38 protein-coding genes (1 of these 38 only partly in view) are annotated in these 43,834 nt (G+C 58.7%); 23 read left to right on the plus strand and 15 right to left on the minus strand.

The genetic code is table 11. The features are described from left to right. The 4 genes from LB536_RS13020 to LB536_RS13035 all read left to right on the plus strand — a co-directional run. On the plus strand, positions 1-125 hold the 3' end of the coding sequence (locus LB536_RS13020; RefSeq protein ID WP_224592850.1) for an ATP-binding cassette domain-containing protein. It extends 673 nt beyond the left edge of the window; only the last 125 of its 798 coding nucleotides appear in the window; its start codon lies off the left edge, out of view; it ends in the stop codon at positions 123-125. Positions 126-256: 131 nt separating this feature from the next. Next, positions 257-568 (plus strand): MocE family 2Fe-2S type ferredoxin, encoded by a 312-nt coding sequence (locus tag LB536_RS13025; protein WP_140764643.1) that lies wholly within the window; start codon positions 257-259, stop codon positions 566-568. 1 nt (position 569) lies between these two features. Continuing rightward, positions 570-1,352, plus strand: a complete 783-nt coding sequence (locus tag LB536_RS13030) for a hydroxypyruvate isomerase family protein (protein ID WP_140813482.1) — start codon at positions 570-572, stop codon at positions 1,350-1,352. A 9-nt stretch (positions 1,353-1,361) separates the two neighbouring features. Further along, positions 1,362-2,174, plus strand: a complete 813-nt coding sequence (locus LB536_RS13035) for a 3-methyl-2-oxobutanoate hydroxymethyltransferase (RefSeq protein WP_224592853.1) — start codon at positions 1,362-1,364, stop codon at positions 2,172-2,174. A gap of 532 nt (positions 2,175-2,706) precedes the next feature. Here LB536_RS13035 and LB536_RS13040 read toward each other — a convergent pair. The 3 genes from LB536_RS13040 to LB536_RS13050 all read right to left on the minus strand — a co-directional run bounded on the left by LB536_RS13040 (position 2,707) and on the right by LB536_RS13050 (position 6,577). Beyond that, on the minus strand, positions 2,707-3,342 hold the full coding sequence (locus LB536_RS13040; protein ID WP_224592856.1) for a Crp/Fnr family transcriptional regulator: 636 nt from the start codon (positions 3,340-3,342) through the stop codon (positions 2,707-2,709). 223 nt (positions 3,343-3,565) lie between these two features. Further along, positions 3,566-3,847 carry a hypothetical protein gene (locus LB536_RS13045; protein ID WP_140764631.1) on the minus strand — a complete coding sequence of 94 codons (282 nt, stop codon included), beginning with the start codon at positions 3,845-3,847 and terminating at the stop codon, positions 3,566-3,568. Positions 3,848-4,276: 429 nt separating this feature from the next. Beyond that, complete coding sequence (locus LB536_RS13050; protein WP_224592859.1) at positions 4,277-6,577, minus strand: mannose-1-phosphate guanylyltransferase/mannose-6-phosphate isomerase; 2,301 nt, start codon at positions 6,575-6,577, stop codon at positions 4,277-4,279. A gap of 134 nt (positions 6,578-6,711) precedes the next feature. Here LB536_RS13050 and LB536_RS13055 point away from each other — a divergent pair, with 134 nt between their 5' ends. From LB536_RS13055 to LB536_RS13070, 4 genes are all read left to right on the plus strand, one after another. Beyond that, on the plus strand, positions 6,712-6,924 hold the full coding sequence (locus LB536_RS13055) for a hypothetical protein (protein WP_140764625.1): 213 nt from the start codon (positions 6,712-6,714) through the stop codon (positions 6,922-6,924). Positions 6,925-7,171: 247 nt separating this feature from the next. Further along, the gene (locus tag LB536_RS13060; RefSeq protein ID WP_140764622.1) at positions 7,172-7,495 is read left to right on the plus strand and encodes a hypothetical protein; all 324 of its coding nucleotides are present in this window, start codon (positions 7,172-7,174) and stop codon (positions 7,493-7,495) included. A 174-nt stretch (positions 7,496-7,669) separates the two neighbouring features. Next, complete coding sequence (locus LB536_RS13065) at positions 7,670-9,526, plus strand: GumC family protein (RefSeq protein WP_224592862.1); 1,857 nt, start codon at positions 7,670-7,672, stop codon at positions 9,524-9,526. Positions 9,527-9,682: 156 nt separating this feature from the next. After that, on the plus strand, positions 9,683-10,486 hold the full coding sequence (locus LB536_RS13070) for a sugar transferase (protein ID WP_318013442.1): 804 nt from the start codon (positions 9,683-9,685) through the stop codon (positions 10,484-10,486). Positions 10,487-10,498: 12 nt separating this feature from the next. Here LB536_RS13070 and LB536_RS13075 read toward each other — a convergent pair whose 3' ends face one another. From LB536_RS13075 to LB536_RS13085, 3 genes are all read right to left on the minus strand, one after another. Then, positions 10,499-10,729, minus strand: coding sequence for a hypothetical protein (locus tag LB536_RS13075; RefSeq protein ID WP_140764613.1), 231 nt, complete (start codon positions 10,727-10,729; stop codon positions 10,499-10,501). A 719-nt stretch (positions 10,730-11,448) separates the two neighbouring features. Continuing rightward, on the minus strand, positions 11,449-12,759 hold the full coding sequence (locus tag LB536_RS13080) for a polysaccharide biosynthesis/export family protein (RefSeq protein WP_140764610.1): 1,311 nt from the start codon (positions 12,757-12,759) through the stop codon (positions 11,449-11,451). A 14-nt stretch (positions 12,760-12,773) separates the two neighbouring features. Beyond that, positions 12,774-13,646 (minus strand): glycosyltransferase family 2 protein, encoded by an 873-nt coding sequence (locus tag LB536_RS13085; protein WP_140764607.1) that lies wholly within the window; start codon positions 13,644-13,646, stop codon positions 12,774-12,776. A 257-nt stretch (positions 13,647-13,903) separates the two neighbouring features. Here LB536_RS13085 and LB536_RS13090 point away from each other — a divergent pair, with 257 nt between their 5' ends. After that, positions 13,904-15,133: a glycosyltransferase gene (locus tag LB536_RS13090; protein ID WP_140813487.1), complete on the plus strand. Its 1,230-nt coding sequence runs from the start codon at positions 13,904-13,906 to the stop codon at positions 15,131-15,133. On the opposite strand, the gene LB536_RS13095 is transcribed toward LB536_RS13090, so the two are convergent. After that, a complete protein-coding gene (locus tag LB536_RS13095) occupies positions 15,126-16,256 on the minus strand; it encodes a glycosyltransferase family 4 protein (RefSeq protein WP_140813488.1) in 1,131 nt (376 codons plus the stop codon). The genes LB536_RS13090 and LB536_RS13095 overlap by 8 nt on opposite strands. Positions 16,257-16,448: 192 nt before the next feature. On the opposite strand from LB536_RS13095, the gene LB536_RS13100 reads away from it, so the two are divergent. The 3 genes from LB536_RS13100 (at position 16,449) to LB536_RS13110 (ending at position 20,327) form a co-directional block, all read left to right on the plus strand. After that, positions 16,449-17,828, plus strand: coding sequence for a glycosyltransferase family 4 protein (locus LB536_RS13100; protein WP_224592865.1), 1,380 nt, complete (start codon positions 16,449-16,451; stop codon positions 17,826-17,828). Positions 17,829-17,972: 144 nt separating this feature from the next. Continuing rightward, positions 17,973-19,172 (plus strand): acyltransferase family protein, encoded by a 1,200-nt coding sequence (locus tag LB536_RS13105; protein ID WP_224592868.1) that lies wholly within the window; start codon positions 17,973-17,975, stop codon positions 19,170-19,172. 144 nt (positions 19,173-19,316) lie between these two features. After that, complete coding sequence (locus LB536_RS13110; RefSeq protein WP_140813491.1) at positions 19,317-20,327, plus strand: glycosyltransferase family A protein; 1,011 nt, start codon at positions 19,317-19,319, stop codon at positions 20,325-20,327. A 114-nt stretch (positions 20,328-20,441) separates the two neighbouring features. Here LB536_RS13110 and LB536_RS13115 read toward each other — a convergent pair whose 3' ends face one another. Together LB536_RS13115 and LB536_RS13120 are read right to left on the minus strand one after the other, a co-directional pair. Next, complete coding sequence (locus LB536_RS13115; RefSeq protein ID WP_318013443.1) at positions 20,442-21,713, minus strand: polysaccharide pyruvyl transferase family protein; 1,272 nt, start codon at positions 21,711-21,713, stop codon at positions 20,442-20,444. Between the two features lie 275 nt (positions 21,714-21,988). Then, complete coding sequence (locus LB536_RS13120) at positions 21,989-23,422, minus strand: oligosaccharide flippase family protein (RefSeq protein WP_224592871.1); 1,434 nt, start codon at positions 23,420-23,422, stop codon at positions 21,989-21,991. 356 nt (positions 23,423-23,778) lie between these two features. On the opposite strand from LB536_RS13120, the gene LB536_RS13125 reads away from it, so the two are divergent. The 4 genes from LB536_RS13125 to LB536_RS13140 all read left to right on the plus strand — a co-directional run bounded on the left by LB536_RS13125 (position 23,779) and on the right by LB536_RS13140 (position 29,183). Next, positions 23,779-25,212, plus strand: a complete 1,434-nt coding sequence (locus tag LB536_RS13125) for a DUF4214 domain-containing protein (protein WP_140813494.1) — start codon at positions 23,779-23,781, stop codon at positions 25,210-25,212. A gap of 2 nt (positions 25,213-25,214) precedes the next feature. After that, a complete protein-coding gene (locus LB536_RS13130; RefSeq protein ID WP_224592948.1) occupies positions 25,215-26,594 on the plus strand; it encodes a DUF4038 domain-containing protein in 1,380 nt (459 codons plus the stop codon). A 208-nt stretch (positions 26,595-26,802) separates the two neighbouring features. Next, positions 26,803-27,864 carry an NAD-dependent epimerase/dehydratase family protein gene (locus tag LB536_RS13135; protein ID WP_224592888.1) on the plus strand — a complete coding sequence of 354 codons (1,062 nt, stop codon included), beginning with the start codon at positions 26,803-26,805 and terminating at the stop codon, positions 27,862-27,864. A 5-nt stretch (positions 27,865-27,869) separates the two neighbouring features. Beyond that, on the plus strand, positions 27,870-29,183 hold the full coding sequence (locus tag LB536_RS13140; RefSeq protein ID WP_140813497.1) for a DUF4910 domain-containing protein: 1,314 nt from the start codon (positions 27,870-27,872) through the stop codon (positions 29,181-29,183). Here LB536_RS13140 and rfbC read toward each other — a convergent pair. Next, positions 29,178-29,726: a dTDP-4-dehydrorhamnose 3,5-epimerase gene (gene rfbC, locus LB536_RS13145; RefSeq protein WP_140813498.1), complete on the minus strand. Its 549-nt coding sequence runs from the start codon at positions 29,724-29,726 to the stop codon at positions 29,178-29,180. The genes LB536_RS13140 and rfbC overlap by 6 nt on opposite strands. A 320-nt stretch (positions 29,727-30,046) precedes the next feature. Here rfbC and LB536_RS13150 point away from each other — a divergent pair, with 320 nt between their 5' ends. From LB536_RS13150 to LB536_RS13160, 3 genes are read left to right on the plus strand one after another with little or no spacing between them, the layout of a single operon-like run. Beyond that, positions 30,047-31,342, plus strand: coding sequence for a class I SAM-dependent methyltransferase (locus tag LB536_RS13150; RefSeq protein WP_224592891.1), 1,296 nt, complete (start codon positions 30,047-30,049; stop codon positions 31,340-31,342). Beyond that, a complete protein-coding gene (locus LB536_RS13155; protein ID WP_140764566.1) occupies positions 31,339-32,154 on the plus strand; it encodes a sugar phosphate nucleotidyltransferase in 816 nt (271 codons plus the stop codon). The genes LB536_RS13150 and LB536_RS13155 overlap by 4 nt, the downstream gene beginning before the upstream one ends. After that, positions 32,151-32,804: a PIG-L deacetylase family protein gene (locus LB536_RS13160; protein WP_140764563.1), complete on the plus strand. Its 654-nt coding sequence runs from the start codon at positions 32,151-32,153 to the stop codon at positions 32,802-32,804. The genes LB536_RS13155 and LB536_RS13160 overlap by 4 nt, the downstream gene beginning before the upstream one ends. 158 nt (positions 32,805-32,962) lie before the next feature. Here LB536_RS13160 and LB536_RS13165 read toward each other — a convergent pair whose 3' ends face one another. The 4 genes from LB536_RS13165 to LB536_RS13180 form a co-directional block, all read right to left on the minus strand. Continuing rightward, positions 32,963-33,433, minus strand: coding sequence for a response regulator (locus LB536_RS13165; RefSeq protein WP_224592894.1), 471 nt, complete (start codon positions 33,431-33,433; stop codon positions 32,963-32,965). After that, positions 33,430-34,857: a glutamate-1-semialdehyde 2,1-aminomutase gene (locus LB536_RS13170; RefSeq protein ID WP_224592900.1), complete on the minus strand. Its 1,428-nt coding sequence runs from the start codon at positions 34,855-34,857 to the stop codon at positions 33,430-33,432. Before LB536_RS13170 ends, LB536_RS13165 begins: the two co-directional genes overlap by 4 nt. 496 nt (positions 34,858-35,353) lie before the next feature. Next, positions 35,354-36,031 carry a response regulator transcription factor gene (locus tag LB536_RS13175; RefSeq protein WP_140765875.1) on the minus strand — a complete coding sequence of 226 codons (678 nt, stop codon included), beginning with the start codon at positions 36,029-36,031 and terminating at the stop codon, positions 35,354-35,356. Positions 36,032-36,807: 776 nt separating this feature from the next. Beyond that, positions 36,808-37,032, minus strand: coding sequence for a hypothetical protein (locus LB536_RS13180; RefSeq protein ID WP_224592903.1), 225 nt, complete (start codon positions 37,030-37,032; stop codon positions 36,808-36,810). Between the two features lie 485 nt (positions 37,033-37,517). Here LB536_RS13180 and LB536_RS13185 point away from each other — a divergent pair, with 485 nt between their 5' ends. After that, entirely contained in the window at positions 37,518-39,038 is a 1,521-nt protein-coding gene (locus LB536_RS13185; RefSeq protein ID WP_224592906.1) for a hypothetical protein, read from the plus strand. 416 nt (positions 39,039-39,454) lie between these two features. Here LB536_RS13185 and LB536_RS13190 read toward each other — a convergent pair whose 3' ends face one another. After that, positions 39,455-39,688, minus strand: a complete 234-nt coding sequence (locus tag LB536_RS13190; protein ID WP_140765871.1) for a DUF6894 family protein — start codon at positions 39,686-39,688, stop codon at positions 39,455-39,457. A 404-nt stretch (positions 39,689-40,092) separates the two neighbouring features. Between LB536_RS13190 and LB536_RS13195 the strand changes: the two genes are divergently transcribed. From LB536_RS13195 to LB536_RS13205, 3 genes are all read left to right on the plus strand, one after another. Continuing rightward, the gene (locus LB536_RS13195; protein ID WP_224592908.1) at positions 40,093-41,601 is read left to right on the plus strand and encodes a phosphomannomutase/phosphoglucomutase; all 1,509 of its coding nucleotides are present in this window, start codon (positions 40,093-40,095) and stop codon (positions 41,599-41,601) included. A gap of 896 nt (positions 41,602-42,497) precedes the next feature. Next, the gene (locus LB536_RS13200) at positions 42,498-42,818 is read left to right on the plus strand and encodes a DUF982 domain-containing protein (RefSeq protein WP_224592911.1); all 321 of its coding nucleotides are present in this window, start codon (positions 42,498-42,500) and stop codon (positions 42,816-42,818) included. Positions 42,819-42,983: 165 nt separating this feature from the next. Then, positions 42,984-43,352 carry a hypothetical protein gene (locus LB536_RS13205; protein ID WP_224592914.1) on the plus strand — a complete coding sequence of 123 codons (369 nt, stop codon included), beginning with the start codon at positions 42,984-42,986 and terminating at the stop codon, positions 43,350-43,352. Positions 43,353-43,834 lie beyond the last annotated feature (482 nt).

Consider the following 43,834-nt stretch of genomic DNA (forward strand, 5'->3'; position numbering starts at 1 on the left):
AGGCCGCCGACTTCCGCAAGGGTGAGAAAAGCCGCGAGGCCATTACCGACCTGATGGCCGGCGGCGAGCAGATGGCTGAACTCGAAGCCGAGATCGAGAGGTTCTCCGCAGCTGATGTCGGGTAAGCGCCGCGCGGCACGAGCAATGCGTGACCAGTGAAGACGCCCCTCCTTCCTCCCGGGCATCTTCCTGTGCGGCCGGCGGAATTCTGCCGGCCGCATTTTCGACCAACCAAAGAACAGACGGCAGAGTGACAATGGCAAAATGGATTGATGCGTGCGCGACCGATGACATCGATGAAGAGGACGTCATCCGCTTCGATCACGAGGCCCGGACATTCGCCATCTACCGCAGCCCCGACGATGCATTCTTCTGCACCGACGGGCTGTGCACGCATGAGAAGGTGCATCTCAGCGACGGGCTGGTTATGGAGCACAGGATCGAATGCCCGAAGCACAGCGGCGTGTTCGATTACCGGACCGGCGAAGCGCTACGCGCACCGGTCTGCGTGAACCTGAAAACCTACGCCACGAAGGTCGAGGATGGCCGCGTGTACATCGAGGTCTGACATGTCCGATACTTTTACACTGGCGGCTTGTGTCGAAATGCTGTGGCGCGACAAGCCGATGGAATGGCGCGTGCGGCGCCTCACCGAAATGGGTTTTCAGGTCGGCCTCTGGAACTGGCCCGAGCACGATCTCGCAATGCTGGAAAGATCCGGCGCGACTTTCTCGATCATGAACGGTTATCTGCGCGGCCGGCTGGCCGATGACGAAGGTGCTGCCGAACTGTTGAAGACGGCGAAGGAGACCGCGGCGGTCGGCAAACGCCTCGGCGTCGCGCGGCTCAATCTGCACGGCACCGGGCTGGGTGATGGCGGTCTGCCAGTCACGCCGTGCGAGATCGTCACCGGCGCCATGTGGCTCAAGGCGCGCGACACGCTGAACCGCATTGCCGACCTTGCCGAGACGGAAGGCGTGACCTTCACGCTGGAGAATCTGAACCTGCCGGTCGACCATCCCGGCGTGCCGTTCGGGCGCGCTGAGGACACACTGGCGCTGGTCTCGAGCGTCAACCGTTCGGGGCTCCGCCTCAATCTCGACCTCTATCACGCGCAAATCGGCGAAGGGAACCTGATCGAGCTGTGCCGCGCCTGCCTACCTTGGATCGGCGAGGTCCAGGTGGCCGATGTGCCCGGACGCATGGAGCCCGGCACCGGCGAGATCAATTACCGGGGTATCGCCCGTGCGCTGAAGGACATGGGCTATCGCGGACCGGTGGGCATGGAGGCATTCGCCTCCGGCAATCCCGAGGCGGCGCTGCAAGCCTTCCGCGAAGCTTTCACGATCTGAGGGAACAAAATGGTCACCAAGAGCACCCGGCCCACCGTCGCCGACATCCGCGCCATGAAGGGCCGCGGACAAAAGATTTCCATGCTGTATGTCACCTCGCTCGACGAGGCGGCAGCGGCGGATGCGGCCGGCGTCGACATGCTTTCGATCGAGGGCCGATTCTTCTCGCCTGAGATGCGCGAGGCGGCGGGCCGCTGCTTCGTACAGGTCGGGCTGCCTTACGGGCCATCCGGCAATCTGGTCACGGCGGAGGACTATCTGAAAACCGCCTACCACTTTATGCGCATCGGCGGCGACTGCTTCTACTGTGCCGCCTCGCTCGATATCCAGAAGACGCTCTGCGACAACGCCGTGCCTGTCGTTGCCCATGTTGGCCTGATCCCCTCGCAATGCACTTGGACCGGCGGTTTCAAGGCTGTCGGCAGGACGGCCGAGAGCGCGCGTGCGGTGTGGGACCACGTCAAACGCCTTGAAGCCATTCGCTGCTTCGGCGCCGAACTGGAAGTGGTGCCAGACCGCATTGCCGAACTGATTACGAAGAGCACACCGATGATCATGCTTGGGATGGGCGCCGGACCGCATGCCGACGCGCAGTATCTGTTCAGCGAGGACGTGCTCGGCCACACATCAGGCCACAAGCCGCGCCATGCAAAGACCTACCGCAACTTCGCCGCCGAGTATGAGCGGCTGCAGCACGAGCGCATCGCCGCCTATCGCGAGTTCATCTCCGACGTCCAGACCGGCGCCTATCCCGAGCCACAGCACGTGGTTCAGATCACTGATGACGAGTTCTCCACCTTCAGGACCGCTCTCAGGCTTTAGGAAGCCAAGATACTCAACAGGCCGCGAGATTCTCTTGAAGGTCAGCTATCTCCGCTACGGACACAAAGGCGGACAATCTGGTGTACGGATCAAAGCTCGTTTCAAACGGTCTGTCGTATATCGAAGTTCTAGCATGCCGTCCTTCAGGCTCTGCGTCCTCGTTCAAAATTGTAGGACTGCCCTAAAAGCAAGGGCAAGCCCGACTTGGATGGCTGGGCTCTCCAAATCGGTCTGAACAGCGAGTCCGCAATGCTCGGTTTGCACTCGATCCCTTCCGTTCCCGGCGATGGTGGTCGTCCGATAGGATTAATTGCGCTCTCGCTAACATAAGATATACCAATCCTTGCGGGAGGCCCCCCGACCGCGATGGCCGGTGCGGTCCACGTCCCCAAAACCCCAAAACCGCCCCGGCCATTCCAGCGTTGTGTCCCATCCGGGGATTAAGCGTTTCGCCCCAGCCGTGCACTGGGACGGCAATGCCCTCCTCGCTCAGGACCGCATTTCGATGCCAAGTCGCTCCTACACCCAGATGTCAACTGTCGATATAGCTGCATTCGAAACCCGCATATTCCGTCATGCCTCGTAGGTCGAGCACGCGAACACGGCCTTGCCGGAATTCGAGAAATTTACGCTCACGCAGTTCGCGCAGCATCCTGTTGACATGAATCGGAGTGAGGCCAAGGGCGTCCGCGAGATCGTACTGGGTCAACGGGCATTCATAGCTATCGCGGGTAACGGAGCCTATGAGTTCCAGGCGCGTTCTCAATTCGAGGAACAGATGTGCGGTCCGCGCCAAGGCACTGCGTCGACCAACATTGGTGAGATGTTCAGCGATGACGGCACCGTTGTGCCCAAGAGCCTCGACGATCAGGGAGAAAAGATGGGGGGATTTCATGGCTGTGAGCGTAAATGTCTTGGTTGAGGCTACCAAGACGTTCAGGTCGGTTTGAGCAACAAACGTTTCAAGCGCGCCACCCCCGTTCGACCGGGACATGACGAGATCGCCTCTCAGGGCAAAATCCAGGATCTGTCGCTGCCCCCCTGCAAGTTCGTGCGACAGGCAACCCCACCCCGACTCGACGATGAATACGCGGTCATTGTCCTCACCCTGGCTGAAAATGACCGTCCCAGGTGGATAACGCTTCGGTGTGAACCCCAGCGTCTTCATGAGCGCCGCATCTTCGTCGGCAAGCCTGATATACGATGACCGCTTTTCGTTCCCGCCCAAAGACTGTGAAGCGTACAACATTTATAACCCCGCCCGATGTCTTCACATTCTATCCCCTCGGATCGAATGTACATCAAAATTTGGCGTGATGGGTACCTGTGCGACGTCGCCACAGCTACGCAGCATGGGAAAGCAAAGAGTCGTACGGTCGCAACCGCCGCAGCTAGCTTTTATTTCTTGTGAAATTTTCTTGCATGGACTCGACTATTTCCGCGGCGATGAAGCTGCTGCGATTGTCCACTTGGCCGGCGGCATTTCGCAAGGTCCTTGATGCGTCCTTGAGCAACCCTCTTATCTGTCTTGCCGACAACAATTCCGATGCCTCAAGTTCAAGCAGCACCGATTCACTCACGTGCAACGCGGCAAGGGCAACAGCTCGAGGCCTGGTGGCAAGCAGTTTCAAGAGATCACTGGTGGGCCTAGTACGCGATTTCTTTTTTGCCATAATATGCTTCTCAACTGTCCGGACAAGACGGGTGTTTAGACACACAATCACCTTGCTTTCAGCGATTTAGTCGCTATCCGCGGCGGCAACGAAATTGGAAAGCTCAATCTCGGCGTCCCTCTAGACCTATTTTTAAGCATGCTATCCCGGTTCCGAGCGACGACACAGAGGCAAGCATACCGAATTAGCCGTAGCTTGCCCTTCCACCTTGGGACACCACGATGCCGCCATCACCGCAGACGTCGCATTGGAGAACGGTCGACAAGTCTTCTCTCGTAGAAACCCATGGTCACTTACCCAGCTGACGGGTCGCCGCTTGCCGACCGCGACGGGTCTCGTCACCTTTGATCGGACGGGCACGTCCATCGCTCGCCTGCCACGCTGTCGAATGCTTCCGCAACCCCAGCCGGATGAATAGTGTGGTGAAGTTTAGCCCAAAGCCCGCGCGGGGACAGTCTTGCCCAGGTCCAAAGCTGGTATCGGGAAAGGTTCGACCTGACCTTCGGTCTTGTCCAAATACTGCATCAACGCGGTCACCAAGTGGTAGAAGATGCTGGCGGGAACCTCCGTGGCCTGTGACCTTCCGCGCTCGTCAATCCTGTCGATCCACAAGCCAAGGGGGGCGGGATCGATATGCCATCGAAAGAGACGGGCGACACGGGCTTCTATCTCTGGTTTCAAATCAGGCCCGCCTATGCCGTCCAGGGCGATGGCTGCCTTGATGGCCTCGCATTGCGGCCAGCTGCGGGAGAGCCGGTCGATGGGCATTCCCTGCCGCGACACAGCCGCGTAAGCCAGACCCGTCGCCCGATTCAATCCGCTGGCGATCGCCGACGAATAGAGCTTCCGTGCATAACTGGCCAAGTCCTTTTGTCCGCTTTTTTTAGCGAAATCGATGAGGAGCGAGGCCCATTCGAAATGGTGGCCGGGTTCGGTCGACAGGCCTTTTTCGCCAGGCAGAGGTAGCCAGTCGACGTCGAAATTTTCTCCTACCGTCCAGCTTTCCTGATCGAAGAAATGGCATCTGAAGAGATCAACCACGCGAGCCGCCCGGCGCAGATAGGTGCGGTCGCCAGTGACGGCATGCCATGCAAGGAAAGCCTCCAGCATGTGCATGTGCGGGTTCGAAAACCGCATCCCGTTGGAGCCGGAGGTTTCCAGAAAGCCGTTCAGACGGTCGTCTTCGAGATGGGCGTCGAGGAAATGAAATGTCTCTTGTGCCAGTCGCAAGGCGTCCTGATGGCCGCATCGATGAGCATGGCAAAGTGCCAGGAGTACGCAGGAATGATCGTACGCGTCCTCCGCAGGGTCAGCCACGCTGCCATTGACATTAAGGGTGCGCACCCAGCCGCCACGGGTTGTGCGGCCATGTTTGGCAATGAAGTCTATGCCATGGGCGATCAGCTTGTCGGCCGGTCCGGCCCAGCCGCGTTCCTTGGCTACGGCGAAGGCGTAGATCTGGCGAGCCATGGTGCGCATGCGCTTGGACTTGCCCAGCGGCCTTGTGTCGAAACCGAGAGCCTCGTGAAAGCCGCCGTATACATCATCGACCCCTGCGGTGGACCAAAGCGGCAGGGTTTCATTGAAGAGCCAATGTTCGACGCGCTTGCGCCACGAACCGCTGATGATGACTCGGTCTTCCGATGGCGTGTACTTCGTCTCAAGCCGCCCACTTTTTTCCAACTGCTCGACGACCTTCTTCACGTTCTGGCTGTGGCTGACAGGGGCGACGAACACCGCGTCCGGTGTCGCCACTACCGCCACCCCCTTCATTCCGATGACGGTCAGCAGCCTGCCTTGGCTTCTAAGGTAGGAGCTGTCGCAGTCCATGGCGACGATGTCGCCCATGACGACATTGCCGTTGCCGTCCGTCGGGCTGGCTTCGAGCAGCGATTGCCACGATCCAAGGTCGTCCCAGCGGAAGGAAGCCGTAACCATGGCAATATCGCGTGCATGCTCCATGACGGCATAGTCGATCGAGGTGGAGGGGACGGCCGAGTACAAGCCCTGGGGGAGACAGATACCTGAGAGGTCCGTGCGTGCAGTCTTGTGGGCCCGGTCTGCAGTTTCCCAGATGTCCGGTTGGAAATCGAGAAATGCCCGCCGCATGGTGTCGGCACGAAACAGGAAAATGCCGGCGTTCCAGTAGAATCGTCCTGACGCCAGGTATTCGAGCGCTGTCTCGGCATTCGGCTTTTCGACGAAGCACGAAACCGCAGCCACGCGATCGTCATTTGCGGCAACCTCGATGTAGCCGTATCCAGTTTCCGGATGCGTCGGCTTGATGCCGAAGACGACGATGCTCCCTGCAACGGCGGCAGGAACGCCCGACTCGACGGTCTCCCAGAATTGCGCGTCAGTCGAGATCTGATGGTCGGAGGGAACCACGAGCACAAGCGCATCGCTGCCATGTTCCGAGATCGTCTGCAGGGTGGCTATGGCGACGGCCGCAGCGGTATTGCGACCGACAGGCTCGAAGATCGGTTTACCGCCGTTCAGGCCGAGCGAAGCAATGTCTGAGATAACGCGATCGGCATGTCGTTCGGAAGCGATCAGGTAGATCGGTGTCTGACTGTCGGGCCGCGCCTTGAGCCGTCGGACGGTCTTTGCGAGCATTGAGCCGTCGCCCGAAAGGTCGTGGAATTGCTTGGGATTGTCTTCGCGCGAAAGCGGCCACAGGCGCGAGCCCACGCCCCCGCTCATGACAAAACAAACCAGCTGGGATGCCATACTCGAGCCCCTTCTCAAGAAATCTCTGGCTGCAGGCTCCGACCTACGGATCTTGGCGCAGCGGCAGGTCGAGAGCACTGAACATCCGCCGGCGCCTTTTGGACGGAGCAGCGCACCAGAGCCGGACGTTCGGCTTGTCCGATGACGCCGTCACCGTGGCCACCGGCAAGGAGATGGCAGCGGCGGCGGGAAGCAGGCAGACAGCGAAGATGCCTTGCCGACGTCCTGGACGCAAGCCGCCCAGGATCAGCCCGGCGATTGGGCGCCATCTTGGCGGCGATGAGATGGTTGCCGAAGTCGCGTCTACTGCCGTCCATCGCGGCGGCCAGCCCGACACCGCCGCGTGACGCAATTGACTTTGTTAAGGACACGTTCCGCTCCGAAATCGCACTCCGACATGAAGGAGGGTCTTAGCATGCCGTAGGGCGCCGGCCTCGTCAGGAATTCGGGCAGTCCTGACGCCCAGACACGCACCCCTCATCCAATAGGAGATGCCAGTCGACCGCCGAAAGGATGCCTCGTCCAGGCGAGAGTGTTTTGTATTCTGGAACATGCGTTCCATTCGGGCGCTCACGTCAAGGATTGAGCCGCATAATGCCGTTTCCCGCATTGAGGTCCCCACCGCGCGAAGATGTCGATGAAAGGCGCCTTGGCCGGCTGGTCCGCCTTCTTCAGGCCATGCAAGTCGAAATCGAGAGGGAAACGCAACTCCATCTATCAGAAGCGGACTGCGCCGCGTTTTCGGTGCAGGCGCTCGACAACGGCGAAGACCTCGAAATCATTTCCGCGAGGATCGACACGCTCACAAATAAGGTGATGTTGAATCACACACGGCAGGCCTCGCTGCAGCGGCAGCTGTCATTTTTGCGCAGGACTCAAGCGGAATTGCAGCGCCTTCTTCCCTCCCATAGGACGTAGTCGCATACGCCAATTGGCGGCGTTTACCTTCCGCACCGCCGGGTTAGTCTTTCGCGGCAACCTGGGATCGCGGGGCCGCAGCTTTCCATGCAGACATCGGCCGGACACCATGCTTCGCCTGCGTCAGGATGGCGCGTGTGCCGGAGTTTCCCGCACGCCTGCAGGAGAAGTTGAATGGACCGCATGTTGCCTCATCAATGGCCTGCGACAACGAACAAGCAGGGTGGCATCAGCCAGGAGTTTATTGGCTTCGCTGATATAACCGGATTTTCTCGGCGTTACCTCGGAACGATCATTGCCTGCCTTGGAGCTGCGCTCTTGGTAGCGTGGTTCTACAACTCGACCACCGACCCGGTCTTTACCGCCAGTGCGCAGATCCTGATCGAGCCGAAAGTGCCCCAACATCTACAGGAGGGCGGAGAAGTAAACCTGTCATTGGACACTGCGCAGGTGGAGAGCCAGATCGCGGTGATGCAGTCGGAAAAGATCGCTGCGATGGTCATCGAGCAGCTGAAACTCGTCGAAGATCCTAAGTTCAATCGTCCACACGCGCCGATTTTGCCGGAGGCATTCAGAAAGATAAAAATGGTCCTGGCTGATGCTTTGGGCGCCCAGAAAAGCGCCAGGCTGACGTCGCTGTGGGAGTATTTCGGCTTGGGCATGCCAGAACCCCCCACATCACTGACCGACTATCAAAAATTCCGGCACACAATGTCGAGTTTCCGCGACGGCCTCGATATACGCAGGGTCGGTGTTTCCTACGCGATTGACATTTCCTTCACGTCCGTCGATCCCGAGGGCGCATCCAATATTGCCAACGCCACGGCCGACGCCTTCGTGCATGAACAGATCGAAACCAAAGCCGACGCGGCAAGGGAAGGCGGCGCGTGGCTCGAGAAGCGTCTTCAGCAGCTTCGCGCGCAAATGAACGCGGCCATGGCGAAGGCTCAGGAATTCCGTTCTCGGCACGACTACAGCGTCGGCAACGAGTCGCAAAATGAAGACGCCAATACCGCGGATGGCGTCAACGCCGTGCCGACGCTCGAAGAGCTCGAGGTGACTGCCGAAACCTATCAGAAGATGTACGAAAGCTTCCTCCAGGCCTACACCAACTCGGTGAGCCAGCAATCGTATCCGGTGGCCGACGCGAGGGTGATCACGGCCGCGACAGCGCCGCTTTATCCGAGCGCTCCAAGGCCGAAACTGATCCTTGCCTTCGCCGCGATTGCGGGGCTCATTGTCGGCATCGGGATTTCGTTTGTGAGGCACACGCTCGACTGGACTGTCAGGTCGCCGCGGCACATCAGGGAGAACCTGGGTATCGAGTGCGTCGGAGAGTTGCCTTTGACGAGCAAGCGAATGGAATCCGGCCACGTTGACGAGGTCAAGAGACATCCTTACTCGCGATACAGCCAGTGCCTCAGGAAGGCACGGGCCGAGATCAGCCTTGCGGAAACCAACCATCAGGTCAAATTCCTCGGGTTGACCGCCGTGTCCAACGGCAGTCCCAAGAGTTCCGTGGCCAGCAATCTCGCCACGCTTTACTCGATGTCCGGTCTGAAGACGCTGGTGATAGACGCCGATGTCCGGCGATCGGTGACCACCATGCGGCTGCTCGGCCGTTCGGTTGCCTACGACAGACTGTGCCAGGACCCGATCCGGCTCAGCATCGTGCGCGCACCAGGCCGGTCGTTCGACCTGCTTCGCAGTTCCGTGGTGGAGGGCACCGACCTGTTGATGCCCCGCAATATGGAGGCGTTCCTCTCGGAGGTTACCGCTTTTGCTCTCGCCGATCACGAACTTGGCGCCTACGACGTTGTCATCGTAGACCTGCCCACACTGGCCTCGGGAGCCGACGAACTGATTGTCGGGTCCGTTCTGGACGGTGTCGTCATCGTTGCAGAATGGGGCAAGACGCATTCCGAAACGCTGCGGGACCTTGTCCGAGCGTTGCAGGCCAGCAGGGCGCATGTGCTTGGAGTCCTTCTGGCGAACGCTCGGGCGATGACATCCAAACATCGCACGACATGAAAAGGGTAGATGCGAAGTCGTCGAAAGCCTGGAAGACGTTCAGGATCATCCCTTGGCATTAGGGGTTGGTGTGGGGCGCGTACCGCTACCTCCTTTGCCTTTCTTGCCGACCCTCCCCGAGATTGGGAAAGTGTCAAAGTCAAACAACTCGAAACAATGATCGTCATGACAAACGCCTTCGAGAAGCAGTCACATCTCGCACCCCCGATTTGGGACCAGCCATCCGTTCCGGTGGCAGTCGACAACCGACCGGTCCTGCATGTTGTTTCCGCTCCCGACCACGACAGTGGCGGGGTGTTGTTGATCGACTCGTCGCCCACCATCAGGGCAGGCTCGATGAATCCTCCCGTGGGAGGTCTTCTGAAGCGAATTCTGGATTTGATCATAGCAGTCACGGCGCTTGTCATGGCAGCGCCGGTAATGATTGCTGTTGCCCTGCTCATCAGGACCACGACAGGGGGCTCGGCGGTGTTCCCGCACAGCCGGATCGGCTTCGGCGGAAGACCGTTCAACTGCTATAAGTTCCGTTCGATGGTCGGCAATTCGGAAGCCGTTTTGAAAGCCTGCCTCGAATCCAATCCCGACATCAAAATGGAGTGGGAAAAGACCCACAAGATCAGGAACGACCCGCGCGTGACGTTCCTCGGGCGAATGCTCCGAAGGTCAAGCCTCGATGAACTCCCCCAACTCTATAACATTATCCGCGGCGACATGAGTTGCGTGGGGCCGAGGCCCGTCGTGAAGGAAGAACTCGAGCTTTACGGCGACCACGTGGGGGACTATCTCCGCGCCAGGCCGGGACTGACCGGTCTTTGGCAGGTGAGCGGAAGAAGCAGCGTGGACTATGCCACACGCGTGGCGCTGGACAGCCAGTATGTTCGGAACTGGTCTGTCTGGTCCGACATCGTGATCCTGTTCAGGACCGTCTTCGCGGTGATGCGCTTCGACAGGACCTCCTAACGTCCTCACGCGTCACTCTGTGGTTCGCCTCCAGCGGACGGACAGAAACACGCCGATGATGTACGCGCCTGCCAACACGAATGCCAGGATAAGGAATTTGAGGACGCTCACATGGCCGGGAAATCCAAAGCCGTTCCAGGCCAAGCTTCCAATGGCAAGCAGGGCGGTCGCCGCGAGCAGGGCGGGAACCTTGAACCGCAGGCCTATCAGAGCGCCCGCAGCCGCCAGGGCGATTAGTGTCATGAGCACCGACATCTCCAGTGGCAGGACGGATCAACTCACTGCGGCACAAGGTTCCGTCCGGGGCCTGAGGGCCCATGTTGCTCACTGATATGCGGCCTCAAAGAGCAAGGCAAGTGCTCCGAGCATTGCGTAGACGGTCGGGTTGAGCGTCGAACCCTGCTTCATCTTCCTGATCTTTCCTGAATGGTTCGGCTAGCCGCGGTTTTCCGCGCCCGAGCCAAGTCGATCATGCGTAGGCGATCGAGAGCGTCACAGGATCTGACGCGGTGGGGATCGATCAGCCAACTACCTCAGTTGCCCTGGCGGATCGCGGGCTTGTTCAATTGATGCCCTGAAGCGGGACCGTCTCGGCCTGAAGGCTCCCGCCTGCAGGTATGCTAGCCAAACCTGAGTCCGGCGCCGGGATCTCGACCTTCACTGTGTCGCCGGGGTTGACTGCTGTGGTTTCCTCGGCGGGCCGGGGCCTGAGGGCCCATGTTGCTCACTGATATGCGGCCTCAAAGAGCAAGGCAAGTGCTCCGAGCATTGCGTAGACGGTCGGGTTGAGCGTCGAACCCTGCTTCATCTTCCTGATCTTTCCTGAATGGTTCGGCTAGCCGCGGTTTTCCGCGCCCGAGCCAAGTCGATCATGCGTAGGCGATCGAGAGCGTCACAGGATCTGACGCGGTGGGGATCGATCAGCCAACTACCTCAGTTGCCCTGGCGGATCGCGGGCTTGTTCAATTGATGCCCTGAACCGGGACCGTCTCGGCCTGAAGGCTCCCGCCTGCAGGTATGCTAGCCAAACCTGAGTCCGGCGCCGGGATCTCGACCTTCACTGTGTCGCCGGGGTTGACTGCTGTGGTTTCCTCGGCGGGAAGTTCGGCTGTGCTGCTATCCGTCGTCCTGACGATCTTGAAGATTGGCTTGGCACTTTCGGCGCGTTGCCTCAGAGCGAGCAGGGCAGGGACTGCAATCTCGGTTTCGTGCAGCAACTGCACCGCGGTATCGGCCTTGCTGGTGACTTCGTTAAGCTGCAGCTGGGTTTCGCGCAAGCTTTCAGCGACTTCGCTGGCGTGCCGGTTGCTGATGTCGAGAATCTCGATGTCCGTCTTGCTGATCTCCTGCCTCACGCGCAAGAGTGAGGTCTCGGCAGCGAGCCTGTCCCCTTGCATCTGCGCGACCGTCCCCTCAAGCGATAGCTCGCGTGGTGCAACGGCCAGTCCCTTCTCGACAAGCGTCGAAACACTCGCGAGTTCCTTCTGGACAAGCTCAATCTGTTTGTCGTGGAACGTCAGTTGCTGTCCCAGCGAGTCCAGTTCCTTTTCCAGGAATTCCCTGAGTTCATGGAGCGAACGCAGTTGTGTCGTCAGCGCGTCCTTGCGGATCGCAAAGATCTTGCGCTCCTGGTCCATTGTCGATGCAACGGTTTGGTTGGAGACCCTGTCGTTCAATTCGGCAGGAAAAGAGATCTCCTCGCTGCCGGCCAGTTCGGCTTCAAGGCGCGCCTTGCGGGCAAGAAGGCTGACATTGTTCAGCGCTAGTAATCCCACGTCGCCCTGGCCTGAGATGACTTCCCGCCCGAGCCGCGATATGTCGTCCTGGCGTATCGGCAAGCCGCCCGCGATCCCCACCGCCTGCAGCACGGTCAGTCCGGGCCGATAAGGAAACTCACCGGGCTGCTTGACGTTGCCGACGATGTAGAAAGGTCTGTACTGCACGATTTCTACAGCGACATCGGGCTGGCGGCCGAGCCCCATGTTCCGCATCAAGCGATCGCCGATGGCCCTGGCGAGGTCGCCGGGAGCGGTGCCCTGCGCGCGTATCTGGCCGACAAACGGAAGGAAGAGCGTGCCGTCGGCACCGACGACGAAAGCGTCGTTGAGAGCCGTCCATTCAAAAATCACATCACGTGACGCGCGCCATTCATAAACCTTGAGCCTGACCTTATCTTGGGGCCCGAGGAGATACTCGGCAGCCACCGATGGCAAGGCGCCGGCGACCACCGCGGCGAGTGAGGCAGACGCGATCGTCAAGACCCATTTGCGCATTGTCTTCCCCTTCGTCAGATTTTCAAGATGTACTCGGGTTCGATTCGTCCAATCGCGACGTGCAGGATGGCGAGCAGGTTGCCCCTGAGCCTGCCCCTACGGTCGACATAGGGCTCGGGCCAAAGGCTCTTTGCCAGATTGGCCGCAATATTCCTGAGCATCAGGGGAAGCGCGAAAGAAGCCGGCACGGACCCCTTCCTGATCAGATAGATCGCATTCGCAACCTGGGAGTAGCCGAATCGCTCTCCGCTGACGCGACCTGTCTTGATGCCCAGATGGACCCCCCTGATCGAGGTTACGCAGACCACGCGACCTTTCGATCTCAGTTGGCTGGTGAAGTCGATGTCCTCCTGCCAGCCATAGAGGACGAGGCGCTCGTCGAAACGCAAATCGCCTACAAGCGAGGAACGGACGGACATGTTACATCCGTATGCGCCCACATGGTCGATTGCCGAAGGTCCGGCACTGCTGGTGCCCTCTGCTGCCTGCAGCGCGGCTTCGGCATCTTCCCAGGTCAGGCCAGCATTGGCAGCCCCGTCCTTGATGACCCTGCCCATCACCACCGCCCATTCGTGATTGGTGATGAAGGCTTCTTCGATTTGTTTCAGGTATTCGGCCGATGGGACGAAATCGTCGTCGAAGAACGTGATGATGTCGAAACGCGCGAGCGACGGCGCAAGAGCCGTGTTCCGCTGCGCGGTCAGCCCCCTCGGTCCGAAAACACACGATACAGGAAAGGGGCAACTGGCTGGTAATTCAATATGCGTGGCGTCGGGCGCGGACAATATGACTTCGTCGGGAAGTCTGTTCTGGCTGCCCAAATAGCCGAGCAGGCGCGCGACCTGTGCGCTGCGGCCTAGGGTTGGGATAATCACTGCCAGTCTCATGCCAGGTCCATGTTTCGGTGCCCGTCGACCCTAGAACGGCGAACACACCTGGACAGCCTGCATAAAAGGTTAGGGACGAGTCCGGGTTACCTCGCAGCACAGGCTTTTGGCGTATTCCGGGCGGACGCGCCCCAACCAAAAGTACTAGGCCGTCCAGCGCCCGCAGCGTCCTGTAACCGATCGGACGACTTGCAGGAGCCATGGCATGGAAGAGAGACTGCCGGGATTGCGATTGCTGGCTGCGGCAAGGGGGAACCATGCTCCACGAACGTTCTTCCGACCTGGCAATCGCCGCCAAGCTCACGGTGCCAATCGAGAAACTGCCGGCCGCGCCGGGGATTGTCGACAGATATGCAAGAATAGCGGTCGTTCACGACTGGTGCCCGAACTTCCGGGGAGGGGAGCGGGTTCTTGCGCAAATCTGCAAGCAGTTTCCGAATGCCGAAGTCTTCACGCTTTTCGATTTTCTGCCAGCCGACGTCAAAGAGCAATATTTCCGGGATGTGGAATTCCATACGTCGGCAGCCAACCGGATTCCCATGGTGCGGAAATTCTACCGGTCTCTTTTCTTCTTTTGCCCTTTCCTGATCGAGCAGTTCGACGTGACAGGTTACGACGCGGTGATCTCCTCTTCGGCCGCGTTTTCGCGTGGCGTGATCACCAGGCCGGATCAACCGCATTTATGTTATGTGCACAGCCCCGTCCGCTATGCATGGGATGAGCAGTTCTCCTATCTTCAGCAGGGAAGGCTGGGCTTTGGTCCCAAGGGAATGCTCTATCGGTACATGCTGCACCGGCTGAGGACGTGGGATACCAGGACCGCGCATGGTCCGGACCTGATGTTGGCGAACTCGAACTATGTCCGTTCCCGCATCCAGCACATTTACGGGCGCGACGCGCGCGTCGTTTTCCCGCCGGTTTGCGTAGGAGAACTGCCGTGTGTGGAAGACAAGGATGACTACTACGTCTCGGCATCCTTCCTAGCCCCATACAAGCGAACCGACCTGGTGATCAGGGCCTTCAACGATATGCCATCGCGGCGGCTGGTCATCGTTGGCGAAGGACAGCAATCCGCCAGCTTGCGATCGCTGGCTGGGCCTAACATCACGTTTTCGGGTTTTCTACCCCGCAAGGAGTATGTCGAGACGCTGGCACGGGCAAAGGCCATGGTCTTTGCGGGCTGCGAGGACTTCGGCATCGCGTTGGCCGAGGCGCAAGCCTGTGGGACCCCGCTGATCGCGTTCGGCCGAGGCGGCGCGGTTGACATCGTGCGGCGCCTGGGGTCATCCGCCGAGCCGACGGGGGTGCTGTTCAAGGCGCAGACTATCGAGTCTCTCAAGGCAGCGGTCGTACGGTTCGAAGAAAACAGCCACGCTATCACCCCCCGTGCGTGCACCACCAATGCAGCACGCTTTTCCGAAGAGCACTTCGATCGCGCGATTCTGGAATCGATCGGGGCCGTCCAGTCACTTCACGACGTCATATGAGTTCGCGCATCCTGACGCGATTGGTTTGCGCGTCGCGGCCATCGGCGGCCGCCATGGCCTTGAGATAAAGCAACGCCGTCGCCCTCCAGCTGTATGCTGAGGCTCTTGCTTTTCCCTTTGCCACCATCTCCGTTCGCAACGCCTGAGAACGATGAAGTCGCATGAAGCTGTCGAACCATGCCTCCGGATTGTCGGGAGAGGCGTATAGTGCCGCGCTCGTGCAGACCTCAGGCAGGCTTGCGCGGTCTGAAACCACCACGGGGCAGCCGACAGCCATCGCCTCGAGGGCCGGCAGGCCGAAGCCTTCGGTAAGCGAGGGGAAAGCCAGGCACAGCGAGTCCGCAAGCAGAGCGGCCAACTCGCCATCGGAAACGCGGCCGAGCCAGTGGATGTTTCGCGCTTGTGTGCGCGCGGATCCTGACTTGTAGACGCGCGATTCCGACATGCCGACGATCGCTAGCCTGAGCCCGACTGCTCCGAGGCGGTCAGCCATGTTCAAGATGAGGTCTACGTTCTTGTGGGGTGCGGCACTTCCGATCATGACTATGGTGTCCCGCGAGGCCGCCAATTGGATTGGCGCCGAGTGTTCAGGCTTCCAACGCAAGACATGCTCATGGCCGTTAGAGGCCACGAAGGCCCTGTGCGCCGGGATCACGCCTTGGCGGATGAGTTCACCGAGCGAGAAAGCGGAGACAGTCGAAATACCCCATGCCGTCTTGCCGAGGCAAGGCAACAGCGTTCTGTAAAGGCATCTAAAGGCGAGGGAATAGCTCTGCGGCGCGTTCCAGACATTTGCGTCATGAATACAAACGATATGTTTGTGGGAAAGCAGAGGCCCCGTGTTGCAGAGGCTGAGCAGACCGCCGCCGTCGAGAGCGACGGGAAGTCGCGCTTGCTCCCAAACATGCCCGCGCGCGCCGCCGATCTCGCGGCGTTCGATGGACATGAGGGGGATGTCCCCAGATCCGGGCGGACAGAGCAGGCGGACCTGGAGATCGCTAGCAAGTGGCACCCGCTCCTCAATCAACGCGTCCAGCGAACGGACGATTTCATAGGCATAGCGTTGCACGCCGGTTGTCGGCTGGGAAAGAAAACGCCCATTGATTGTCCAACGTCGTGGCATGCCCTTATCCCCGAGACCTTCACTGTGGAGCGGCCATAGGGGCGCGGTCACTACGGCCATTCGGTCGCCTGTTTGCGCGGGGGGCTCATCCGGCCGGGCGAGGGCGGCGTTGTACCTACCTCGAACGTTGGAGGGCCGTGCGCGACCGAGAATGCTAATCTGACCACAGGTGCAGCCGGACCGGAGAGGGTTATGGGTAATTCCGAATTCGATGCGACGCAGTCGCCGTCATCAAGGCGGTTGAATGGCCGCGACAGCGGCACACAGCTGGCGGGATCCCTTGTCGAAGACGCCAACTACCTGATCGGTATACCCGAGCTCAGGTCAGCGGATCAAGGGGCGGCGAGGCGGCGCTGGACGATAAACGGAGACTTCACGACGCTTCGCCGTAATGGAGTAGCCCGTTATGCTCGCGAAGTGACCATGGCACTCGACGCCCTCATTTCGGAAGGGCATCCGCTTGGTCGCGATCTGGAAATGGATCTCGTGATCCCACGCCCGCTAACCGAACCCTTGCCCCTCAAGGCCATCACCGTACGGATCATTCCGGAATTCAACAGACCACGACTTCCTCAACTTTGGGTTCAGGCGCAGTTGCCCTGGCATGTGCCCGGGGGATTGCTGAGTTTCTGCAACCTCGCTCCCGTCATGCTGAGCCGTCAAATCGCTTGCATTCACGACATGCACACCAGGCTGATGCCGTTGAGCTATCCGAGGGGCTTCCGGTGGGCGCACCGCCTCATCCTGCCAGCGCTCGGCAGGCGGGCTGCTCGTATCACGACGGTCTCGCAGTTGGCGCGAAGTCACCTGATCAAATTCGGAATAGCGCCGGAGGAAAATATTGTCGTCACCTACAACGGCAGCGACCATGCCAAGAGATGGGATGCCCGGAAATCGTCCCTGGCCGTGGATCGGCGTAGGCCATATGTCCTCTGCCTTGGCCGGGGGGACCAAGAATACAAGAACCTTGAGCTTCTCGCCCGGCTGGCCCCGCTCCTCGATGAGATGGGTCTGGATTTGTGGATGCCTGGTGACGTCGACGAAGCCACGGTCCTGCGATACGTTGCGAAACTGCCCGACAACATCGTCTTCCTTGGCCGCATCGACGACGACGACTTCAAGAAGGCGCTCGAGGGCGCTTTGTGCTTCCTGTTCCCCTCACGCATCGAGGGTTTCGGGCTTCCGGCGGTCGAAGCGATGGCGTCTGGCTGTCCCGTCATTGCATCGAGCTCGCCGTGCCTCCCGGAAATCTGTGGGGACTCTGCTCTTTACGTCGATCCTGACGACGTCCATGCGTGGGCCGAAAAGGTCCGCCACCTTTTGGTCACCCCGGCCTTGCGCGAGTGGCTGGTGACCAAGGGCAACGCCAGGGCAAGCAGTTATTCCTGGCGGTGGATCGCGTGGAAATACCTGGAACTGATGGTCCAGGTCGACGCCGATTTCGGGGAGCGGTCCCGTGGCAGGAGACCCTCCGAGGGGATCGACCTTGCCGAGTTTTCGAAGCCGGCGCAGGGCCGCGGTGATCGGAGGCATCGTGTCGCGCCGGGTGCCAACCCGCGCTCCATGGCCTAACGGAAATGATTGACCCCATATTCCTCAAATTGCTTAGAAATGCGCCATTTGGGTCAATTCTCAGGTCCACTCGCCTCCGATAAATTGAGGTCGAAGCCGATCGAGGGCAAACAGGGCACCGCAGCGGCTTCATTGGATAGGGCGATGGTCTTTTTAACGCTCGGCACGGTTGGCCTGGCATCGATAACGTCCAGGGTCAACGCGGAATACTCTCCGGCCGCGACCCGGACTGCTCAGGCTAGGAAGTTCTGGCACAATCCCCAGCTTTTGAGGCTGGTATCCGCCTATGCCATCGCCTACATCCACATGGCCAGGGTGGTGGGCGCCGCCCACATCGGTCCGGCTGTCTTGGAGATTTTCCGTTTCGGAACGGACTTGTTCGTGGTCCTGGCTGGTTTTCTTACCGCGCACGTGCTCGGGAACAATGGCACGTCCGCAGGCGCTTATTTGCGCACGAGGCTCATTCGCATCGTGCCTTTATACTGGGGCTTCACGGTTCTCGCATTTCTTGTCGAAAATTACGCGATGAATAACCATTCGACGCCGTTGTCTGCACTCTTCATGTCGCTTGCCTTCGTCCCCCACGGTTCCTACCCGATCCTGTATCCGACCTGGACCTTGCTGGTTATCGTCGAGTTCAGCTTGATTGTCGCGGCTTTTCAAATTGTCAGCGTTAAAAACGGTGTCTTCTATTCTGCCGCCTTCGCCGTATTTCTTGCAGCCGCAGGCAAGCTATCGAGAATTGATAACCAAATTGTCGTATTTTACACCAATCCCATACTGATCGATTTTGCCCTCGGCATTCTCATCTTCAAGTTTGTCAGCTCTGGGCCGTTCCTTTTCAAAATGCCGCAGCGTCGCATCGTTGCTCTCGCAGCGGCAGCCGTCACCTTCGGAGCCGTGGCTGCGGTCTTGCGTCCGTTCTTCTGGCCGGCGCTGCCTCGCGTCCTCGCCCTCGGCGTGCCGATGTCGCTTCTGTTGCTGGGGGTTGTTACTCTGGAGCAGCTTGGCATCTACAATGATTCGAAGCTTTTGAACTTTCTCGCCAAATGCACCTACTCGATCTACCTGACACACTGGTTCGTGGATCTCATATCCGAGAAGCTCGTTGTCGAAAGCGGAAATTCGGCATGGTTGGCCACGGTGCTGTTGTTCGTGACCCCCATGGCCGTAACCTGCGTTTCGGTGTTCGTTTATCTTTATGCCGAATTGCCTATGACCCGATATCTGTCCGATTGGTTCGCCGCACCGGGAACATCACCTTCAGCGGCAACGCCTAGATCGACGACGGGGCATCAAGGTGGCGCGCAGCCCCGATCTGAGCATCGGAGTCGTTTGTCATGAGAAAAATCCTGGGCCGAACGCCTCCTCTTAACCGAAGCCATCGACAGAAGCTGGGGTCGACTTCATGACCGGCAGCTCCGGCAGTGTCGCTTTTGAGGTAGGGTCAATTCAATATCGCGGTCCGAACACGAAAAAGACAACGTTATGAGACACCGCTCGGCACCAGCTCTGCCTCTCGTTGCCGTGGTAACGCCGGTATACAATGGAGGTGCGTATCTCGAAGCTACGATGAGATCCGTCCAGCGGCAGACCTATGATAACATTGTACACGTTCTCGTTGACAATTGCAGCTCGGACAACACGTCACAAATCATCGATCGCTTTCGGTCGGAGCGTTTTGAGCTGATTACTCTTCGCAATGACAGCGTCCTTCCGCTGCGAGAAAACTGGACTAAGGCGCTTTGCGCAGTTCCCACCGAGGCCTTTTATGTGAAGGTGCTCTGCGCAGACGACCTGATGCGCAGCGATTGCATCTCGCGCTTCGTTGAGATTGCTCAATCCGACGAAAAAATTGAGGTCGTTCTTTGCGACGATGTTTTCATGGACAGGGTCCATCGCGCGAATTTGCCGTTGAAACAAGGCATTTTTGGAGGAATTGAGATCGCGGCCAAGATGCTAGATGAAAGCATTAATTGGCTGCCGTACCATCACCTGTTTGTTCGCTTTCCTGACAACGCGCAAAGCCCGGTTTTCTTCAACGATGCCCCGATCCATTTTGATTTTTCTGCAGTCGTTCGCAGTGCCCTGCGTGGCAAGCTCGCCTATTTGCACGCGCCACTCGTCTACACGCGTTGGCACGCGAATTCGCTCACCAGCCAGCAACTCGGCGCGAACCAGTTGAAAACCTTACTTGAGCGTTTTGACATTTTATGTGCGTTTGGGGCTCAGTGCTGGGACGAGCCGACTTTCCGACGTAAAAAGGAATGTATGCGTGCCAGGATGATGCGCTTGGCCCTAAAATGGACAATGATGGGAAGGCTGGACGCGGCTCAGGAACTCTTGAAGGGCCTGAAAGAGCGGCAAGTCGCTCCGACCGCTGCGGATTGGGCCAAATCGTTGGTCGAATGGGTACCCTATTCGAATTGGAAGCGAAGCTGGCATCTTTCAACGGGTCCTGAGATTGACGAAGCCAAGTTCTGCTCCGAGATTTTTTAAACCGGAGGTCCGCTGACCGAACCGTCAACAGGAGTTGCTGGGTGGGTGAAGCCGCGGCCGATTGCGCGATCGACAATTTTTTTGATAGGCAATAACCGGCGCCTCAGCTTAATCTCAGAGGATCTTGGACAACAACTCCTGCTCGTGCTCCTTTACACGAAGCAATACCTTATCCAGATGCTGCCGAACGATTGCGCGATAGCGCTCTTTGTTTTCTAACAATTCGGTGAGGTGCGTCTCCAGCAGCTCAAGGTTCAGATTTTCAACGGATTGACAGAACCCCCCAAGGCCGAAGTCAGTCATCACCGCATCGTTCTTTGCCTCGTATCCTATCGAGATCGTCGGCAGGGCAAGCTTCAAGGCGCAAACCACGTTGTGAAAACGTGTGGCGACAACGATGTCAGTGTCGCCAATTTGCCGCATGACGTCATGCAGGGAGTTGATTGGCTCCGCGACAAGCTGACGGGCCTGCCGAGTGGTTCGGGTGCCGTCGATCAGGTCATATCCGCTCGCCTTAGCAATTCGACCGACATCCCTCACTGCCCGCATATCCACGGTTTCGCCGATAATAAGGCGTACTCTGTAACCTCGATCTAGCAACGAGGTGACGAAGCGGCCCATCTTCTCGATGTAGGTTTGATAGATAGAGGTATCCGACCCTGAGCGCGCGCCGGCGCGCCAGCCATTGTAGTTCATAAGGCCAACCCCAACTGTCGTCAGTTTTCCTCCCGTGTCGTCTTGCACCGGCAATGGCGTAGGCAGCTTGAAAACAAGATCTGGATAGAGGTTATCTCTACTTGTATCGATGCCAAGGGAGGCTAAGAAGTCCTTGGAGATCTGATCGCGGAACGAACGGAAGTATGCCCAAGCTGCTGCAGACCGCAACATCCAGCGGCTGGTAGAGTTCAGGATTGGACCTGCGCCGGTTCCAATAAAGCAGAACTTCACCCCGGACAATCGCGCAGATGCAGCCCAGCGGAACAGACCGTAGGATGTTCCAAATGGACCTGAGCCGTAGTCGTTTAACGTTGACGTTCCTGGCACAATTATGATGTCGAATTGCCTGACATATTTGATTGCCCGGTACCAGTTCGCTAGTCTTCCAATTATTCTCAGGCTGACTTTATTGCAGAACCTCAGGAGCGTATTGGAAAACTCTGGAGCGCTGATTGGTGTTGTGACAATCTGATGCGCTTTACCAATTGCATCTGGATCAACACAAACGCATGCGATAGCCGCCTCCGGCCTAGCTTCCCGCAAGAAGAGCAAAAACGATTCCAACGACGCGTCATTCCCGAAATTACCTCCGCCAAACATTCCGAAAAGGCATATTCTCTGTGGGGCGCTGATGACCTGCGAGAATCCATTCCTGCGCGAGAGGACCATGGTGTGTGCTCTCTAGCGGTGCATGCATGCGAGCGGCAGCATGGTACCGCGGTCGTGCACGCTCTGATTGGAAGGGTCGACAGAGGTCAGGACGCGCGAATGGCAAATCCGGCGGCTTCGGAATGCCTCGCAGTCCAAGCCTTTCGGGAGGGCGTGGCCCCGCTTTTTTTCCCGCTTGTTTTCGTCCACGAACATTCGCGTCCTTCCAGGCGCGGTTTGGATAGCCGCTGGCTATCCGACTTTTTCGTCGGCTATCGTGTTCACTTGTGCTCGCCTCACTCGGCCGGGCGGAGCGAGGCGCCCCGGAACCCGGAGATGGACTTGAATATCTCGTCAACCAAAGGATGTCTGGTAAGGACCAATGCCGCTCCCCATCCACCCAACGCCAACACCCCTGCTGCGAGCGCCAGCCCATGCGAAAGGGCGAAGCCTGTGCCCGACAAGAAAGCCACGCACAGCGGACCAGTCGCGCTCGCTAGGGCCACGACCGCGCTTCTCCATAACTCTGTGGCGATGTCCTTCAGTTTCAATCCCAGCCTGCGCCGAACGAAGCTCAGGGCAACGTATGCCTGGAAAGGAACAGTCACCAGCATACACCAGGCGGCCGCCTGCAATCCGCCGAAGACGCCAGCCATTGACAAGAGAATGCCGGAAATCGGGAAGACGATCAGGGCTCGGATGAACAAGTCGCGGATCGCACCGACCGCAACCAATACCGGGTAATTGAGCTCAAAACTGAAGGAGAAGAGAAGAGCAATCGCGACGACCTGAACGAGCGGCGCAGCCTCGATCCATTGTCGACCGAGCACGATGTCCACCACGGGATAGGCCAGCACTGAGAGCACGAGAAGAGCGGGCCAGTACAACGCGGTGACAATAGAAAGGGCCGCGAGATAGGGGCGCTTCAAATCGCTGCCTCGTCTGACCTCTGCCGAAAAGGCGGGCAATACGACCGCCACGGCCCCTCCGAGGAGGAGTTTGTCGGGTATTTGGCTGATCAAGAGGGTCCTGCTGAACAAGGCCGCGGCATTCGGTGACACGAGTCGGCCCAACAAGAGCAGGGGCAGCGCGTCAAATATGCGGAAGAGTATGGCGATGGAGCCGTTGTATCCGCCGAACGAGATCATTGCGCGCCAATTGGCCAGAGTTGGCTTAAACATCCAGAAATGCGGGCACAGGGCGAGTGCGAGGCATGCGGCAAGCCCACTGCCGATTAGCCACGCCCAAGCGAAGCTCATATAGCTGAAGCCCGCGAACGCCAAAGCGATTGTTGCCACAGACCCTGTCGCCCCGTTGGTGATGCTAATGGCAGCTACCTTGCCGAAGGCCATTTCCCGGCGCAGGAGAGCATTGACCAGGACGACCAAGGCGTCGAGGAAGAGGCAGGCTGAAATAACTCGAAAATAGGGAAGGAGGTTCGGCTCCGCGTAGACTGAGGCCAGAACAGGGGACGCGGCTAAAAGAACGGTGACGGCAATTCCGGTAAGGACGAACATCACCGTAAAGGCCCCCCGGATATCCTCGCGGCTGAGTTCCCCGCGCTGGATCAGGAAGGTTGAACTGGAGAACTCCCTGACAGACAGGACTATCGCCAGGATTGCCATCCCGATCACCGACACGCCGATTTCCTGTGGTGTCAATATGCGCGAAACCACCGCGGTCGTAGCGAAATTCGATACGAGCAGGACATAACGTTCGCCCGTGCTCATCAGAAGTGCGCGTTTTACAGAAGGCATACATTTCCTTTCCCGGTAGCGGCGAGGGCCACCTTCGTCACGCCAAATAGTCCGACAAACCCGGTTAAAGGTCAGTACCTTCAAAGTAAGGAATGATCACAGACGAAAGGGGTAACGGGATGGCAGCCGGAGTTCTCGAGCGTTGTTCCAGATCAGCTAAGGGCTGGTCCCTTTGGGTAAAATAGGGGGTATGAGCTTCAGCACCGGCCTTGAGTTGGTGGCGACCTCCGAAAGGGGTATCGCAAACGCGTTGGTTACCCGTATGGGTAGATTGCTTCCGGCGGCCGCACTGCTGACTATCCATGTGCCCGACCGGGAGAACTGTCGCCATGTCCTTTCGTTTCGCAGTCGCTGCGGTTTGCCTGCTGGCGTTTGTCTCGTCTGCCTCCGCCAATTTCCTTTGGGGCATTAACGGCCATCCAATAGTTGCTTATCCGGGTATCCCGATCGAAAGGCAGCTCGACTTCATCAAGGATCTCGGCCTGAAGTCATACAGGGTCGATGTTACGGGCGAGGGCGACATGGATATGCTCGCCAATCTTGTCTCCGCCGGAAAGGTGAGAGGCATCGAGATCCTGCCTGTCCTCACGCCTGCCGGCATCGATATGGACAAGGATAGCCCGGAAGAACTTTACCGCAGGACCCGGAAACTTGCGATTGCACTTGGCTCAAGGTTCAAGGACGACATCCGTGTCTGGGAACTCGGCAACGAGATGGAGAACTACGCAATCATAAAGCCTTGTGAGAAGCGCGATGATGGCGCGCAATATCCATGTGGTTGGGGGCCTGCAGGTGGAACGGGAACGCTCGATTATTACGGCCCGCGCTGGGTGAAAGTGAGTGCTGTCCTCAAGGGCTTGTCCGAAGGGATGATTGCTGTCGATCCAACCATCAGAAAGGCGATCGGCACCGCCGGATGGGGCCACGTCGGCGCGTTCGCGCGGATGAAGCAGGACGGGATCGTTTGGGATATCTCAGTCTGGCATATGTACGGCGACGATCCGGAATGGGCTTTCCGGGAGATGTCGGGCTACGGCAAGCCGATATGGGTCACCGAATTCAACAATCCTTACGGAAGCCAGCGCGGCGAGAAGCAGCAGGCCGACGGCATCAAGCAGACAATGACGAGACTCCAAGACTTCACCAAGAAGTACAGGGTCGAGGCCGCGCACATCTACGAACTCTTTGATGAGGCCTACTGGGCCCCCAGCTTCGAAGCTAATATGGGATTGGTGAGGCTCGTCCCGGCCCCCGACGGTAAATGGAGGGTCGGCGAGCCTAAGCCTGCCTATAAGACGGTGCGTGACTTCACCCGCGGCCCGCAGCCGGCGCCCAGGCCGTACCGGGAATGCGATCCAGAGACCTTGGCTGCAAACAAGTCCCTCTATGTGAGGCAGGCAAGTTTCGTCTATTGCCTCATTCTAGGTCACGATGGCGACACGGCCAGCGTGGAGCGTTGGTCGGCAGCTCTTGGAAGCGGAAATAGCAAGCTTGCTGATATGATCGTGGAAATGATGGACACGGACGATTTCGAAAGCAGATATGCCACGATCGGCCTGACGGACCGCGTTTATATCGGTTTTCTCTACCTGCTGCTTCTTGACCGCCCCGCAGACAACTACGGCCTTGAAACCTATACGCGACAGCTGCGCGCGGGCACCATGACTCGCAAGGACGCAGCCTTCGGCATTGTCACCTCATCGGAGTTTAACTCCAGGCACGCCGCCACCCATGACGTCTCCGCGGCGCCGACACCTGGGTGAGCATGAAGGACGAGCCGGAGCGGGTGAGCACAATGCGATTGATGTCTGTTCTCATGACCTGCGTTTTTTTGGTGGCTATGGAGACCGGAAGCTTAGCCTGCGAACGCGACAAGGGGACGCGTTTCCCCTTGCGGATCGAATCTGGAAAGAGCTTTCCGGTCGACAAGGACGGGCATCCATTCTTGATGCATGGTGACTCGGCCTGGTCCCTCATTGCAGATCTGAAGGATGACGAGGCAGACCTCTATCTTGAGGACCGCAAGGCTCGTGGTTTCAATACGGTGCTGGTCAACCTCCTAGAGCACCGGTTTTCCCGAAACGCGCCCGCAAACGCATATGGCGAGAGGCCATTCGCTGGCAACGACGATTTCGCCGTTCCGAATGAGGCGTATTTTGCCCATGCGGACCGCGTCCTGCAGAAGGCTTGCGACCTCGGTTTCCTGGTGCTGCTTGCCCCGGCGTATCTTGGCTATGGCGGTGGTATTGACGGTTGGTATCAGCAAATGGCGGCTGCAGGGCCACGAAGGCTTGCTTCGTACGGCCATTTCGTCGGACATCGCTACCGGCATTTCGACAACATCATTTGGATCAACGGTGGTGACGACAATCCTGCGGACAAGGATCTAGTCAGGGCTATCGCCAAAGGCATCGTTGACGAGGATCCGGGCTCTCTTAGCACCATCCATGGCGCTCCCGAAACGGCACCGCTTGACTCATGGACTCACGAACCCTGGCTGAACGTGAACAACATCTACACGTACGGACCTGTCTACACGGCCGCGATCAGGGAGTACGACAGGGGTATGCCTTTCTTCCTGATTGAGAGCGCCTATGAGTTCGAAAGTGGTACCGACGAGTACCGGGTCCGCATTCAGGCTTACCAGGCGATCCTCTCGGGCGCATTCGGACACCTCTACGGCAACAACCCGATATGGCATTTCGGGGGGCCCGGTCTCCATCGGCAAACGATGGGGTGGAAAGACGCCCTCGGCAGTCCTGGCGCAAAAAGCATGGAAATGCTTATCGCCTTCGTCTCTTCGATAAAGTGGTGGCTGCTCGAACCCGACGCCAGGAACAGGTTCCTGGTCGGCGGCATGAACCAGGGCATGGAAAGGGCGGTCGCCGCGACCGCCCGGGACGGATCCTATGCTGTCGTCTACATGCCCGGCAATGACCGCATCATAGTGGACCTGGCGCGGCTTTCGGCGGCTTTTGTCCGCGCTCGCTGGCGCGATCCCACGAGCGGGGAAGTTACCGATGTTGAAGGTTCCCCATTCAAGGCGGAGCGCACGGTTTTCAAGCTGCCAGGGCTAAATAGCCGCGGATACCCGGACTGGATTCTGGAGCTCTTAGCTCAAGGCCCTGTAGCGCAAAGTCAATGAACGCGCAATTGCCTGCAGCCACGTAACGCAAGCCCAAGACGTGCGCCGATTCCACTGAAAGGATTAGACGAACACCACTGCAAAAGAGGTAAGCGCCGGCAACGCTTCCTCGAACGGGGCATCCTGGGTGTCCATTGGCGTTCTCCCCCATTCCTTCAAGTCCAAGTAGCCTCCTGGAGATCGATATCGGCTTGAGAAGAGGTGCGCGATGAAAGTCATGGTAACCGGCCATCAAGGCTATATCGGATCGGTGATGGTGCCGATGTTGCTTCGTGCTGGGCATTCGGTGACGGGCTATGACAGCGATCTTTACCGGCGCTGCACCTTTGCCGCTGGTGGAGAGCGGGCTTCAATTCCATCCATCCAAAAGGACGTCAGGGACGTGCATGCGCGCGACCTCGAAGGGTTCGATGCGGTCATCCACCTTGCGGCGCTTTCCAATGACCCACTGTCCGACCTTGATCCGGACATCACCTATGAAATCAACCATCAGGGCAGCGTCCGCTTTGCCAAGGCAGCCAAGGACGCCGGCGTGTCACGCTTCCTTTTCGCCTCATCGTGCAGCAATTACGGACAGGCGGGGGACGGGATGGTCGATGAAACGGGCGAACTGAATCCGGTCACGCCCTATGGCTGGTCGAAGGTCCTTTCAGAACGGGATATTTCCGAACTGGCCAGCAGCAGCTTTTCTCCCACTTATTTCCGCCCCGCCACGGCCTACGGCCTCTCGCCGCGGCTCCGCTTCGATATCGTGCTAAACAATCTGGTCGCGTGGGCGGTCACCAAAGGCGTCATCCTCCTGAAGTCCGATGGAACGCCGTGGCGGCCGATCGTCCATATCGAGGACATTTCCAGGGCGTTCATTGCCGGGCTAGAGGCGCCCCGCGGGGCCATTCACAACGAAGCCTTCAATGTCGGACGGACGGACCACAATTACAGGATCCGGGACATCGCCGAGATCGTCGCCGAGATCGTGCCCGATTGCCGGCTTGAATTGGCGCCCGACGCCGGACCCGACAAACGCTCCTATCGCGTCAACTTCGACAAGATCACGCTTGCCCTTCCTGCTTTCAGGCCGCAATGGGATGCGCGCAAGGGTGCCGAGCAACTCTACCAGGCGTACCGGAAGTCGAATGTCACGCTTGAGGAGTTCGAGGGGCCGCGCTTCCAGCGTATCGGCCATATCAGGCATCTATTGACCAACGGACTTCTGGACGAGCGGATGCGGGTCGCTGGAGCCTCCAAGACATTGGAGGCGGCGCTCGGATAGGCTGGATGGAACACGTGAACCCCGACGGGATCGGTCCGCCGCCGGCAACCGGAGTCGGTCACGAAATTTATGCCCTGGCCGAACGTCTGTTTCCTATCTGCAGGAGCATCACCGGAAGCGGCGTGCGAGAAACGCTGGATGTATTGTCGGGGCACATCGATTTGGAACGGCACGAAGTGCCCACCGGGACGCAGGTGTTCGACTGGACGGTTCCAAAGGAGTGGAACATACGCTCGGCAATCATCAAAGGCCCGGACGGACAGACGGTCGTCGATTTTGCGGACTCCAACCTGCATGTTGTCAACTACAGCTTGCCCTTCAAGGGGATCCTGACACTCGACGAATTGAAGCCGCATATTCATACCCTGCCCGAACAGCCGCAGGTGATCCCCTACCGCACCTGCTATTACACCCCGACCTGGGGCTTCTGCGCAGCCCACGACCGTGTGGCCAACATGCCCGACGGCCTCTACGGTGTGGAGATCGACGCCGAACTCGAGGACGGCAGTCTCACATACGGCGAATACCTGCACCGCGGGCAGACAGAGCGGGAATTCCTCCTTTCGGCGCACATTTGCCATCCCTCACTTGCCAACGACAACTGTTCGGGCTTGGCCCTGCTGGCAATGCTGGCGAGAAGCCTCAAGGCAAGGAAGACACGATACAGCTACCGCTTCCTGTTCGCCCCGGGCACGATCGGCGCGCTCGCGTGGTTGTCGCGCAACGAGGACCGTACATGTCTCATCGACCACGGCCTCGTGCTGTCATGCGTTGGTGACGCAGGAAGCCCGGCATACAAGCGCAGTCGCCGCGGCGACGCCTTCATTGACCGAGCCATGTCCCACGTGCTGGGGCGTCGACGCGGGGCAAAGCTGATGGATTTCTCCCCATACGGTTATGACGAGAGGCAATATTGTTCGCCGGGCTTCAATCTTCCGGTCGGCATGTTCCAGCGAAGCGTCCACGGCACATTTCCCGAATACCACACGTCGGCCGACAATCTCGACTTCATCAGGCCAGAGCATCTCGAGGATTCCTACCGCATCTTGATGGAGGTGATCGACATTGTCGAAGAGGACTGGAGGCCGTTGAACCGCTTGCCCAAGGGGGAGCCGCAGCTCGGCAAGCGCGGCCTTTATGCAGCGGTGGGAGGGCAGAAGTCGTCGGGCGCGACGTCGATGTCCCTGCTTTGGGTGCTGAACCTCGCCGACGGGCAGCATTCGCTCCTCTCCATGGCAGAGCGCTCGAACCTGCCCTTCAAGGAACTGGCCGCCGCTGCGAAACTGCTGTGGGAACATGATCTCCTGGCAGCCTTATGAGGCCGTTGCGGTTCGCCGTCTGACAAGGGGCCAGGCTTTGTCCCTTTCCGACATGGCCGTCGGCATCAGGGGCCAGCCGATCGAAAAGGTAGGGTCATTGTAGTGGACGCCGGTCGACGCGTTGGGCGTATAGAACTGTGATATGAGATACGAGACCTCGGTGCCGTCGGTAAGGGTCTGGAGGCCGTGGGCGAACCCGGCAGGGATATAGAGCTGCTTCATGTTTTCGGAAGTCAGCTCGAAACCAAGCCACTTGTAGCGTGTCGGCGAATTCGGTCGCAGGTCCACGACGACGTCAAAAATCGCGCCGCGGACACAGGAGACCAGCTTGACCTCTGCGTAAGGCTCCTCCTGGTAGTGCAGCCCCCTGAGAGTTCCCTTTTTGATCGAATGAGCCCGGCTGTGCTGGACAAAGCGCGTCGCCAGACCACAATCGGCCATCTCCTTCTCACAGAAAAGGCGGGTGAAAGAACCACGGTCGTCAACCATGGGAGTAGGCTCGATCAGCCAGACCCCTTGAAGCTCCGTTTCGGTAAACTGCATGCGTTGAATCCCCCGGCGCCGCGCGAGACTGCCGGCGTCAATTGTCAGCGTCGCCAGCCCACGCTGTAAGGGCTACCTAAGCCTTAGGTGGCCTCTCCGATAGCGGTAAGTGCCGACGACAGCTGACTACCCGTTCGGCGAGCCTGGCGTCGGCATCGCCGCCGCCGGCTCGCTATAAGGATTAATGCACCCGACGGATTGGCAAATCGAACCGGAGAGGGCTGGATCCTAACCTGCCGTCATCTGCCTACGGAGGCGCGGCAGGCATGGGTTCTGCGTAGCGCACTGCGTCTCCGTTAGGCAGCGAACAGGAGCGGGGAATGAACATTCAGGCTATCGAAACGGTTCGCGGTCACAGTGCGGCAAGCCGGAATGTCGGTTGCAGGCTCTGCGGGTCGCGCCTGCGCCACACATTGGTCGATCTAGGCATGTCTCCACCGTGCGAAAGCTTCCTGCAGGCCGAGCAGCTTGACCAAATGGAAGCCTACTATCCGCTCAACGTGCTTGTCTGCGACACTTGCTACCTGGTGCAGCTCAAGGAGTATCTGAGCCCCGAGACCATTTTCAGCGAATATGCCTATTTCTCTTCGTTCTCCACCAGCTGGGTGGCCCATTCGAAAGTGTATTGCGAGGCGATCACCAGACGGCTTGGGCTTGGCTGTGACAGTCTTGCGGTGGAGCTCGCAAGCAACGATGGTTACCTGCTGCAGCACTTTTTGCCACTGGGCGTTCCTGTACTGGGCGTCGAACCGGCAGCCAATGTTGCGCGCGCCGCGATCGAGAAAGGCGTGGCCACCCGGGTCGACTTCTTCGGGGTTCGGCTGGCAAATCAAATGGTGGGCGAAGGACATTGCGCCGACCTAATCATCGGCAACAACGTGCTGGCACAGGTGCCGGACCTCAATGACTTCGTCGCTGGGATGAAAATCCTACTCAAACCTCAGGGCGTGGTCACGCTCGAATTTCCACACATCGAGCGGCTGATGGCGGAGAACCAGTTCGACACGATTTATCATGAGCATTTCTCATATTTCTCGCTGCTGACGGTCGAGCTGATGGCGGCGCGCCACGGATTGCGGCTGATCGACGTCGAGGAGTTGCCCACCCATGGCGGCTCGCTGCGCGTCTATCTCGCCCATGAGGGCAGTCGCTGGGGCAAGGATGACAGAGTGGACAGACTTCTCGAGCGAGAAAAGCGCCACGGGCTAACGGAGATGGTCACCTATGCCTCCTTCGGTCACAGGGCGCAGCGTGCCAAGCGCGACCTCTTGGCGTTCCTTATCTCGGCCAAAAACGAAGGGAGGAAGATTTGTGGCTACGGCGCTCCAGGCAAGGGCAACACGCTGCTCAATTACTGCGCTATCGGCACCGACTTCCTTGACTTCACGGTCGACCGCAATCCTTACAAGCATGGTCGCTTCACCCCGGGGATGCATATCCCGATCAAATCCGTCGATGCCATCGACGAAGTCCGGCCAGATTACATCCTGATCCTCCCGTGGAACCTGAAGGACGAGATCATCGAACAGATGCGCCATGTCGCCGCCTGGGGTGCAAGGTTTGTGGTCCCAATTCCGTTTGTGGCGGTGATCGATCCATCGGAGTTAGGCAGATGAAAGTCGTCCTTTTCTGCGGCGGTCGCGGGACCCGGATCCGCGACTATTCCGACAGTATACCCAAGCCGATGATCCCGCTTGGCCACCAGCCGATCCTGCGCCACGTTATGCAGTGGTACAGCGACTATGGACATGACGAATTCGTCTTGTGCCTGGGCTACAAAGCCAATGTCATCAAGGATTTCTTCCTCAACACACGGCCGCAGACCTTTTCCGATTGCGTGGTCACGCAGGGAGGTCAAGACGTGAAACTGCTGGGAGATCAAGTCAAGGACTGGAGCATTACCCTGCTTGATACGGGGGTCTGGCGTAACATCGGCGAACGCCTCTGGGCGGCAAGGGACCAAGTCAAGAACGAGAAGATGTTCCTGGCCAACTACTCCGATGGTCTGACCAACGTCGATCTCGACGACGTGGTCGCGAAGTTCGAAGCCAGCGGTAAGATCGGCTGTTTTCTCGCGGTGCGCGCACCGCTGACATACCATTTGGCCGATATCGCGGAAGACGGTCGCGTGCGTGAGTTCCGTACAACCGATACCTCGGAGATCTGGATCAACGGCGGCTACTTCTTGTTCCGCCCGCAAATCTTCGACTATATGCGCGATGGCGAGGAGCTCGTTCTGGAGCCTTTCAGGCGACTGATCGACGACAACATGCTCATGGCGTACAAGCACGATGGCTTCTGGCGATCGATGGATACGCTGCGCGATTGGCAATCGCTCGAAGACATGGTCGAACGGGGCGATATGCCCTGGAATAGAAAAGTTACCGCCGAAAAAACCAGGCGCGGTTTGGTAATGGCTGGTTCATGAGAGGACTTGGTCTCGCACGTCGCGGGGAGGAACTCTCGATCCTCTGCCTCGGCGCCCATTCCGACGACATCGAGATCGGCGCCGGGGGCACTATCCTCGGTCTGATCGCGTCCGGGGTGAAACTGGACGTCCACTGGTGTGTGCTGAGCGCCGGCGGCCAGCGGTCGGTCGAGGCCAGCGCTTCGGCCGAAGCGTTCCTGAAAGGATCGAAGTCGTCCGTCATCGACATCGCGGATTTCGAAGACAGCTATTTCCCGGCCCATAGCCGGGCGATAAAGCAATGGTTGATAGATCTAAGATCCCGCGTCCATGCCGACCTGGTGCTGACACACGCGAGGTTCGATGCCCATCAAGATCATCGGGAGGTCAATCAACTGACCTGGAATGTCTTTCGCGATCATCTCGTGATCGAATACGAGATTCCCAAATGGGATGGCGATCTTGGCCAGCCAAATGCGTACGTGCCGCTCTCTGCCGCAGTGCTGGATCGCAAGATCGACCTCCTGCAAGAGCACTTCGGCACGCAGCGCTCCAAGGACTGGTTCGACCGTGACACATTCGCGGGGCTCGCGAGACTGCGCGGGATGGAGTGCAGGGCCCCCGAACATTTCGCCGAGGCGTTTACACTCAGAAAAGCCAGACTTCTTTAGCGGATTTTCCGCCACGATTTGCTTGTGGATTTGTCTGAACCAAGGGGCACATGGTTCCTCGAGAAGGGCTTCGGACCGCGCTGTGCCTTCAGGAAACATCCCGACCTTGTTGGCGATCTTCGGGACGAAAAAGAGAATAAAAAGCGGTGGTGCATGGGTTAGGTTAAAATCAGGGCGTCGGCCGGTGCGATGTGCTCACCTAGTGATAGCTGATCAAGAAGGTTGGACAGCTCCGTTACGAGACGCGCCATTTCGAACGGCTTTGAAATCATGATGCTGTTTGGAACGCCGTGTTTACCCCAATTCCTGGCGCTTTCGCCACTGACATAGATGACCGGCATCGCAGGAACGGCGTGGCGCAAATGCCTGGCGATTTCCCATCCCAGCTTTCCACTGCCTAGACGAACGTCGGTAACCAGTGGGCGGATCCTTGGTGGGTCTGCATCGAACATCTCAATAGCAAGCTCCGCATTTTTCGCACTGACGATCACGAAACCCGCATCCTCCAAGCCGGATACAATATCCATGCGGACCAGCACGTGATCTTCCACGACCAGAATTGCGCCGTCACCTAGGCCTAATTCTTTTGGGGTAGCACGCTCTGCCAGATCTGGGCTGACCAGCGTCATGAAGTCGACAAGAGCCGGTGGCTTTCTGAATTGCCGTTTGGTCTCACTGCTCGCTGCCCGAGGGTTCTGGGGACCGCCGGTATCTGGGCCTGCGCATCGCCATTGTTGAAGCGACGGAAGACGACCTGCGAGGGGCGGCCGACCAAAAATTGGCTTGCTCCCGAATCCAGGGCCTGTGCGTACACGGCCAGGGCACCATCGACGGCTTCGATGGTTTTCATGACGGCCGCGTCGTCGTGCGTGTAGCTGACGACGAGAGATGGCATGAGGACACCACGCTTGATCGTCTCCTGCAGGAACAGGGAACGGTATGTCTGCGAGGGCTTGCCGTCCTGGTCAAGCGTGGCGTAGGCGAGACAACTGGGACGGCCGACAACTTTGAAGTGCCGATCCACTCCATGGCGTCTGGAAACCTCTGTGATAGCTTCCTTCAATTTCGTTCCCTGACGGTGCAGGTGTTCGATGACGGATTGGTCCCGATAAACCCGCACGGTCGCGATGGCCGCGGCAAGCGCGTGGGTTTCCGCGCCATGCGTGGTCGACAGCAGAAACACGCGGGGGCGATCCGTATGCTCGAGCCCGCCGAGCCGCATATATTCGCGTTTGCCTGCCAGGGCGGAGACCGAAAATCCATTGCCAAGAGCCTTGCCGAATGTCGACAAGTCCGGTTCGATGCCATAGAGCCTTTGTGCTCCCGCTGCATGCCACCTGAACCCGGTGATCATTTCGTCGAGTATGAACAGCGCGCCGTTTTCGCGGCAAAGACGCTGGACATTATGCAGGAAGCCGTCCGCCGGATCGTCGCCTCGGGAAGGTTCCAAGATCAGGGCGGCCACCTTGCCCGGGTGCTTGTCGAACAAATCCTTCACGCTAGCGATGTCGTTGAACCGGAAAGTGAGGGTCAGGTTTCGAACCGCTTCTGGAATTCCTGCATTCATCGGTGTGGTCCCGATGAACCAATCGTCTGTGGAAAAGAAGGGATGGTCGGCGCAGCATGCGACGAGATCACGACCCGTATACGCGCGGGCAAGGCGGACAGCCCCTGAAGTCGCGTCGGATCCGTCCTTGCAGAATTTTACCATCTGGGCGCCGACGAGTTCAAGGAACGTTTCGGCGCAGTCAACTTCGATCCTTGCGGGGCGCGTGAAGTTGGCTCCGCCGGCGAGCGCCGCCTCCACCGCCCTGAGCACAGTTGGGTAGGCATGCCCCAGCCCGACGGAACGGTTGCCCATGCCGTATTCGATGTATTGGTTCCCATCGACATCCCAGACGTAGCACCCCAGACCACGTTCGATAAAGCCCGGCGCTAGAACGGGATACTGATCCGCGCCCTTCGCGTAGGTGTGGCTGCCGCCCGGGATCAGCTCACGGGCACGTTCTTGAAGGCGTCCCGATTTGCGAAAACAGAGGCTTTGCTCAGGCATGCGGACTGCTCCAGTTCGATGGAAAGTCTAGATGTCTGGCACTGGATTTTCGCGTTCTCCATAAGGTCACCCCTTTAGCACTTATGGTGGATGGAATATAGTGGATGGAAGACGCGGTCCTGCGGTCTGGTGCAGCAAACGCGCCAACTGCCTGTGCTAGCGAATGCGCTCGCGCAACGTTTCCTCATGCCGGGATCAGCTAATCCAACGCAGCTTGGTTGAAGTAGGGTCAATGCTAGGAACCTGGCAGAACAGTTCGCGTGTCCGAAACGCTCATGAGCATGGCGCCGCGGCTGCCGCGAACTACGATCACTGACCCGCGGACATCCCGGAAGTTCCAGTCGATGCTGCCAAATAGCCGTCCCCTACGTGATCACGCATTCACGGGAACGAACCTTATGGGTAAACAGCTAGGAGCGGCCGATTCCTCAGGATGTAGCCGCTCAGGATCAAGCCCGCCCGGGTCGCTACCGTGGCGGGCTTTTCGTGATTGCGATCACCTTTCGGCCGGAGCTCCTTCCGCGAAGAGATCATTGACCTTGTATGCGACTTCCGTGCGGTTGGTAGCCTTGAGCTTCTTCATGATGTTGCGGATGTGCACCTTCACCGTGCTTTCGCGCAGGTTCAGTTCAAAGGCGATGATCTTGTTGGCCTTGCCGCGTCGGAGCGCCTGCGCGACCTCAGCCTGCCTGAGCGTGAACATGCCGGTCAAGGGCGCGTCACGGCTGCCTGAATCTATAAGGTGCCGCATAGACAGAACGCTACTTGCCGGAACGAAGATGCCTCCGGCTGCCGCAAGATTGATTGCCTCGACACAGACGTCGATCCCCACAGAGGTTGGAATGTAGCCACGTGCGCCACATTCGAGAGCCGTCAGTATCTGTGCAAGGTCTTCTGTGTCCGCCAAAATCACCACGGGCACCGACTTGAATTCGGACGAAATTCGCCTGATCTGGTCCGCGATACCCTGGTCGGTGACTTTCCGGCCACCCAGGTTGAAGAGAATGGCTGCAAGCGTCATCCCCTCTTTCACGCGCCATTCTGCAATCGATCCCATGGCCTCGACGGCCATGCCGAGTTCGTGATCTTCCAAAGCCGATGCGAGACATTCGCGGTCGAGCGCCCTTCCGTCCAGGATGAGCAGACATTCCCTGCCTGCTGGTTGATGGACCATTCCCGTTCTGCCGGACGGGATTTCTGCCTGATCTGCCGAAGTGTTATGCAGTCCTAATATGGAACCCATACTTTTGCCCACCCTTTTCCACGCAATCCGCCTTGCGGCCAAATAGCTCCTCAACCTTCAGTTCCTTCAGAATTGAAAATTTAGTGCCCACCGTTTTGGGAGGTTCAGCTGGAATTGCCCAGCCTTGCACCCACTGCTGTTCCCTATTCCCAACCCCAACTAGAACAACCTGAGCTTATGGGCTATTTATCAGCCGGCGCTAACATAGATTAACATTTCGTTAAATTTTCGAATCTGCGAAAAACACTGATGGCGAACCCCGCCGCGGGCGCTAGGGTTTGGGTAAACATGTGCGCTGGCCAGTCGATCGTCCCTGTGGAGCGTCTGAATACCGCACGACGTATGCAACGCTCTGAACGTGAACTCATCCGGCGATGGCTGCCTCGGCGGTCCTCATCCAATAGGCGTAGCCGAGGGCCGCTTCCCTCTCCCGGCAAGTCAAAAGCCGCGTATCTCCAAAACCTCGGTTGACTGCACAGGCGCCGGCACTGTCATCTAAGCGCCTGCTTCGCGCAACGATCAACGAAAGGAAAGGACCGGGTAGGGAAGCTCCCTGGCGCTCCTTGGACGATGCGGCAAATGCCAGCTCGATTAATTGGGAATGGCAAGGCAAATCCGCCAGCATCCCGTGCGGACATGTGGCTCCGAAGCAGCACACGGCCCCGCCGCACTTACCCATACAGAGTTCCGCGATGTTAAGCTCGGGCTCAGGCAATCCCCTGGGGATCGCTCTCGGTCAGCCAATATGAGTCCAGAACGGGTCCGCCATTCTGGATCTCGGCTTCGAAGGCGTCGATCAGCCTTTTGGCGGCCTTGCTGGCGATATGGCTCTCAGGGTAGTTGGCCTTCACGGCCCGTGCACACTCGTAAACTTCCTTGAGTTGCCTAACCTGCTTGAGCCCTAACGCGCGATATACTCCCTGGTTGGTCATATCGCCTCTCCTCCTGTTGTGGAACTCTCCGCTCCCCGGCCTTCTATGCGTCTGCATTGACACAGGTTTTCTGCCTGAAAGCAAAAACTGCGTGCGACTGTAGTAAGATCGTCGGCTTCCCGGGTCGAGGCGTTCTTTAGGGGGCCTGCCGGAACCAAGGCTTAGCCATTCGCGGGAGGGTACGACCCGCTTCCCGCTCCTTCGCCGATCTGTTCTGTTCTCCCATCGTGATCAGGTGCATGTTTAGTGCGACTTTGAAGGGGCCATTCGACCATTCAGCCCTCAGCGCTTTTGGGCGCACCATCACCTTGATTATCAAGACCTCGCAAGGGACGTGGGGACGAGCATTCGCGCGACCTACCTTCGCCGGTGGAAGGCTACCCCCTTTGACTCACTTGCCCGGGGCATTCAGCTGTCGAAAGATCAGCGATCGGACAGCTCGTTGTATCCGCGTCACCGGGCCAACTAAGCGGGAACTCGTCGGCATGCAGGTGTCTCTGCCGGGACTGCTAATATGCGCGGCTATTTTGGTCACGTCCTACTATTCAAGGGGAATGCTGATCATCGGCTTGATCGCTTCCCAGGCTTTCGGCGCGACGGCCGTCATGACACTGACCTTTCTGGGCGGGTCATCTCCGTTGATCTATACCATGTTCGCGGCCTTGCTCGTCACGGCCGTCGCCGCAAGACGCCGTATATGGCTTGATCTTGGAATCGTGTTCGGAAGCATCCGGCCGGTCTGGATCCTGACAAGCCTAATGCTGTACGCAATCATCGGATCATGGTTGTTTCCGAGGTTCTTTGCCGGACAGACCGCCGTATTCGTGCAGTCCAAGACCCGCGGCATAGTCATAGAAGATTCTTTGGCGCCGGTTTCCGGCAACATTTCTCAGACCGCGTATTTCATTCTTGGTGGACTCACCGCTATAGCGCTTTGCGCGCTGCTGCTGCACTCAGACCGGATCGAGCAGGTCCGGCGCGGCTTCTTCTTGTGGTGCGGCCTCCACGCGGGGATGGGAGTCTTCGATTTCATCAGCAAGAACGTGGGCGCGGGAGACCTGCTGGCCCCGATTAGAACCGCCAACTACGCGATCATATCGAACGCGACGGAGGCAGGATTCGTGCGGATTACCGGACCTTTTTCGGAGGCCTCGTCATTCGCCAGCGTTTCCCTCGCCTGTCTGGCATTCTGCTACAGCTACTGGAGAAAGACGAAATCACCGCTGGCCAAATGGCTATCTGCCATCTTGCTCTTCCTGACCATTCTGTCGACTTCGTCGACAGCTTACGTAGGGCTGACACTGCTATGCATCCCGGTTGCTTTGTCGATGCTGGCCTCGGTCCTGAGGGGAAAAGTCGAGAGCGAAGAGATACTGATAATGGCTCTCATGGTGGTGGGCGGGGCCGCCATATTGGGCATAAGTCTTTACAAGGCCGAGGCGTTTGACCCGTTCGTCAGGCTGATCAACAGCACCATCATCAACAAAGCAGACTCCGGGTCGGGCCATGAACGCACGTATTGGAATGTGAAGAGCCTGCAGTCGTTTCTCGATACCAGCGGACTGGGCGTGGGGTTCGGCAGCTCAAGAGCATCAAGTTGGCCGATTGCTGTCCTGTCCCAGTTGGGCTTGTTCGGGTCGCTTATGATGGGTGTCCTCCTGTGTGTCCTGGCTAGGGGGGCGGTTCGGGAATGGGTGGATCCAGAAACAGATGCCGTCGTGGCGAGCGTCAGGAATGCGGCCCTTGCAAGCATAATTGCCATGTCGGTGTCGGGCGGCAGCGCTGATCCAGGCATCCTCTTTTTCATCGCACTTGCAGTCGTTTGCGCCACGAGAGCCAGCGCTCGGCGCACCATGGCCGCATTGGAACGATCTGCCCCGGCGTCCGGCCATGGCGGGGCCAACGTCGTGTACTCCGGTTCCGCCGCATTGGCTTCGCGACGGCAAAGGTTGCTAGCGATGAGTCAGGGCCCGGTCATGTTCAAAATGGACGGCGATGTCGAGTGACCGGCGATCCCCGGGCGCGAACGCCCTTGGCTGGGGCGCCGGTCGGCCCGGCAACGAGCAGGAGGGCTGCCGCCAGACCTTTCGGAGCGTGCAAGCTGTGCCGAAGAATTGAAGCAAGGTCGTGCCCGCAAACAACACGCACCATCCTGCTTACCGTTAGGGCCTTCTGTTGCCAAAAAGGATGCTTGGCCGCAGGGCGGCAAAGCTGCCAGGGAAGCGACCAATACGGGCATGTCCGTGAGTGGAAGGCCGAGCTATTAGCTAGGGCGGGAAACGGGCAGCGTCAGCGTCAACCGCGACATCGAAGTGATGAGCGCCCGACGCCACAAGCTTGTCTAAGCTCACCTGCGCATCGCACGGCTATATCGTTCCAGGGCAACCCGTTCGTGCGAAGTTGACCCGGGTTTTGGGAATTTTCAGAAGACTTTTATATTGCAATCAATATTTGCTTCCATGACGGGGCGACGGCTTTCGTCGGACACAATTACCGAAAGTTTGCTTTGCAACTCGCCCTGAACTTCGTCCTGCGCCATAGCGACTAGCATTCTGACTGCGTCTACCCGGGCCTCAAGCGCACCAACGTAGTGGGTGCCCTCCGTGTCGGGAAAATGGGATTTGCCGTCCCGGACATCGAAAAAAAACAGTGGCATTTTGCCTCCGCGCTTAACAACAAACCGATCGTCAGAGCAGAGGGTTTTGCATCTTGCTCAAGGCTGCTTAGGGCATTCTCCCGCAACATTCTAGCAACCGCAGATGGTCAACCGGAGACGGTTGTGGAGAACTCAAATCGCATCGATCACAAAATATTAAAGCATGATTGGCCGGCAGAAAACACCACGTAGCGCGACAGCTGTCGCGATCCCAAAAGCAGTGTCGGCCTGCCGCTGAGGGCGCCAAACTGTACAGCAGGCCATCGAAAACCCCCGACACACTTGCTCGATGGCTGACGCGACAGGCTCAACCAAACTGATAGATAGGCCCGAGGAATGGTTCCGGTAAGCTACCGCCTCGACAACCGCATTATGTCGTTTGCATCCGTTCGGAGTTTCCTGTCGTGCCTCTGAATTTCATTGCCGAAGCCCGGCCCAACACGTTCGCGTTTGAATCCTCTGCGCTGATCAAGGCATGCGGCTTTCGAGAATATGATGCGCGCTGGTGGTTTGGACAGGTCGCGCCCGAACTTAACCTGATCGGCGTTCAGGCGCTGGGTATGGGGCTGGGCACGATGATCCGCCGTCTCGGCGTTGGACCCGACATCGTCACCGGACATGATTTCCGTTCCTATTCGCTTGGCATCAAGCTGGCATTGGTTTCCGGACTGATGGCGGCCGGCGCACGGGTGAAGGACATCGGCCTGGCGCTGTCGCCGATGGCCTATTTCGCGCAGTTCGCACTGGAGACGCAGTCGGTGGCGATGGTCACTGCCTCGCACAACGAAAATGGCTGGACCGGCGTCAAGATGGGTGCGGCGCGGCCGCTGACCTTCGGGCCCGAGGAGATGAGCGCGCTGAAGGCGATCGTGCTGGCCGGCGATTTCGACCTTACAGGCGGCGGCTCTTATGATTTCGTTTCCAATTTTCGCGCCACCTATCTCGACGACCTGACCAGGGGCAAGCGCTTAACACGAAAGCTCAAAGTGGTTGCCGCTTGCGGCAATGGCACTGCCGGCGCCTTTGCCCCGGAAGCCTTGCAGCGCATAGGCTGCGAGGTGATCCCGCTCGATGTCGAACTCGACCACACCTTCCCGCGCTACAATCCCAATCCGGAGGACATGCAGATGCTGCATGCCATCAGGGACAAGGTGCTGGAGACAGGGGCCGATGTCGGGCTGGGTTTCGATGGCGACGGCGACCGCTGCGGCGTCGTCGACAATGAAGGCAACGAGATCTTTGCCGACAAGGTCGGCGTCATGCTCGCGCGGGATATTTCGCGGCTCCATCCGGGTTCGACCTTTGTCGTCGACGTCAAGTCGACCGGACTGTTCAACACCGACGCGGTGCTGCGCGCCAATGGCGCGGCTACCGACTACTGGAAGACCGGCCATTCCTACATCAAGCGCCGCGTTGCCGAACTCGGCGCGGTCGCCGGCTTCGAAAAGTCAGGTCATTTCTTCTTCAACCCTCCGATCGGGCGCGGTTATGACGACGGGTTGGTCACGGCAATCGCCATCTGCCAGATGCTGGACCGCAACCCGGCCAGTTCGATGGCCGATCTCTACCGTGCGCTGCCGCTGACCTTCGGCACGCCCACCATGTCTCCGCACTGCGCGGACGAGGTGAAGTACGGCGTCGTCGAACGGGTGGTTTCCGATTTTCAGGCGATGCAGCGGGACGGTGGCAGTTTCGCCGGCCAGAAGATCGCGGACCTCGTCACCGTCAATGGCGTGCGCGTCGTTGCCGAGGACGGCACCTGGGGTCTGGTGCGCGCCTCGTCGAACAAGCCGGAACTGGTCGTGGTCGTCGAAAGCCCGGTCTCGTCCGAGCGTCGCCGGCAGATGTTCGATGCCGTCGACGCCGTGCTGCGCCGCAGTCCGGAAGTCGGCGCTTATAACCAGACTTTTTGAGCGGCTCAAGCCGCGAGAATAGCGGCTTGGTGCAACTGATTCATTGCAAAGTGGGACGACGGGCTCTTGCATCCTCACGCTCCAAGGCAGGCTCTGCCCGGGTTCGCAGCGTCAAAGGTGTGCCGTTATGGGTCACCCGCATATGGTCCCTTAATTGCATCTCCCATCCGGCGTCAGAGGTGAACCTTTGGCGAGCGCTGGGATAACCATCATGATAGGAAACACACTGCGGCTCGGCTGCAACAGGTGCAAACTTGCTCTTGTCGGCGATGAGACACGACCATCGAATCTTTTGAGATGCCCTGGTTGTGGGGCTGCAGACACGTGCGAGAATGTGATGCTGGAGATCGACGAAAGGCGAGCCGAAGCACTTTCGCGCGCTCTTTGCCGTCCTGAACTGCGGGATGGAAGAACGGGTCGGACAAAAGTCTACCGTTTCGCGCTTTTGCTTGGGCGGCTCGTGCGTGCGGAAGCCAAAGATCGGCAGTAGCATCGCGCTGGCGATCGACCCTTGCGTAGCCGACGCCAAGATCAGGCCCTTCTGGTGACCTGGTCGGGGGCCGTAACGGGAACCTGTACTCCTCGACTGTCTACAAGGTCCTTCCCCAGCCGAACGATTTCCGGACAGTATGCAACCTGCAAGGTACATATTTGAAAAGCCGCTCTGGCGTGCTGTACCGAGCAATGAATGTACCGGCCCCAACCGCGATCTATTGCAGCTGCCTGCAAGTACGCGCGGCTCCTGAATTCGCCGGAAGATCTTAGTCCGTAAGACCTACTTGAATACTTGCCAGACCATGATGCATCCTTGAGGCCACAGATGGTCCTTGGCCGCCCGCCTCAGGTGCTCAGCTGGTGGCAGTCGGACTACCGGTCGCGGTTAACGGAGCTCAGCAATGACGCCCAAGCGATTCACTCGCCCTATTAAAGTGATTGTGGAACTTGGCTTTGCGCATGAGGTGTCATCTGTCATGGACGCCTATCAGCTTCTTGACGAATGGGTCGGGGTCCGCAGCCCAACGCATGCGGCCACACTTGCGCTTTTTCGGTCTGCGCTTGCAGATGACAAGGACGCTGAAACGGCTCGCCTTGCCTTTGAGGCATTTGCTCGATCGCGGGGAATTCTGGGCCAGGACGCAATCGAGTCCTTTGGTGGTGCTGCAGAAGATTGGATGACAGCCTATGACAGGCGGTCCGATGCCGTGGTTGACGGCTAAAGCAATTCCAGGAAAAGTGCGAAGCGGTTTTCCGTCCGGAATTGCGTGAAAACAAAGAGTTAAAGCAGTTGGGCGAGTCCACTGAGCCGCTCTAGGCTATGACCAGAGCGCCTCCACAGCGCCGGCAATCTCATCTGCGTCTGGCCCCAAGCGCACGCGAAAGACATGTGTCAATCGGTCGATCCGCTGTTCAAAAGCGTGCCGGAGGCCTGCGAGAAAGATAAACGGTTCTACGCCTATCTCGCCCTCATCGACGCGATCCGCATCGGTAATCAGCGTGAATGGGAGACAGCCCACAAGCTGACCGAGCGGCTCTGCCGCAGGCAGCAGCGCCTGGTCGAGAGCGTCGGCTTTCCTTGTGCGACCGTCCGCCTGCCAGAGGGTGAGGACGTGACGATCCACTCGATCGAAGCGCTCAATGAAGTGCTTGGCAAGGGGCCGGATATGGCGGCTCTACGCAAGAAGGCCGAAGCTGATTTCGCATTAGGCACGCTGGGATGCGGCCGCCGAGGAGGCCGGTTATCCGCTCGCTAGTTGCGAGGATCGAGATCATACCGACGGAGGACAGGGGGCAGATTGAGCTCAAGGTCCACGGTGCGCTGGCGGAGCTCCTCAACCTGGCAAACCGCAAACCAGGAGAGGCGCCTAACGCTGTATTGATGGTAGCGGGAGACCGCTACATCGCCAGACCCACTATTGAGGGGGCGTATTTTTCCTATCGCCGCCATGCCGCGTGATTGTCGGCAGCAGCGTCGAGTTCGCCTGGGTTTGCTGAAAGTTTTCGAACTTTTGGGTCGTTCTCAGTCCGAACTGCGTGCGCTTGCTTTAGGTAATTTTGACAACCCATCGCGGCTTGGAATTGTCGGCATCGGCCAAGAAGGTCCACGTGCAAATTCCTGACGTGGAATTAACGGTCATATGAGGGTCTGTCCGATTGGCGGTCGTGTCCCATCAAGTGGTGTAGCTGGCGGTTACGAAGCCGCTCGCGAGCGCGCCGTTAGTAGCGCTGTAGCGAG

Source organism: Mesorhizobium sp. ES1-3, assembly GCF_020164795.1.
Taxonomy (GTDB): domain Bacteria; phylum Pseudomonadota; class Alphaproteobacteria; order Rhizobiales; family Rhizobiaceae; genus Mesorhizobium.

Excerpts from the sequence above, each read along its gene's own strand:
- LB536_RS13025 (WP_140764643.1), top strand. The coding sequence starts at position 257 with ATGGCAAAATGGATTGATGCGTGCGCGACCGATGACATCGATGAAGAG.
- LB536_RS13030 (WP_140813482.1), top strand. The coding sequence starts at position 570 with ATGTCCGATACTTTTACACTGGCGGCTTGTGTCGAAATGCTGTGGCGC.
- LB536_RS13035 (WP_224592853.1), top strand. The coding sequence starts at position 1,362 with ATGGTCACCAAGAGCACCCGGCCCACCGTCGCCGACATCCGCGCCATG.
- LB536_RS13040 (WP_224592856.1), bottom strand. The coding sequence starts at position 3,342 with ATGAAGACGCTGGGGTTCACACCGAAGCGTTATCCACCTGGGACGGTC.
- LB536_RS13045 (WP_140764631.1), bottom strand. The coding sequence starts at position 3,847 with ATGGCAAAAAAGAAATCGCGTACTAGGCCCACCAGTGATCTCTTGAAA.
- LB536_RS13050 (WP_224592859.1), bottom strand. The coding sequence starts at position 6,577 with ATGGCATCCCAGCTGGTTTGTTTTGTCATGAGCGGGGGCGTGGGCTCG.
- LB536_RS13060 (WP_140764622.1), top strand. The coding sequence starts at position 7,172 with ATGCCGTTTCCCGCATTGAGGTCCCCACCGCGCGAAGATGTCGATGAA.
- LB536_RS13065 (WP_224592862.1), top strand. The coding sequence starts at position 7,670 with ATGGACCGCATGTTGCCTCATCAATGGCCTGCGACAACGAACAAGCAG.
- LB536_RS13070 (WP_318013442.1), top strand. The coding sequence starts at position 9,683 with ATGATCGTCATGACAAACGCCTTCGAGAAGCAGTCACATCTCGCACCC.
- LB536_RS13075 (WP_140764613.1), bottom strand. The coding sequence starts at position 10,729 with ATGACACTAATCGCCCTGGCGGCTGCGGGCGCTCTGATAGGCCTGCGG.
- LB536_RS13080 (WP_140764610.1), bottom strand. The coding sequence starts at position 12,759 with ATGCGCAAATGGGTCTTGACGATCGCGTCTGCCTCACTCGCCGCGGTG.
- LB536_RS13085 (WP_140764607.1), bottom strand. The coding sequence starts at position 13,646 with ATGAGACTGGCAGTGATTATCCCAACCCTAGGCCGCAGCGCACAGGTC.
- LB536_RS13090 (WP_140813487.1), top strand. The coding sequence starts at position 13,904 with ATGCTCCACGAACGTTCTTCCGACCTGGCAATCGCCGCCAAGCTCACG.
- LB536_RS13095 (WP_140813488.1), bottom strand. The coding sequence starts at position 16,256 with ATGCCACGACGTTGGACAATCAATGGGCGTTTTCTTTCCCAGCCGACA.
- LB536_RS13100 (WP_224592865.1), top strand. The coding sequence starts at position 16,449 with ATGGGTAATTCCGAATTCGATGCGACGCAGTCGCCGTCATCAAGGCGG.
- LB536_RS13105 (WP_224592868.1), top strand. The coding sequence starts at position 17,973 with ATGGTCTTTTTAACGCTCGGCACGGTTGGCCTGGCATCGATAACGTCC.
- LB536_RS13110 (WP_140813491.1), top strand. The coding sequence starts at position 19,317 with ATGAGACACCGCTCGGCACCAGCTCTGCCTCTCGTTGCCGTGGTAACG.
- LB536_RS13115 (WP_318013443.1), bottom strand. The coding sequence starts at position 21,713 with ATGGTCCTCTCGCGCAGGAATGGATTCTCGCAGGTCATCAGCGCCCCA.
- LB536_RS13120 (WP_224592871.1), bottom strand. The coding sequence starts at position 23,422 with ATGAGCACGGGCGAACGTTATGTCCTGCTCGTATCGAATTTCGCTACG.
- LB536_RS13125 (WP_140813494.1), top strand. The coding sequence starts at position 23,779 with ATGTCCTTTCGTTTCGCAGTCGCTGCGGTTTGCCTGCTGGCGTTTGTC.
- LB536_RS13130 (WP_224592948.1), top strand. The coding sequence starts at position 25,215 with ATGAAGGACGAGCCGGAGCGGGTGAGCACAATGCGATTGATGTCTGTT.
- LB536_RS13135 (WP_224592888.1), top strand. The coding sequence starts at position 26,803 with ATGAAAGTCATGGTAACCGGCCATCAAGGCTATATCGGATCGGTGATG.
- LB536_RS13140 (WP_140813497.1), top strand. The coding sequence starts at position 27,870 with ATGGAACACGTGAACCCCGACGGGATCGGTCCGCCGCCGGCAACCGGA.
- rfbC (WP_140813498.1), bottom strand. The coding sequence starts at position 29,726 with ATGCAGTTTACCGAAACGGAGCTTCAAGGGGTCTGGCTGATCGAGCCT.
- LB536_RS13150 (WP_224592891.1), top strand. The coding sequence starts at position 30,047 with ATGAACATTCAGGCTATCGAAACGGTTCGCGGTCACAGTGCGGCAAGC.
- LB536_RS13155 (WP_140764566.1), top strand. The coding sequence starts at position 31,339 with ATGAAAGTCGTCCTTTTCTGCGGCGGTCGCGGGACCCGGATCCGCGAC.
- LB536_RS13160 (WP_140764563.1), top strand. The coding sequence starts at position 32,151 with ATGAGAGGACTTGGTCTCGCACGTCGCGGGGAGGAACTCTCGATCCTC.
- LB536_RS13165 (WP_224592894.1), bottom strand. The coding sequence starts at position 33,433 with ATGACGCTGGTCAGCCCAGATCTGGCAGAGCGTGCTACCCCAAAAGAA.
- LB536_RS13170 (WP_224592900.1), bottom strand. The coding sequence starts at position 34,857 with ATGCCTGAGCAAAGCCTCTGTTTTCGCAAATCGGGACGCCTTCAAGAA.
- LB536_RS13175 (WP_140765875.1), bottom strand. The coding sequence starts at position 36,031 with ATGGTCCATCAACCAGCAGGCAGGGAATGTCTGCTCATCCTGGACGGA.
- LB536_RS13180 (WP_224592903.1), bottom strand. The coding sequence starts at position 37,032 with ATGACCAACCAGGGAGTATATCGCGCGTTAGGGCTCAAGCAGGTTAGG.
- LB536_RS13185 (WP_224592906.1), top strand. The coding sequence starts at position 37,518 with ATGCAGGTGTCTCTGCCGGGACTGCTAATATGCGCGGCTATTTTGGTC.
- LB536_RS13190 (WP_140765871.1), bottom strand. The coding sequence starts at position 39,688 with ATGCCACTGTTTTTTTTCGATGTCCGGGACGGCAAATCCCATTTTCCC.
- LB536_RS13200 (WP_224592911.1), top strand. The coding sequence starts at position 42,498 with ATGACGCCCAAGCGATTCACTCGCCCTATTAAAGTGATTGTGGAACTT.
- LB536_RS13205 (WP_224592914.1), top strand. The coding sequence starts at position 42,984 with ATGTGTCAATCGGTCGATCCGCTGTTCAAAAGCGTGCCGGAGGCCTGC.